Genomic DNA, 56283 nt, shown 5'->3' with positions numbered 1-56283 from the left:
TCCTCCCGGGAGCGGGGGCCCGGTGGCCGCCCTCCTGGGAATCCATGTCACGGGGCGGCGGCCGTCACACCCGCAGACCTCTCAGTGGTCCATGTGCGCCGCGATGTCCTCCGCGCATGCGCGCAGGGCCGCGACGTGCGCGCGCAGTTCGCCGGCGCCGGTCAGGGCGACGGCCGCGCCGAGCGAGACGGCCAGGCGCGGTGGGTCACCGTGCGCCGAGGGCACGGCGACGGCGATGGACCGGACGCCGACCTCGTTCTCCTCGTCGACCTCGGCCCAGCCGCGCTCGCGCACCGCGTCGAGCTCGTCGCGGACCGCCGCCGGGTCGGTCACTGTCCGGCCGGTCACCGCGGCCAGCCCGGACGCGAGCAGCTCGTCGCGCTCACGCTCGGGCAGGCCCGCGACGAGGACCTTGCCGAGCGAGGTCGCGTGCCAGGCGTTACGGGTGCCCTCCGCGCTGCGCAGCTGGAGGTGCTGCGTGCCCTGCGCGGTCAGGACGAGCAGCACCTCCGCGTCGTGGAGGACGCCCGCGATGGCGGGCAGCCCCGTGCGGTCGGCGAGCCTGCGCATCGGCGCCGCCGCCGCGGAGTAACCGGCCGGTGAGCGCTGGAAACCCCGCGACAGTTCGAGCACCCGGACCCCCAGTGCGTAGCGCCGGGTGTCCTCGTCGTACGCCACGAACCGTTCCGCGGCGAGCCGGCCGAGGAGCCGGTGGGCGCTGCTGACCGGGAGCGCCGCGGCGCGGGCCGCGGCGCTCACCCCCAGGCCCGCGGGGTGGTCGGCGAGCACGGTGAGGAGTCGCAGGCCCCGGCCGAGCATGTCGTCGCCGGACGTCGTGGTCACGCTGCTTCTCTCCCGTGTGCTGCGCCCGTACGCGGGGACCGGTCCCCGGCGCACTCAGGTGGTGGTGGCAGCGGTGGGCTGCCGGTTCACCGTACCCGGGCGGGGGCCGGAGGGACGGGGCTCGTGCACCGCCAGCATCAGCGCGGCCGAGACCAGCGCGCCCGCCGCCATGAACGCGAAGGCTCCCGCGTCCCCGAGCGACGTGCCGCGCACCCAGCCCACGAGATACGTCCCGGCGAACGAGCCGAGCGCGCCGAACGAGTTGACCAGCGCCACCGCCGCACCCGACACACCGGCCGGGGCGAGCGTGGAGACGAGCGCGAAGTACGGGCCGTAGGGCGCGTACAGGCACAGCCCGGCCACCACGAGCAGCGCGAGCGCGACGGGGAAGTGGGACCCGGCCGCGTACGAGCCGAACAGGGCGAGGCCGCCGGCGGCGAGCCAGGGCCACACGGCCGCCTTGCGGCGCCCGCTGTGGTCGGACAGGCGCGAGTTGAGCAGCATGGCGAGGACCGCGAAGGCGTACGGCACCGCGGTCAGCAGACCGGTGGTGCCGATGCCCTCGCCGGAGCCCTTCTTCACGATCGACGGCAGCCAGAAGATGAAGCCGTACATGCCGAACGACCAGAAGAAGTACTGCACCGCCATCAGCAGCACGGGACGCGAGCGCAGGACCTTGCCGTACTCCTCGCGCACGTTCCCGGAGACGGCCGGCACGGCGGCGCGGTCCTCGCGCAGGGCTGCCAGCTCGCCCGGCGCGACCCACTTGGCGTCCTCGGGACGGTCCTTGATGAGCCGCAGGCAGAACAGGCCCCAGATGACCGAGGGCACGCCCTCGACGACGAACATCACGCGCCAGTCCGTCACCGACACCAGCCAGCCCGACAGGGCCGAGAGCCACATCACGGTGACCGGATTGCCCAGGATGAGCAGCGTGTTGGCGCGGCCGCGCTCGCCGTGCGTGAACCAGCGGCTGAGCAGCATCACCATCGACGGCAGCACCGCGCCCTCGACGACACCGAGCGCGAACCGCACGGCGATCAGCTGACCCGGGCTGCTGAGCAGACCCTGCACGACGGCGAGGAGCCCCCACAGCACGGTCGACCAGGCGACGAGGCGGCGGGCGCTGCGCTGCTCCGCGTAGATCGTGCCGGGGATCTGGAAGACGAAGTAGCCGAGGAAGAACGACGCGGCGATCAGCGAGTCGAGGCCCGCGGACAGATGCAGCTCGTCGGCCATGCCGCCGGCCGACGCGATCGCGTAGTTGGACTTGTCGAGATAGGCGAGCGAGTACGTGATGAACGCGACCGGTATCAGGTGCCGGGCGCGGGTCGAGCTCCAGAAGCCGCCGGTGGACGGCCGGGAGGGCGACGGCGCTGTCATCCCTTGACCCCCTGTTTTCCGTGAGATGGAAAGTGTTTCACTGGGCGGGAAGACGTTACGAGGGTGTGGCGGCCGGGTCAATGGGTCGCCCACATGCCGCGACGGCAAGCAGCAGAAGGAGAAACCCGCGATGACCGAAACCGACGTGCTCGTCCCCTGGCCGCAGCTCGACCGGCGCCACGGCCCCTGGCCCGACGGCGTCCGCGTCCACGTGTGGGACGGCGTGACGCCCGCGTCCGAACTCCCGCAAGAGACCCTGGACGCCGTGGAGTTCTGGGTCATGCCGTACGCGGTCCCCGACGCGGACCGGCTGCTGCCCCGGCTCCCGCGCCTGCGCGCCGTCCAGTCCCTCAGCGCCGGAGTCGAGAAGCTCCAGCCCCTGCTGCCCGAAGGCGTCACCCTGCACAACGGCCGCGGCCTGCACGACGCCTCCACCGCGGAGCACGCCCTCGGTCTGATCCTCGCGGCCCAGCGCGAACTGCCGCGCTGGGCCGCAGACCAGGTGGCGGGCCGCTGGGACCCGCACTTCACACGCTCACTCGCGGACAGCCGCGTCGCGATCGTCGGCTACGGCTCGATCGGCTCGGCTCTGGAGGTCCGGCTGCTGGCCTGCGAGGCGGAGGTCGTCCGCGTCGCCCGGCGCGCCCGCCCCGACGAGCGGGTCCACGCCATCGCCGACCTGCCCGGACTGCTCCCCGGCCTCGACATCGTGGTCCTCGTCCTGCCCGAGAACCCGGCCACGGTCGGCCTGTTCGGCCCGAAGGAAATGGCCGCACTGCCGGACGGCGCCCTCGTCGTCAACGTCGGCCGCGGCCGCACCCTCGACACCGAGGCCCTGCTCGCCGAGACCGCGACGGGCCGGCTGCGCGCCGCCCTCGACGTCACCGACCCCGAGCCCCTCCCCGCGGACCACGCCCTGCGCCAGGCCCCCGGAGTCCTCATCACCCCGCACGTGGCCGGCGGTTCGGCGGCCTTCCGCCCGCGCGCCGAGCGCCTGATCGCGGAGCAGGTACGCCGATGGGCCGCGGGAGAGGAACTGCTCAACCTCTTCCCGCGGCCCTGAAGTTCAACAAATGCGTCAGATGTCCCGGAACGTTTCGATCTGTGCACCCACGGAGTTGAGCCGCTCGGCCAGGTCCTCGTAGCCGCGGTTGATCACGTAGACGTTGCGCAGCACGGACGTGCCCTCGGCGGCCATCATCGCGAGGAGCACGACGACGGCGGGGCGCAGCGCGGGCGGGCACATCATCTCGGCGGCGCGCCAGCGGGTCGGGCCCTCGACGAGGACGCGGTGCGGGTCGAGCAGCTGGAGGCGCCCGCCGAGCCGGTTCAGGTCGGTGAGATAGATCGCGCGGTTGTCGTAGACCCAGTCGTGGATGAGGGTCTGGCCCTGGGCCGCCGCCGCGATGGCCGCGAAGAACGGCACGTTGTCGATGTTGAGGCCGGGGAACGGCATCGGGTGGATCTTGTCGATCGGCGCCTCCAGTTTGGAGGGCCGGACGGTGAGGTCCACCAGGCGCGTGCGGCCGTTGTCCGCGAAGTACTCGGCCGTGCGGTCGTGGTCGAGGCCCATCTCCTCCAGGACCGCGAGCTCGATCTCCAGGAACTCGATCGGCACCCGCTTCACGGTCAGTTCGGACTCGGTGACCACCGCGGCGGCCAGCAGGCTCATCGCCTCGACCGGGTCCTCGGACGGCGAGTAGTCGACGTCTACGTCGATCTGCGGCACGCCGTGCACGGTGAGGGTGGTCGTCCCGATGCCCTCGACCCGTACGCCCAGGGCCTCCAGGAAGAAGCAGAGGTCCTGGACCATGTAGTTCGAGGACGCGTTGCGGATGACGGTGGCGCCGTCGTGGCGGGCGGCCGCGAGCAGCGCGTTCTCGGTCACGGTGTCGCCGCGCTCGGTCAGCACGATCGGCCGTCCGGGGGAGACCCCCGCCTCGACCTGCGCGTGGTAGAGCCCTTCGGTCGCCGTGATGTCCAGGCCGAACCGGCGCAGCGCGATCATGTGCGGCTCGATGGTGCGGGTGCCGAGGTCGCAGCCGCCCGCGTACGGGAGCTTGAAGTGGTCGAGGCGGTGCAGGAGCGGGCCGAGGAACATGATGATCGAACGCGTGCGGCGGGCGGCGGTCGCGTCTATGGCGTCCATGTCGAGGGCGGCCGGCGGCACGATCTCCAGGTCCACGCCGCCGTTTATCCACCGGGTGCGGACGCCGATGGAGTTCAGGACCTCCAGGAGGCGGTAGACCTCCTCGATGCGGGCGACGCGGCGCAGGACCGTACGGCCCCTGTTCAGGAGCGAGGCGCACAGCAGCGCCACGCAGGCGTTCTTGCTCGTCTTCACGTCGATCGACCCGGACAGGCGACGGCCGCCGACCACGCGCAGGTGCATCGGACCCGCGTAACCAAGAGAGACGATTTCGCTGTCGAGCGCTTCGCCTATGCGGGCGATCATCTCAAGGCTGATGTTCTGATTGCCGCGCTCGATGCGGTTGACGGCGCTCTGGCTGGTACCGAGCGCCTCGGCCAGCTGTGACTGTGTCCAGCCCCGATGCTGGCGGGCGTCACGGATGAGCTTGCCGATACGTACGAGGTAGTCGTCTGCCATGTCGGCAGGCTATCTCAGATATGAGATGCCGCATTCCGGGGGGTCCATTGGAGTGACGTGCCGTCAATCGGCCCTGGTGGCGCGTGGGCCCGGGTGCGGGACGATGAGGGGGACGGTCCGCCGGTGGCGCGGCGGGACGGCTCGGCGAAGGCCGGGCATGACCAGTCCGGCCTCATGCATTAGAGTTATCTCGACATCGAGATATCTACAGAGGCACACCGCAGCCGCCGCGCTTGGTAAGGGTTACCTAACTTAGCCTTACCTTAGCGGATCGGCGAACCCGTCGTGGCGGCAGGATGCGGTGGAACGCGCACATATATGAAGGAGACTGTCGTGTCGGCGAACAGCTTCGACGCCCGCAGCACGCTGCGCGTGGGCGACGAGTCGTACGAGATCTTCAAGCTGGACAAGGTCGAGGGCTCCGCGCGCCTCCCTTACAGCCTGAAGGTTCTCCTTGAGAACCTGCTCCGCACCGAGGACGGCGCGAACATCACCGCCGACCACATCCGTGCGCTCGGCACCTGGGACTCCCAGGCCCAGCCGTCCCAGGAGATCCAGTTCACGCCGGCCCGCGTGATCATGCAGGACTTCACCGGTGTGCCCTGTGTCGTGGACCTCGCCACCATGCGTGAGGCCGTGAAGGAGCTCGGCGGCGACCCGGCCAAGATCAACCCGCTGGCCCCGGCCGAGCTGGTCATCGACCACTCCGTCATCGCCGACAAGTTCGGCACCGCCGACGCCTTCGGCCAGAACGTCGAGCTGGAGTACGGCCGCAACAAGGAGCGCTACCAGTTCCTGCGCTGGGGCCAGACCGCCTTCGACGAGTTCAAGGTCGTCCCCCCGGGCACCGGCATCGTCCACCAGGTCAACATCGAGCACCTGGCCCGCACGGTCATGGTCCGCAACGGCCAGGCCTACCCCGACACCCTCGTCGGCACCGACTCGCACACCACGATGGTCAACGGCCTCGGTGTGCTCGGCTGGGGCGTCGGCGGCATCGAGGCCGAGGCCGCGATGCTGGGCCAGCCGGTCTCGATGCTCATCCCGCGCGTCGTCGGCTTCAAGCTCACCGGTGAGCTCAAGCCCGGCACCACCGCCACGGACCTCGTGCTCACGATCACCGAGATGCTGCGCAAGCACGGCGTCGTCGGCAAGTTCGTCGAGTTCTACGGTGAGGGCGTCGCCGCCACCTCCCTCGCGAACCGCGCCACCATCGGCAACATGTCGCCGGAGTTCGGCTCCACCGCCGCGATCTTCCCGATCGACGGCGAGACGCTGAAGTACCTGAAGCTGACGGGCCGTGACGAGCAGCAGGTCGCGCTCGTCGAGGCGTACGCCAAGGAGCAGGGCCTCTGGCTCGACCCGGCCGCCGAGCCCGACTTCTCCGAGAAGCTGGAGCTCGACCTCTCCACGGTCGTCCCCTCCATCGCAGGCCCGAAGCGCCCGCAGGACCGCATCGTCCTCGCGAACGCCGCGCAGCAGTTCGCGCTCGACGTGCGCAACTACGTCGAGGACGACGACGAGGCGGGCAAGGAGTCCTTCCCGGCCTCCGACTCCCCGGCCTCCACCAACGGCGTCCCGTCGCGCCCGACCACGGTCACGGCCCCCGACGGCTCGACCTACGAGATCGACCACGGCGCCGTCACCGTCGCCGCGATCACCTCCTGCACCAACACGTCGAACCCGTACGTGATGGTCGCCGCCGCGCTCGTCGCGAAGAAGGCCGTCGAGAAGGGCCTGACCCGCAAGCCGTGGGTCAAGACCACCCTCGCCCCGGGCTCGAAGGTCGTCACCGACTACTTCGACAAGGCCGGTCTGACGCCGTACCTGGACAAGGTCGGCTTCAACCTCGTCGGCTACGGCTGCACCACCTGCATCGGCAACTCGGGCCCGCTGCCCGAGGAGGTCTCGAAGGCGGTCAACGAGCACGACCTGGCGGTCACGTCGGTCCTGTCCGGCAACCGTAACTTCGAGGGCCGCATCAACCCCGACGTCAAGATGAACTACCTGGCGTCCCCGCCGCTGGTCGTCGCGTACGCCCTCGCCGGTTCGATGAAGGTCGACATCACCAAGGACGCCCTGGGCATCGACCAGGACGGCAAGCCGGTCCACCTCGCGGACATCTGGCCGACGGAGGCCGAGGTCAACGACGTCGTCGCCAACTCCATCGGCGAGGACATGTTCAACAAGTCCTACCAGGACGTCTTCGCGGGTGACGCCCAGTGGCAGGCCCTGTCGATCCCGACCGGCAACACCTTCGAGTGGGACACCGAGTCCACCTACGTCCGTAAGCCCCCGTACTTCGAGGGCATGACGATGGAGACCACCCCGGTCTCCGACATCACGGGCGCGCGCGTCCTGGCCAAGCTGGGCGACTCGGTCACCACCGACCACATCTCCCCGGCCGGTGCGATCAAGGCCGACACCCCGGCCGGCCAGTACCTCACGGAGCACGGCGTCCAGCGCCGTGACTTCAACTCCTACGGCTCGCGCCGTGGCAACCACGAGGTCATGATCCGCGGCACGTTCGCCAACATCCGCCTGCGCAACCAGATCGCGCCGGGCACCGAGGGCGGCTACACCCGCGACTTCACGCAGGCTGACGGCCCGGTCTCGTTCATCTACGACGCCTCGCGCAACTACATCGAGCAGGGCACCCCGCTGGCCATCCTGGCCGGCAAGGAGTACGGCTCGGGCTCGTCCCGCGACTGGGCCGCCAAGGGCACCGCGCTCCTCGGCGTCAAGGCCGTCATCGCCGAGTCGTACGAGCGCATCCACCGCTCGAACCTCATCGGCATGGGCGTCCTGCCGCTCCAGTTCCCGGAGGGCGCGTCCGCCGACTCCCTCGGCCTCACCGGCGAGGAGACCTTCTCCTTCACCGGCGTCGAGGAGCTCAACAACGGCACCACGCCCCGCACGGTCAAGGTCACCACCGACACCGGCGTGGAGTTCGACGCGGTCGTCCGCATCGACACCCCCGGCGAGGCGGACTACTACCGCAACGGCGGCATCATGCAGTACGTGCTCCGCAGCCTGATCCGCAAGTGATGTTCCCCCGGGCGTGATCGCCCAGGGTCTGTGGCCGCCGCCCCTCAGGGGTCGGCGGCCACAGCCGTATGCGCGGGCCAGAGGTTTGCTGCCGATCCCGGCTTCCGGTACCCGTGGCACAGCCCCGGCGCGTCCCGAGGCGATGAGTTCTCGTGGCAGCGAGAGTCCTACCCATGTCACCCCGATACCAGGAGGAACACGTGACGCAGCTGCTGCGGGTTCAGAACTTCAACGTCTCCAGCGACGGGTTCGGTGCGGGCGAGGGGCAGAGTCTGGAGCGGCCGTTCGGGCATGCCGATCCGGGGGAGATGTTCGCGTGGTGCGGCGCCACGGCGAGCTGGCCCAACCGCACCGATCCCGGCGGCAGCCGCGGCCTGGACGACTACCTCACCCGCGATTTCCACCACAACATCGGCGCCGAGATCATGGGCCGCGGCAAGTTCGGGCCGCAGAAGGGGCCTTGGGAGGACCTGGAGTGGCAGGGCTGGTGGGGCGACGAACCGCCGTTCCACACGCCGGTGTTCGTCATGACCCACCACCCGCGTCCGTCGTTCACCCTGTCCGACACGACGTTCCACTTCGTGGACGGCGACCCGGCCACCGCCCTCGAACAGGCGAAGGAGGCGGCCGGGGGCAGGGACGTCCGGCTCGGCGGCGGTGCCGGCGTCATCCGCGAGTTCCTCGACGCGGACCTCGTCGACACCCTGCACGTGGCGGTCTCGCCGGTGAAACTCGGATCGGGGTCGCGGCTGTGGGAGTCGCCCGACGAGCTGAGCGACCGCTTCCACGTCGACGTCGTACCCAGTCCGGGAGGCACCGTGACGCACCACCTGTTCTGGCGGAAGTGACACGGGCGAGGGCCGGCGTGGCACGGGGCGGGCGGGCGTGAACTCATTACGCCCGCCCGGGACTTCACCCGCCGGGCGTCAGTTGCGGTACCGGTAGAGGATCCGGCCGCGTGTGAGGTCGTAGGGGCTGAGCTCCACGAGCACGCGGTCGAACGGGAGGATCTTGATGTAGTTCTTCCGGATCTTCCCGCTGATGTGCGCGAGCACCTTGTGCCCGCTCTCCAGCTCCACCTGGAAGGTGGCGTTGCGCAGGCACTCGACGACGGTGCCCTCGATCTCGATTCCGGGGTTTGTTTTCGGCATCAGTGAAGTACGACCTCCAGGTTGCTGCCGGCGCGCTCGGCGCCGATCGTGTCGAAGAGTCCGGAAGCGGCCCGGTTGAGTTCGCCGACCTCGGCCGACGCCGTGCGGACCCCGGACCGGTGCAGGGAGCCGAGGACTTCGGCGAGCAGCGCGCGGGCGATGCCGCGGCGCTGCCGGTCGGCCCGGACCGCGATGAGGCCGATCCGTGGCTGCCGCGGCACCGGCGCCACCCGGAGCAGCCCCACGTACGCGCCGGACTCCGCCTCCATCGCGACCGTGTACTTCGTCGGGTCCACCACGGTGGCGTCGTCCAGACGTGGCAGCACCTCGGCCGGCATCTCCTGCCATCCGACCGAGGCCCCGACCTCGTCCCGGATCGTTCGGTCGAGGGCGCGCAGGGGGTCCTTCTCCGGCGTGCCTTGGGGGAGGATCGTCACGCCCGACGGCGGCTGCGCCGAGCCGAGTCCCGTGACCTGCGGGTCGGTGGGCAGGCAGTAGACCCACTCGCGGCGCCGGACCGTGAAACCGGCGCGCTCCCACCGGGACCTCAGGTCCGCGTCGGAGTCGTCGACGATCGTGTACAGCGGCCTCGGCAGGTCCGCGAGCATGGCATCGGCCAGCTGCTCGAACGCCGCTTCCTGCCAGGTGTCGATACTGAGGAACAGCCGTCCGTCGTACCGGGGCCACGCCTCGCCCCGGCCGACCACCTGGTCGTCCTCCAGCGCGTGCCACTGCCTCTCGGCGACGCGCGTGATCACTGTTGTCTTCATAGGTCTCTGCCTTTCGGGATCGCCTTGTCCAGGCGCTCCCGGGCGACCTACGTCAGTCGACCGACCGTGGGGAGGGGAGGAGCACCCACCTGCGTACTGCGGTCATGGGTCCCACCTCCTCGGCGCTGCGTCACGGTTCGGACCAGACACTAGGTGGGCCGACGAGGCCCTGTCCACGTAATTAGACGCGCGCCCTCGAACGCGCGATGGCGCCGCTGAACTCAGCGGCGCCATCACACTTCGGACCTTCCAGGGCCTAGCCCAGCAGTTCCACCTCCGCCAGCGTCGCGGCCCCACCGGTGAAGACCAGCCGGTAGTGCTTGTACGTGCCCGGCCTGCTCACCGAGAATGCCCGCGTCTGCTTGTCCCAGGAGAAGGACTCGCCCGACCGCTGGTCCAGCGTCTGCCACGACGAGCCGTCGGCCGAGGCCTCCAGCTTCCAGCCCGCCGGCGCCTTCGCCCTGTCGTCCGACGTCAGCGTGTACTGCACGGCCTTCGCGCCGTCAGCGCCGACCGGCAGCTCCACCGACTCCGAACTCGCGCTCGTCGCCGAGGAGTTGTCGAACAGCGGACCCGAACCCGTGATGGCGTCCTTGCGCGGCGACGGCACCTTGTCGTCCTGCGTGATCGAGACCGGCGCCGCGTTCTTGCCGGTGCCCCACTTGGACGGCTTCGGGCCCATGGCGAACTCCAGGACCCCGCCCTTCGCGACGACCGAGTGCGGCAGCGACGTCGACGTCCAGTTCTTGCCGTTGACCTTCAGACCCTGCACGTAGATGTTCTTCGCGCTGTTCTTCGGGGCCTTGACGACGAGGTCCTTGCCGTTCTCCAGGTGCAGCGTCATCTTCGTGAACTGCGGGGAACCGATGGCGTATTCACCGCTGCCCATGACCAGCGGGTAGAAGCCGAGGGAGGAGAAGAGGTACCAGGCCGACTGCTCGCCGTTGTCCTCGTCGCCGTGGTAGCCCTGGCCGATCTCGCTGCCCGTGTAGAGCCGGGAGAGGACCTCGCGGACCTTCTCCTGCGTCTTGTAGGGCTGGCCCGCCGCGTCGTACATGTACGTGATGTGGTGCGCCACCTGGTTCGAGTGGCCGTACATGCCCATCCGGACGTCACGCGCCTCCGTCATCTCGTGGATGACGCCGCCGTACGAGCCCGCGACGTCGTTCGACGCCGTCTCCGGGGTGGCGAAGAACGTGTCGAGCTTCTTGCCGAGGCCGTCGCGGCCGCCGTAGAGGTTGGCGAGGCCGCGCGAGTCCTGCGGGGCGGTGAAGGCGTAGCCCCAGGCGTTGGTCTCCGTGTAGTCGTAGCCCCAGATGCGCGGGTCGAACTGCGACGACTCGACGCGCCAGTCGCCCTTCTCGCTCTTGCCCTGGAAGAAGCCCGCCTTCGGGTCGAACATGTTCACGTAGTCGCGGGCCCGGTTGAGGAAGTACTCCGACTCCTCCTTGTAGTGCTTCTCGCCGGTCTTCTTGTAGAGGGCCTGGCCCATCTGCGCGATGCCGTAGTCGTTGAGGTAACCCTCAAGGGCCCAGGACAGTCCCTCGGGGGTGTCCGTGCTCGTGTAGCCGAGGAACGGCGACGTCTGCATGCCCTTGCGGCCGACGCCGGCCGCGGGCGGTACGACGCTCGCGTTCTTCAGAGCCGCCTTGTACGCCGCCTCCGCGTCGAACTTGACGCCCTTGACGTACGCGTCGGCGAACGCCACGTCCGACGACGTGCCGGTCATCAGGTCCGCGTACCCGGGCGAGGACCAGCGCGAGATCCAGCCGCCGTCCTTGTACTGCTGCACGAACCCGTCGACGAGCTCGCCCGCCTTCTTCGGCGTCAGGAGCGAGTACGCCGGCCACGTCGTGCGGTACGTGTCCCAGAAGCCGTTGTTGACGTACGGCTTGCCGTCGACGATCTTCGCGCCGGTGTGGGTCGGGGTGTCCGGGCCCGGCATCGGCGAGAACGGCGACGCGTACTGGTACTTCGAACCGACCTTCTCGAAGCCGGAGTTGGGGTACAGGTACAGCCGGTACAGGGACGAGTAGAGCGTGGTGCGCTGGTCGGCCGTGGCGCCCTCCACCTCGACCTTGTCCAGCAGCTTGTCCCACTGGGCGCGGGCGCTGTCCCGTACGGAGGAGAACGACGAGCCGGACGGCAGCTCCTGCGCGAGGTTCGCCTTGGCCTGGTCGATGCCGATCAGGGACGTCGCGAGGCGCAGGGTGACCGCCTTGTCGGCGCCCGGCTTGAAGCGGAGGTAGCCCTTGGGGCCGGTGGAGTCGCCGCCGGTGACCGGGGTGTCGAAGACGCCGTAGACGAAGAGCCGGGTCGCGCCCGCGGAGAGCCCGGACTTCACGTCCGAGTAGCCGGTGACGATGCCCTTGTCCTTGTCGAGCGTGAGGCCCGCCTGGTCGGAGACGTTGTCGAAGATCACGCTCGCGTCGTCACCGGGGTAGGTGAAGCGCAGCATCGCCGCGTGGTCGGTCGGCGTCATCTCGGCCTTGAGGCCGTTCTCGAAGCGCACCCCGTAGTAGTAGGGGCGTGCTGTCTCGTTCTCGTGCTTGAACGGAAGTGCGCGGCCGGTGCGGGAGGTGTCCGGGGTGCCGGACACCGCCGACGGCATCATCTGGAACGTCTGCCGGTCGCCCATCCAGGGGCTGGGCTCGTGGCTGGCGCTGAACGCCTCCATCGTCGGCAGGTTGTCCGCGTTGTTGTCGCGGCTGTAGTCGTAGAGCCAGCTGAGCGAGCCGGCGTTGGTCACCGGCGTCCAGAAGTTGAAGCCGTGGGGGACCGCGGTGGCCGGGAACGTGTTGCCGCGCGAGAAGCCGCCGCTGGAGTTCGTGCCGCGGGTCGTGACCGCGTAGTCCGACAGATGCGCCTTCGGCGGCTCCTGCTTCGCGGCCTTCAGCGAGATGTCGTCGACCCAGCCGCGGAACTTCGCCGGGCCCTTGGGCGAGTCGTACGCCACCAGGATCCGGTCGACGGTCTTGCCGGCCGCGACGGAGCCGATGGAGGAGGCGACGGCGTTCCACTGGTTGACGTAGAGCCGCTTGGCCGCGCCCTGGCCCTGCGGCGTCAGCAGCCCGCCGTTGCTGTCGGTGGCCTTCAGGTCGCTCAGATAGGTGCCGTCGGTGAAGGCAAGGTCCACGGAGACGTTCGTGGCGTCGTAGTCGCGGTCGCCGTCCGCCATCGACGGGAAGATCTTGTACGAGAGCTCCGTGTCCCGGGCGACGGCCACGTCGACGTCGAAGACCTTGTTGTACGAGTACGCGCGCGAGTCGGCCTTGTGCGTGCCCGCGTAGCGCAGGGCCTTCTTGCCGGTGAAGCCCGCGCCGGCCTTCGCGGTGGGGGAGCCGCTGGGGCCCTTGTCCACGAGCGACAGCATGTCGTCGGGTGTGGGCGAGCCGGTGTCGGCGGTGGCCAGCTGGAGGTCGGCGAGCTGTGTGGCGTCGTCCGCGCCGTTGTTCTTGGTGAACTCGATCCGGAAGTGCTGGTACTCGGCCGGGTTCTGGAGGTCGTACTTCTTGGTCTGGAAGCGGTCGGCGAAGCTCTCCCCGGTGCGGGTGTCGAGCGTCGTCCACTCCTTGCCGTCGGTGGAACCCTTGAGGGTCCAGTCCTTCGGGTCGCGCTCGGCGTGGTCGTTGGCCGACGTCAGGGCGTACGTCGTGATCTTGGCCGGCGCGTCCAGGTCGTACTCGACCCAGCCCGTCGGCTCGAACGAGAGCCACTTGGTGCTCGACTCGCCGTCGAGGAGGTTCTCCTTGGTCTCACCGCCGCCCGCGTTCTCGTCGCTGGCGCGGACCTCCGTGACGTGGCTGTTGACATTGCCCGGAAATCCGCCGCTGTCACCGCCGTCGACCCCGGACGACCGCTTCGTGCCGTCCGCGGCGGTATCCACGGTGTTCAGCCAGGTGGGGGCGGGATCGCCCGTTTCGAACGAGGAGCTGAACTCGCGGTCGGCGTGCGGCCGTTGGGCGGGGGACGCGGCGGACGCTCCCTGACCGGCGGCGACGAGCGCGAGTGAGGCCGCCCCCAGGGCGGCCGTGGTACCAAGTCTGAGTCTGGATCTGCCGTGCATTCGCGAGCACCCTCCCGGCGCGAGACAACGTTGTCAATTCACAGCGCAGGGTCCAGTAGGGAGGTAAGTCGCCCGTGGTGTCAAGGGTGTTGAGGTATGTCGGGTGGTGTACCTGATGGCGGGGGATCGAGGGGGACGGCGGCCAGAGCCGAAGACCGTGGCCGCGGGCCGATTCGAGAGGTGAACGGCCGGTCGTGACGGCGGAGCGTCCGCTTCCACCCCGTCACTCGTTCAAGATCTGAACGTGTCGCGCCCCAATCCATCCGGTGCGGCCGTGTTCACCCCATTACTCCGCAGATGACCGCCTGGATGACCGTCCGCCGGGCACATCCCGCTACACCTTATGTAGACAGTGGAGTTGACAAGATCGACTCGCCCCGCGCTGCGGCTTATTTCCGGGAGGTCTCAACTCGGAAAAGACCGGCGCCCAAACCTGCATTCGATCTTGCCCCGCTCACAGGGAGTGGACTATACCTGTCGGCGTCTGGCCCGGACGGTCTCGCGACCGGGGCAGGACCCGGGGGAGGGGGAAACAGCGAAGCGTGCGAGCGCGCCGACTGCCGTACATCTCCGCCGAGCCCGGACTTTCCAGTCCCACCCAGCTCCAACTGCGTTCCCTCGGGCCACTGCATTTCCGGACGAGTTCCGCTGATGCAATTCCGGCCCGGGGTCCGGGGATTTGTCCCCAGTACGACACAGCACGTCACCGCGGTGCCGGGGAGGATCCGGTTCACCGCCTGAGTCCTGGAGAAGGCGAGGACTTGAGCATGGGACCCACCCCCGGCGTAGGCCATCGCGATCTGATCGAGCGGAGTGCGACTGTCGCTCCAACCGCGGCCCCGGCGACCGCTTTTCCCACATCGCTCAGCTGATCACCATCGGTGCCGCCGAGCGGCTCCGAGACGACGGCTGAACGACCCGATGTGCATCTCCGCCGACATCGTCGCAGGTGGAGACCCGCATCAGGACGCGCTCAAAGAGAAGTGCGGCAAGTACGGGGCCAACCAGGCCCGGCAGCCGAACACGCAGCAAACCCGTAGAGATCCAATCGATCAGTGAGGATGCAGAGATGACCATTCGTGCCGGCTCTCTTGACAGGCGGACGCTCCTGCGCGGGGCGATCGCGACTGCGGCCATGGGTTCGTTCGCGGTTGCGTGTGGCTCTCCCTCCAGCAAGGGCGACGACGGCGGCAGCGGCCCGAAGGGTGAGAAGGGGGCCAAGAACCCGTTCGGTGTCGCCGCGAACTCCAAGGTCGACGCGGCCATCTTCGACGGCGGCTACGGCACCGACTATGTCGACTACGTCAACCAGGTCGTCGGGGGTCAGGTCAAGGGCCTCAAGGTCCAGGTCAAGCCGGTCGTCGACATCGCCCCGGAGCTCCAGCCCCGGTTCGTCGGCGGCAACCCGCCGGACCTCATCGACAACTCCGGTGAGGACCAGATCGGTTTCCTCGGCATCCTCGACCAGCTCGAGGAGCTCGATGACGTCTTCGAGGCCAACACCTACGAGGGCAAGAAGATCGCCGACATCGTCTACCCCGGCGTCAAGGACCCCGGGACGTTCAAGGACAAGTTCGTCGCGCTCAACTACGTGATGACGGTCTACGGCGTCTGGTACTCGAAGACGCTGTTCGAGGCGAACAGCTGGACCCCGCCGAAGACTTGGGACGAGGCGCTCGACCTCGGCCAGAAGGCGAAGAAGAAGGGCAAGTACCTCTTCGTCCACGGCAAGGAAGCGGCGACCTACTACCGCACGCTCCTGATCGACTCGGCGATCAAGGAGGGCGGCGACGAGGTCCGGCTCGCGCTGGAGAACCTGGAGAAGGGCTGCTGGTCGCACCCGGCCATCCAGGGCGTGATCAAGGTCATGGAGACCATGGTCAAGCAGAAGATGTTCGTCCCCGGCGGCTCCGGCACCCAGTTCCAGAAGGCGCAGGCGATCTGGAGCAACGACCAGAAGGCGCTGCTCTACCCGTCCGGTGGCTGGATCGAGAACGAGATGAAGAAGGCCACCAAGGCCGACTTCCAGATGACCGGCTTTCCGTCGATGACGCTCACCGACAAGCCGAAGCTGCCCTACGAGGCGATTCGCGCGGCCGCGGGCGAGCCGTTCATCGTGCCCAAGCAGGGAAAGAACCCGGCCGGCGGCAAGGAAGTGCTGCGGGCGATGCTGTCCGAGAAGGCGGCGGCCAACTTCTCCAAGACGAAGCTGGCCCCGACGATCGTCAAGGGCACCGTGCCCGCCGACGGTTACGGGTCGTCGGCCCTCGTCGCGCAGACGAAGATGCTCGAGGCCGCCGGCACCAACATCTTCACCTACAACTTCGTCGAGGCGTACGGGATGAACACGGACCAGCTGGTGCCGTGGAACTCGTTCCTCGCCGGTGACATCGACGGCAAGGGCCTGACCTCGGCCCTTCAGAAGATCTCCGACAAGGTCAGGGAAGACGACTCCGTCGACAAGATCAAGGTCAGCTAACACTGCGATGAAAGACACGATCACCACCTCCGACACCGCGAGCCGCCGGCCGACGCCGGCCGCTCGCGGTGGGCGGCCTCGGCGCCGCAAGCTCACCTTCGACCGGGTGACGTTCTTCCTGGCGTTCCTCGGCGTCCCGCTGGCCATCTTCGTGCTCTTCGTCCTGTACCCCTTCGTTCAGGCGATCTTCTGGGCGATGACGGACTGGCGCGGCTTCAGCCCGGACTACAAGTTCGTCGGCCTCGACAACTTCACCAAGATGTTCCAGGACGACATCTTCCTGAAGGCGCTGCGCAACATCGCGTTGCTGGCGGTCTGCGTGCCGTTGGTGACGTTGACGCTCGCCCTCGGGGTCGCGGTGGCCATCACCCTGGGCGGGCCCAGCAAGGGCCCCGTCCGAGGGATCCGGGGAGCGTCGTTCTACCGGATCATCTCGTTCTTCCCCTACGTCGTGCCGGCGATCATCGTGGGGCTGGTCTGGGCGCAGATGTACGACCCGAACGCCGGCCTGCTCAACGGCGTCCTCACCGGGCTCGGCCTCGACGGCTTCGACAAGTTCGCCTGGCTGGGCGAAACGGTGAGCGCGATGCCGGCCCTGATGTTCGTCATCGTCTGGGGGCTCGTCGGGTTCTACGCGGTGCTCTTCATCGCCGCGATCAAGGGAGTTCCCGGCGAGCTGTACGAGGCCGCCAAGATCGACGGAGCCGGCCGGTTCCGGACGACGATCTCGATCACCCTGCCGTCGATCCGGGACACCGTGCAGACGGGGTACATCTACCTGGGCATCGCCGCCCTGGACTCGTTCGTCTACGTGCAGGCCATGCTGCCGGGCGGTGGACCGGACAACTCGACCCTGACGATCAGCCAACGGCTGTTCACCGTCGCCTTCGCCAAGCAGCAGTTCGGCTATGCCACCGCGATGGGGGTCGTCCTCGCCGTCGTCACCCTGGTGTTCGCGGCGCTGGTGTTCCTCGTCAACCGGCTGACGGGCGGTGGCGAGGGCAAGAAGAAAGCGCGTGGGTTGAAGGCTCGGCGTGCCGGAGCCAAGGGAGTTGCCCAGTGAGCGCCATAGCCGCCGACCGGAAGCCGGCGAGTGACCGCAAGCCGGCGCGTGACCGGAAACTGACGAGAGCTGCCGTGAGCAGTGACCGCAGGTTCGCGGTGATCTCGCACACCTTGCTGATCCTGTGGTCCGTGATCGTGATCGTGCCCATGCTGTGGGTGCTGGTGTCGTCGTTCAAGTCGACCAGCGAGATCCTGTCGTCGCCGTTCAAGCTGCCGCATCGCTGGCGGTTCGAGAACTACGCGCACGCGTGGACCGACGCGAGCATCGGGAAGTACTTCCTGAACTCGGTGATCGTCGTGGTCTCCGCGCTGGTCCTGGTGATGCTGCTCGGCGCGATGTGCGCCTACATCCTGGCCCGGTTCGAGTTCCCCGGACGCCGGCTGATCTACTACCTGATGCTCGCCGGTCTGACCTTCCCCGTCTTCCTGGCTATCGTGCCGCTCTTCTTCCAGTTGCAGAACTTCGGGCTGCTGAACACACGTCCTGGACTGATCCTCACCTACGTCGCGTTCGCGCTGCCGTTCACGATGTTCTTCCTCTATTCGTTCTTCCGGTCGCTGCCGCATGACGTCTACGAGGCCGCGTTGATCGACGGTGCCGGTGACTGGCGGGCGTTCTTCCAGGTGATGCTGCCGATGGCCCGTCCCGGCATGGCGGCGGTGGCGATCTTCAACTTCCTGGGTCTTTGGAACCAGTTCCTGTTGCCGGTGGCACTCAACACCAACCAGGACAACTGGGTCTTGACCCAGGGGATGTCCGCCTACGCGTCCTCGCAGGTCTACAACATCGACTACGGCGGTCTTTTCGCGGCGATCGTGGTCACGGTGGTGCCCGTACTGATCGTGTACATCATCTTCCAGCGCCGGATTGCCGGTTCGGTGTCGCAGGGCACCTTCCGCTGACGCCCACCGCCGCGCGCCGCACGGCCGGCGCCATCACGTGACCACTGCTTCACCCGTTGCGCACAGGGGTGGGGGCCGCCGGGGAGGGGGAGTCCCGGGGGCGGGCGGGGGGGGGGGGCCGGGGGCCGGGTTTAGGGGGATGGGTTGGTGGGGGGGGGGGGGGTCACCTGGTCGGGGGGGGGGGGGGGTTGGGGGGGGGGGGGGGGGGGGGGGGGGGGCCGGGGGGCCCCCCGGGGGGGGGGGGGGGGGGGGGGGGGGGGGCGCGCCCCCCCCACGCCGGACGGTTGTCAGGTCAGACGGCGAGCGCCTGGGCGCGGCGCTTCACCTCCGTGCCGCGATTCTCGCTCAGCGCCTGCGCGGGGGTGCCCGGCAGGGTCGGGTCGGGGGTGAAGAGCCACTCGAGCATCTCTTCGTCGTTGTAGCCGTCGTCCCTCAGCAGGGTCAGGGTCCCGGTGAGGCCCTTGACGACCTTGTCGCCGTCGATGAAGGCGGCGGGCACGTGCAGCGCCCTGTTCTCACCGCGGCGTACGGCGATCACCTGGCCTTCCTTCACCAGCTGCCGCACGCGCGTCACCTCCACGCCGAACTGCTCGGCGATGTCGGGGAGGGTGAGCCACTCGGGGACGAGAGCATCGATCTTTGCGTCAATCTCGGTCACAGGACAAGCCTGCCATCCCGGACTGACAGTGGGAAACGCGGCCGCGTAAAAGCCCCGGTCGCCCCGGCGGGGCGGTCAGGCGGCAGCGGCCTTCAGCGGGCGGGTCGGGTCGCTGATGACCTGCGGGTCCAGCGAGGCGCCCGACTCGATGAGCTTGCGCCCCTGTGCCAGGTCGCGCGGGCGGCCCACGGCGAGAACGCTGACGAGCCGGTTCTCGCGCAGCCAGCACACGCTCCAGGACGCGCCCTGCGGGTCGCCGCGCCACACGGTGGTGTCGGCGGCCGCGTGGTGCCCGGCGTACTGCACGAAGCGGCCGAACTGCTCCGACCAGAAGTACGGCACCGGGTCGTACGTCGCCGGGGCCTCGCCGATGATGTTGGCGGCGACCGTGCGGGGGCCCTGGAGCGCGTTGTCCCAGTGGTGGACCATCAGGCGCTCGCCGTACCTGCCCGACGGGAAGGACGAGCAGTCGCCGACGGCGTACACATCGGGCTCGGAGGTGCGCAGGTGGTTGTCCGCCACTACCTCGCGGTGGGCGCCGAGCGTGATGCCGGAGCCGGTGAGCCAGCCGGTGGCGGGGCGGGCCCCGATGCCGACGACGACGGCGCCGGCGGGCACCCGGGTGCCGTCGTCGAGGAGGACGGCTCCGGGCTCGACGTGCTCCACGCGCGCGTGGGTGCGCAGTTCCGCGCCGGCGTCCGCGTACCAGGCGGCCATGGGGGCGGCGACCTCCTCGGGCAGCGCCCCGGCGAGCGGCCGCTCGGCCGCCTCGACGACGGTGACCGCGCAGCCGGCCTCGCGGGCCGCGGTGGCGAACTCGGCGCCGATCCAGCCCGCGCCCACGACGACGATGTCGCGCTGTGCGGCGAGGACGGGACGGAGGCGCTCGGCGTCGTCGAGCGTGCGCAGCAGATGGACGCCGGGGATGTCCTCCGTGCCGGGCAGCCTGATGGGTTCGGCGCCGGTCGCGAGGACCAGGACGTCGTAGGGGGCGGGGCCCGTGGCGGTGTCGAGGGTGTGCTCGGCGGGGCGTACGCCGGTGACCTCGCGGCCCAGTTCGAGCGTGATGTCGAGGGCTTCGAAGTCCACGTCGAACGCGGACCCCTCGGCCTTGCCGAGCAGGACGGCCTTGGACAGCGGAGGCCGGTCGTACGGCTGGTGGGGTTCCGCGCCGATCAGCGTGACGGCGCCGGTGAAGCCCTGTTCGCGCAGGGCCACGGCGGTCTGGACCCCCGCCATCCCGGCGCCGACGATGACGACGTGCCGCCCTGCCTGGGGCACCGGGGCCTGGTTCTGGTTCTGCTCGCTCACCGGATCACCATATGCACCTGACGTTCAGTCAGTCATCGGGCCCGTCACACCGCGTCCGTGACGTCTTCCACACCGGGCGCCGGTTTGACCGCTCAGGCCCTCCCCCGCTCCCGCCGTCAGGCGCCCGGGACCTCTTCGACGACGCTCGTCCCGCTGCCCGTCTGCGACTCCCACTCCCACGTCTCGTCCAGCCGCACCCGCCCGTCGGGAAGGTCGACGACGAGCGAGACGCAGTGCCCGGAGGAGGTCGTCGCGTCCGTCTTCAGCTGTACGTACCTGAAGTCGATCCGGTCCCCTTCACGCGTGCCCACGAGGTGGCCGCGCACGACGTCCCCGCCCGCGTACTCGGCCCAGATCCGGCCGTCCTCCTCGTGGTACGTGAACCGCGTCCGCGTACCCACCTGACCTGGAGCCTGGTCGGCGACCGGGGCGAGGACGAGTCCGTCGAGCGAGCGGGCCATGCGGGCGGGCTCCCTTACTGGGGGTCGGGGCAACGGTTTAGGGTGGCCACCGTAAAGCACTCGCGGGAGCCCGGACGTACCGGGCTGAGAGGGAGGCTGGGACGGCCTCCGACCGTACGAACCTGATCCGGGTCATGCCGGCGAAGGGAGGGGCTGGACGCCCATGTCTCGTACTTCAGAAGGCTCCGACGTCCTGGTCGTGGGCGGCGGGATCATCGGTCTCGTCACCGCGTGGCGGGCCGCGCAGCGCGGGCTGCGCACCGCGGTCGTGGACCCCGAACCGGGCGGCGGGGCCGCACAGGTGGCGGCCGGGATGCTCGCCGCCGTCACCGAACTGCACTACGGAGAGGCCGAACAGACCCTCCTGGGGCTCAACGTGGAGTCCGCGCGCCGCTATCCGGCGTTCGCCGCCGAGCTCTCCGAGGCCACCGGGCTCGACCTCGGCTACCGCGCGTGCGGCACCCTGGCCGTCGCGCTCGACGCGGACGACCGCGCGCACCTTCGGGAACTGCACGCCCTCCAGCGCGCGTCGGGCCTGGAGTCGGAGTGGCTGTCGGGCCGCGAGTGCCGGCGCCTCGAACCGATGCTGGCCCCGTCCGTGCGGGGCGGCCTGCGCGTCGACGGTGACCACCAGATCGACCCGAGGCGCCTCGCGAAGGCCCTTGTCGCGGCCTGCGAGCGGGCCGGGGTGCAGTTCCACCGGCAGTGGGCCGAGCGGCTGACAGTCGTACGAGAGCGCGCTCGCGGCGTGGTCCTCGCCGACGGCACCGGGCTCGACGCGGACCAGGTCGTCCTCGCCGGCGGCAGCCTCAGCGGCCGCCTCGCCGGGGTCCCGGACGACGTACTGCCGCCGGTGCGCCCGGTGAAGGGGCAGGTGCTGCGCCTGACCGTGCCGAAGGTGTACGCGCCGTTCCTGAGCCGCACCGTGCGCGCCGTCGTGCGCGGCGGCAACCTCTACCTGGTACCCCGGGTCGACGGCGAGCTGGTCGTCGGGGCCACCAGCGAGGAACTCGGCTGGGACACGACGGTCACCGCGGGCGGCGTCTACGAGCTGCTGCGCGACGCCCACGAGCTGGTGCCCGGCATCACGGAACTGCCGCTCACGGAGACCATCGCGGGCCTGCGCCCCTGCTCCCCGGACAACGCCCCGATCCTCGGCCCGACCACCCTGCCGGGCCTGCTGCTCGCCACCGGCCACTACCGCAACGGCGTGCTGCTCACGCCGGTCACCGGCGACTCCATGGCCCACGTGCTCGCCACCGGCGAACTCCCCGAAGTGGCCCGCCCCTTCACCCCGCGGCGCTTCGGCGCCGTCCCCGCACCCGTCTCTGTGGAGCAGTCCGTATGAACGTCTCTGTCAACGGCGAGGGCCGCCAGGTCGCTTCGGGCACCACGCTCGACGCCCTCGTCGCGGCCCTGACCACGGCGCCGTCCGGCGTCGCCGCAGCACTCAACGAAACCGTCGTCCCGCGCGCGCAGTGGGCCGGCACCGCACTCACGGACGGGGACCGCGTCGAGGTCCTCACCGCGGTCCAGGGAGGCTGAACCCATGGCTGACGACTCCTTGGTCATCGGCGGCACGTCCTTCTCGTCCCGCCTGATCATGGGCACGGGCGGGGCGCCCAGCCTCGACGTCCTGGAACGCTCCCTCGTCGCGTCCGGCACCGAGCTGACGACCGTCGCGATGCGGCGCGTGGACGCGAGCGTGCAGGGCTCCGTGCTCTCCGTCCTGGAGAAGCTGGGGATCCAGGTACTGCCCAACACTGCGGGCTGTTTCACCGCAGGTGAGGCCGTCCTGACCGCCCGCCTCGCGCGTGAGGCGCTCGGCACCGACCTGGTCAAGCTGGAGGTCATCGCGGACGAGCGCACCCTGCTGCCCGACCCGATCGAGCTCCTGGACGCCGCCGAGATCCTCGTCGACGACGGCTTCACCGTGCTTCCGTACACGAACGACGACCCGGTGCTCGCGCGGAAGCTGGAGGACGTGGGCTGCGCCGCGGTCATGCCGCTCGGCTCCCCCATCGGCTCCGGGCTCGGTATCCGCAACCCGCACAACTTCCAGCTGATCACCGAGCACGCGCGCGTGCCGGTGATCCTGGACGCGGGCGCCGGAACCGCGTCGGACGCGGCGCTCGCGATGGAGCTGGGCTGCGCCGGTGTGATGCTCGCCTCGGCGGTGACCCGTGCGCAGGAGCCCACCCTGATGGCGGAGGGCATGCGGCACGCGGTCGAGGCCGGGCGGCTGGCGTTCCGGGCGGGCCGGATCCCCCGCAGGCACTTCGCGGAGGCCTCCTCGCCCGTGTCCGGCATGGCCAGGCTCGACCCGGAGCGGCCCGCGTTCTGAGGGCCTTACGGCCCGGTTACAGCTCTGCTGCAGTACGGCCGTCCGTGGACGACTGCGGAGCCGGGTGTCGGCGGCGGCTCGTACACTCACCTGCGTGGACACGACCCTTCAGGACCCTCTCGTCGGGCAGGTGCTCGACGGCCGGTACCGCGTCGACGCACGCATCGCGGTCGGCGGGATGGCCACGGTCTACAGGGCCGTGGACACCCGCCTCGACCGTGTGCTCGCGCTCAAAGTGATGCACCCGGCCCTCGCCGCCGACGTCTCGTTCGTCGAGCGCTTCATCCGCGAGGCCAAGTCCGTCGCCCGGCTCTCCCACCCGAATGTGGTCGGGGTCTTCGACCAGGGCGCGGACGGGCAGTACGTCTATCTGGCGATGGAGTACGTCGCGGGCTGCACCCTGCGGGACGTCCTGCGGGACCGCGGAGCACTGCGGCCGCGCGCCGCGCTCGACATCCTGGAGCCGGTCCTCGCCGCACTCGGCGCCGCGCACCGCGCGGGCTTCGTGCACCGCGACATGAAGCCGGAGAACGTCCTGATAGGCGACGACGGCCGCGTGAAGGTGGCGGACTTCGGCCTCGTACGGGCCGTGGACACCGTCACGAACACCACGGGCGCCGTCCTCGGCACCGTCTCCTACCTCGCCCCCGAGCAGATCGAGTCGGGCACCACCGACCCCCGCGTCGACGTGTACGCGTGCGGGGTGGTGCTCTACGAGATGCTCACGGGCTCCAAGCCGCACTCGGGCGACTCCCCCGCCCAGGTCCTCTACCAGCACCTGAACGAGGACGTGCCGCCTCCGTCCGCGTCCGTGCCGGGCCTGCCCGTGGAGCTGGACACACTCGTCGCGTCGGCGACCGCGCGCACGCCCGACCTCAGGCCGTACGACGCGGTGGCGCTGCTCGCCGAGGTCAGGCGGGCCAGGGCCGCCCTCACCGACGCGCAGCTCGATGCCCTGCCGCCGGCCGCGCGCCCCGAGGACCGTGACATCTCCGACGACCGTACGAGCGTGATCCCGCGGGCGCTGCGGACCCGGGGCGTACAGCTCCCGCTGCCCGCCGACGACCAGGACCCGCAGGCCGAGCTCCACCGCACGAGCCGCTTCGAGACGCCGCCCCCGCCGCCCGCACCTTCCCGCAGGCGTCGTCCCCGCCGCGGCGTGCTCGCGGCCGTCGCGGCCCTGCTGCTCGCCCTCGGCCTCGGCGCGGGCGTCTGGTACATCAACTCCGGCCAGTTCACGAAGGTCCCGCCACTGCTCGCCAAGACGCAGACTCAGGCGAAGGCGCAGCTCGGCGACGCGGGCCTCGACCTCGGGCACGTCAAGCGCGCGTACAGCGACACCGTGAAGCGCGGCACCGTCATCTCCAGCGATCCCAAGGCGGGCTCCCGCATCCGGGACAACGGGGCGGTGGATCTGACGCTGTCCCTGGGCCCGCAGACCGTGAAGGTCCCCGATCTCGAGGGCACGCCCCTCGCCAGGGCCGAGCGCCGGCTGAAGGACGCGGGCCTGGAGCCCGGCATGGTCACCAAGGACTTCGACGAGGACGTCCCCAAGGGGTCGGTGATCGCCACGGACCCGGGGTCCGGCACCACCCGCAAGGCCGGCTCGGCCGTCGCGCTCACGCTCAGCAGGGGCGCCCCGGTGGACGTCCCTGACGTGACGGGCGAGTCCGAGGAGGACGCCATCGCCGACCTCCAGGACGCGGGCCTGAAGGCCGAGATCTCCACGGAGCAGGTCCACTCCGATTCGGACAAGGGCAGCGTCGCCAAGCAGTCCCCCCGCGAGGGCGCCCGGCTCGGCGAGGGTGACACGGTCACGCTGACGATCTCCAAGGGTCCGGTCATGGTCAAGGTCCCCGACGTCGTGGGGATGAGCGTCGACGACGCCACGCAGAAGCTCAAGGACAAGGGCTTCGAGGTCGACGAGGACCGCGGTCTGCTCGGCTGGCTCGGCGACACCGTGAAGAAGCAGTCCGTGGAGGGCGGTGACGAGGCCCCCAAGGGGTCGACGATCACCATCGAGATCCGCTGACGGGACGTTCACGCGGCCGTGCCACCCTTGACCGCGTGAGCAGCACCGACACCGCATCCCGTAACCCGGTCGGCGGGCATGTCCCCGTCGCCGGCGGCCTGGCCTCCGTAGGGCTTTCGTACGCGCGCGAGCTGGGCGCCGAGACCGTCCAGGTCTTCGTCGCCAACCCGCGCGGCTGGGCGACGCCTCCCGGCAGTCCGAAGCAGGACGAGGAGTTCCGCGCGGCGTGCGCCGCCGAGCGGATTCCGGCTTACGTCCACGCGCCCTATCTGATCAATTTCGGCTCGCACACCGAGGCGACCGTGGAGAAGTCGGTGGAGTCCCTGCGGCACTCGCTGCGCCGGGGCCGGGAGATCGGCGCGCTCGGCGTCGTCGTGCACACGGGTTCGGCGACCGGCGGCCGTGCGCGCGACGTGGCGCTCGCGCAGGTGCGGGAGCACATGCTGCCGCTCCTCGACGAGCTGACCCATGACGACGACCCGTACCTCCTGCTCGAGTCGACCGCGGGCCAGGGCTCTTCGCTGTGCTCGCGGACCTGGGACTTCGGGCCGTACTTCGACGTGCTCGACGCCCACCCGAAGCTGGGCATCTGCCTGGACACGTGCCACATCTATGCGGCGGGCCACGACCTGACCGGCCCCGACGGCATGCGGCAGACGCTGGACCTGCTCGTGGACACCGTGGGCGAGGGCCGCCTCAAGCTGATCCACGCCAACGACTCCAAGGACGTCGTCGGCGCGCACAAGGACCGCCACGAGAACATCGGTTCCGGCCACATCGGCGCGGAGCCGTTCCGCGCGCTGATGGCCCACCCGGCGACCGAGAACGTCCCGCTGATCATCGAGACGCCCGGCGGCAAGGAGGGGCACGCGGCGGACGTGGCCCGCCTGAAGGAGCTGCGGAAGGGCTAGCGGATGGCGTCGGAGACTGCTTCGGAGATCTCTTGAGGAATACCCCTGGGGGGTATACGGTTCTTGTCGGCGACAGGAACCGCTCTCCGACGTTGGGGGAACTCATGAACCACGAGACGCACGCCGGACACGCACACCACGGCCGGCACGAGCAGCCCGAGCACACCCCCGCCAATCACGCCGATCACGCCGATCACGGCGGTCACAGCGGTCACAGCGGTCACAGCGCCCTCGGCAAGGTCAGCTGGTCCGTGGCCGCACAGGCGACCCTGCACTGCCTCACGGGATGCGCCATCGGCGAGGTCCTCGGCATGGTGATCGGCACGGCGTTCGGCTGGGGGAACATGCCGACGATGATCCTGGCGATCGTCCTGGCGTTCTTCTTCGGCTACTCGCTCACGCTGCGCGGCGTCCTGAAGGCCGGCGTCGACTTCAGGACCGCGTTCCGGGTCGCGCTCGCCGCGGACACCCTGTCCATCGCCGTCATGGAGCTGATCGACAACGGCGTGATCGCGCTGTGGCCGAGCGCGATGGACGCGCACCTGTCGGACGTCCTGTTCTGGGGTGCGCTCGCGACCTCACTGGCGATCGCCTTCGTGGTGACCACGCCGGTCAACAAGTGGATGATCGGCCGCGGCAAGGGCCACGCGGTGGTCCACCAGTACCACCACTGACAAACCACACGAGAAGCACGAGAAGTGCGAGAAGCAGGAGAAGCACGGCCTCTGAAGGACCGCACGAGAAGCGCCAGGGATCAGAGCTCGGGGCCGTCCTCGGGCCCTTCCTGGTACGAGTAGCGCTGCTCCCGCCACGGGTCGCCGACGTTGTGATAGCCGCGCTCCTCCCAGAAGCCGCGGCGGTCGGCCGTCATGTACTCGATGCCGCGGACCCACTTGGGGCCCTTCCAGGCGTACAGGTGGGGCACGACGAGACGGAGCGGGAAGCCGTGTTCGGCGGTGAGGAGTTCCCCGTCCTTGTGGGTGGCGAAGATCGTGCGGTCGGCGGCGAAGTCCTCGAGCCGGAGATTCGCGCTGAAGCCGTACTCGGCCCAGACCATCACATGGGTGACGGCGGGCGCGGGCGGCGCCAGTTCGAGGATCGTCGCGGCGGGCACCCCGCCCCACTCCGCGCCGAGCATGCTGAATTTCGTGACGCAGTGCAGATCGGCCACGACCGTGCCGTACGGCAGGGCGGAGAACTCCTCATGGGTCCAGCAGTGCTTGTCCCCGTCCGCGGTGGCGCCGAAGACCCTGAACTCCCAGCGTTCGGGGCGGAACTTGGGCACCGGGCCGTAGTGCGTGACAGGCCAGCCCCGCTGGAGACGCTGTCCCGGTGGAAGCTCCGACTGCACTGCTCCCCCAGACTCGCGACCCACCGGCTGACCCATGCCTCCATCCTGACAGACCCCGGGCAGTGGACGTGACCAGCGAGAGTCCGGCCGCCGTTGAAACGGGCAACTCCTACTAAGCGTGCACTTACTGGACGGTTTTCGGTGCCGGTGCGAGGATGCGCGAAATCTGCCGAGTCCACCACGTGGAAGGAGCCTCTGCGATGCAGGGCGACCCCGAGGTCATCGAATTCCTCAACGAGCAGCTCACGGGCGAGTTGACGGCCATCAACCAGTACTGGCTCCACTACCGGATCCAGGACAACAACGGCTGGACCAAGCTCGCGAAGTACACCCGTGCAGAGTCCATCGACGAGATGAAGCACGCGGACCGGCTGACGGAACGGATTCTCTTCCTCGATGCCCTGCCGAACTACCAGCGGCTCTTCCACGTACGGGTCGGGCAGACCGTCACGGAGATGTTCCAGGCCGACCGGCAGGTCGAGGTCGAGGCGATCGACCGCCTCAAGCGCGGCATCGACGTCATGCGGGCCAAGGGCGATGTGACGTCGGCGCGGATCTTCGAGGACATCCTGGAGGACGAGGAGCACCACATCGACTACCTCGACACCCAGCTGGAGCTGATCGAGAGTCTCGGTGAGGCGCTGTACCTGGCCCAGCAGATCGAGCAGCCGGACAGCTAGCGGCCGCAAACGTTCAGGCGGAACCCCGGCCGGAACCTCAGGCGGCTTCCGGGAGCTCCACTCGGGCGCTCGGCTCACCCGTCAAAGCGGGCCTCCCCTTCTCGACCAGCTCGCGGCGAGGGCACGCTTCACGGCCGAGCAGCGCCTGAATGCGGCGTACGCAGGAGCCGCAGTCGGTGCCGGCCTTGCAGGCCGACGCTATCTGGCGGGGGGTGCACGCACCGCCGTCCGCGTGCTTCTTGACCTGGTCCTCGGTCACACCGAAGCAGTTGCAGACGTACACGCGGTTCACCTCCCAGAGATCAGGACCGGCTCGTTGCTCCCGCCCTAATGAACGGTGAGGCTAACCTAACCTTACCCGCCGGGCGCGGAGCACAAAAGCGCCGTGGGGCGCGGATCACTGTGATCCGCGCCCCACGGCGCTTTATCGCAAGATCACTGGTCGCGGTACATCTCCGCCACCAGGAACGCCAGGTCGAGGGACTGGCTGCGGTTCAGACGCGGGTCGCAGGCCGTCTCGTAGCGCTGGTGCAGATCGTCGACGAAGATCTCGTCGCCGCCGCCCACGCACTCGGTGACGTCGTCACCGGTGAGCTCGACGTGGATGCCGCCCGGGTGCGTGCCGAGCCCCTTGTGGACCTCGAAGAAGCCCTTGACCTCGTCGAGCACGTCGTCGAAGCGGCGGGTCTTGTGGCCCGAGGCCGCCTCGTAGGTGTTGCCGTGCATCGGGTCGGTGATCCAGGCGACGGTCGCGCCGGAGGCGGTGACCTTCTCGACCAGCTCCGGGAGCTTGTCGCGGACCTTGTCGGCGCCCATGCGGACGATGAAGGTCAGTCGGCCGGGCTCGCGGTCCGGGTCGAGGCGCTCGATGTACTGCAGCGCCTCCTCGGCCGTCGTCGTCGGGCCGAGCTTGATCCCGATCGGGTTGCGGATCTTCGAGGCGAACTCGATGTGCGCGCCGTCCAGCTGACGGGTGCGCTCACCGATCCACACCATGTGGCCCGAGACGTCGTACAGGTTGCCCGTACGCGAGTCCACGCGGGTCAGCGCCGACTCGTAGTCGAGCAGGAGCGCCTCGTGGGAGGCGTAGAACTCGACCGTCTGGAACTCGGCCGGGTCGGTGCCGCAGGCGCGCATGAAGTTCAGCGCGTTGTCGATCTCGCGGGCGAGCTGCTCGTAGCGCTGGCCCGACGGGGACGACTTCACGAAGTCCTGGTTCCAGGCGTGCACCTGGCGCAGGTCGGCGTAGCCGCCGGTGGTGAAGGCGCGCACCAGGTTGAGCGTGGAGGCGGACGCGTTGTACATCCGCTTCAGGCGCTCGGGGTCCGGGATGCGGGCCTTCTCGTTGAAGTCGAAGCCGTTGACCGAGTCGCCCCGGTAGGTCGGCAGCGTCACGCCGTCGCGGGTCTCGGTGCCCTTGGAGCGCGGCTTGGAGTACTGGCCGGCGATGCGGCCGACCTTCACGACCGGCACCGAGGCGGCGTAGGTGAGGACGGCGCCCATCTGGAGCAGCGTCTTGAGCTTGTTGCGGATGTGGTCGGCCGACACCCCGTCGAAGGCTTCGGCGCAGTCGCCGCCCTGGAGGAGGAACGCCTCTCCCTTGGCGACGGCCGCCAGTCGGGTACGCAGCTGGTCGCACTCGCCCGCGAAGACGAGCGGCGGATACGACTCGAGGTCCGCGATCACATCGCGCAGAGCCTCGGCATCCGGGTACTCGGGCTGCTGCGCCGCGGGCAGGTCTCGCCAGGTGTTGCCAGCGCTTGCGCTGGTCTTAGCGTTCACGGTCACGGCATCAACATTACGGGGTCGGGTGGGCGGTCCATCCGACCGCTCACCCTTTGAGACACGTCGTCCACAGATGAGCCGCCCATCGGGTAGGGTTCCGCTCATGTTCGCGCACATGATCCGTAACTGGTGGTGGACCGCTCACCCAGCGGCCCACTGACTGCGCGTACAGCGAAGCGAAGGCCGCCCGAGGGCGGCCTTCAGTGTTTTCCGGGACCTGGCCGTTCCTCTCCGCACCGGAGTCTGGAAGAGGAATCACCCGCCATGGACCTGTCCGAGCAGCTGCACGACGACCGCGCCTTCTCCGGCCCGTCGCCCGCCACCGCCCTTGACCGACTGCTCTACGAGCAGACCCCTTTCGCTTTGCTGCGCCGCCGCGCGCCGGGCCGCGACCACGACACCGTGGAACTCCTGATCGGCCCCGTGAGCACGTACGAACGGCTCGCCGACATCCCGGAGGGCCTCGCCCTCGTGCCGTTCCGGCAGATCAGGGAGCGCGGCTTCGACGTCCGCGACGACGGCACCCCGCTCGCGGTGCTCACCCCCGAGGAGACCTACGAGCTGCCGCTGGCCGAGGTACTGGCGCAGCTTCCGGCCCATGACGTCCGCGTGTCGGACGGCGGCTTCGACGTGGACGACGCCGCGTACGCGGACATCGTGGAGCGGGTCCTGCGCGAGGAGATCGGGCAGGGCGAGGGCGCCAACTTCGTGATCCGGCGGACGTACGAAGGTGAGATCCGGGGGTTCGGGCGGGCGGACGCGCTCGCGCTGTTCCGGCGGCTGCTCGCCGGGGAGCGGGGCGCGTACTGGACGTTCGTCGTGCACACAGGCGAGAGGACCTTGGTCGGGGCGAGCCCCGAGGTGCATGTGCGGATGAGCGGCGGCACGGTCGTGATGAACCCGATCAGTGGGACCTATCGCTACCCGGCCGAGGGCCCGACGCCCGAGCACCTGCTGGAGTTCCTCGCCGACGGCAAGGAGATCGAGGAGCTGTCGATGGTGGTCGACGAGGAGCTCAAGATGATGTGCACCGTCGGCGACATGGGCGGGGTGGTGATCGGCCCGCGCCTGAAGGAGATGGCCCATCTCGCGCACACGGAGTACGAGTTGAGGGGCCGGTCCTCGCTCGACGTGCGCGACGTGCTGAAGGAGACGATGTTCGCGGCGACCGTCACGGGGTCGCCGGTGCAGAACGCGTGCCGGGTCATCGAGCGGTACGAGCCCCTCGGGCGGGACGGTGTCGGGCGCGGCTACTACGCGGGGGCGCTCGCGCTGGTCGGGCGGGACGCGGGCGGGGCGCAGACCCTGGACTCGCCGATCCTGATCCGTACCGCCGACATCGACGCGGGCGGGAGGCTGCGGGTGCCGGTCGGGGCGACGCTGGTGCGCGGCTCGGACCCGGCGAGCGAGGTCCAGGAGACGCACGCGAAGGCGGCCGGGGTGCTTGCCGCGCTGGGGGTGCGGCCCGGACGGCCGCGCGGCGAGGTCGTGCGGCCCGCGCTGGCCGACGATCCGCGGGTGCAGGCGGCGCTCGACGGGCGACGGGCGGCGCTGGCGCCGTTCTGGCTGCGGATGCAGGAGCCGGCGGCGGCCCTGGAGGGGCACGCGCTCGTGGTGGACGCGGAGGACACGTTCACGGCGATGCTGGCGCATCTGCTGCGGTCGTCGGGGCTGACCGTGTCCGTGCGGCGCCATGACGAGCCGGGGCTGCGGGAGGCCGTGCTCGCCCATGAGGGGCCCGTCGTCCTGGGCCCCGGACCGGGCAACCCCTGTGACGAGGCGGATCCGAAGATGCGTTTCCTGCGCGCGCTGACCGCCGAGGTGCTGCGTGATCACCGGCACGGCGTGCTCGGCGTGTGCCTCGGCCATGAGCTGATCGCGGCCGAGATGGGCCTGGACATCGTCCGCAAGGAGGTGCCGTACCAGGGCGCGCAGACGGAGATCGACCTGTTCGGGCGGGCCGAGACCGTCGGCTTCTACAACAGCTTCGTGGCGCGCTGCGACGACGACGCGGCGGCGGAGCTGGCCGCGCACGGCTTCGACGTGAGCCGGGACGCGGCGAGCGGCGAGGTGCACGCGCTGCGCGGGCCGCGCCGTGCCGCGGGCGAGCTGGGATGCGCTGTCGCCGGGGTGCAGTTCCACCCGGAGTCGGTGCTGTCGCTGCGCGGGGCCGACATCGTGCGGGAGCTGCTTGCTCAGCTCCTGGGCGCGGAGGGCACGAGGACGTTCTCGGAGCGCCGGCCCGCCTGATGGTCCAGGATGTTGGCCACCGTGGTCTCGATGATCTGGCTCACCGCGTCCACGGTGTAGTACGCCTGATGGGACGTGACCAGGACGTTCGGGAAGGTGACGAGGCGGGCCAGGGTGTCGTCCTCGACGACGTCGAGCGACTTGTCGAGGAAGAAGAGCCCGGCCTCGGCCTCGTACACGTCGAGGCCGATGCCTGTGAAGCGGCCCTCGCGCAGTTCGGAGACGAGCGCCTTGGTGTCGATGAGGCCGCCGCGGCTGGAGTTCACCAGGATCGCGTCGTCCTTCATGGTGCGCAGGGCGGCGCTGTCGACGAGGTGCTCGGTGGCGGGCAGCAGGGGTAGGTGCAGGCTGATCAGGTCGGCCTCGGCGAAGAGGCTCTCCTTGTCGGCGTACTTCATGCCGAGTTCGACACAGGCCGGGTTCTCGGCGATGTCCCAGCCGAGGAGCTTCATGCCGAAGCCGTGGGCGATCCGGGTGAACGCCTCGCCGATCTTGCCGGTGCCGAGGACGCCGACGGTACGGCCGTGCAGGTCGCGGCCCATCAGGCCGTCGAGCCTGAAGTCGAAGTCGCGGGTGCGGTTGGAGGCGCGGACGATGCGGCGGTTGACGGCCATCGCGAGGGTCCAGGCGAACTCGGCGACGGAGTACGGCGAGTAGTACGAGACACGGGCGACGGTCAGGCCGAGGCGCTCGGCGACCTCGAGGTCGATGTTGTTGAAGCCGGTGGAACGCTGGGCGATCATCTGCGTGCCGCCGGCCGCGAGGGTCTGCAGGACGCGGTTGTTCAGGGTGGCGTTGACGCTGGTGGAGATGATCTCGTAGCCGGCCGCGATGGGGGCCGTGTCCTCGTTGAGGAAGACGTCCAGGCAGCGGACCTCGTGATGGCCCGCGAACGCCTTCTCCAAGAGGGGCTTCTCGTCGGACTGCACGCCGAATGCGAGGATCTCCATGGCTGGAGTTTAAGTACGGCCTGATGGCACGGCACCCCGAAACCCGCCCCTCCCCGGTGTCTGAGGAGCAGGGCCCAGGGCGCCGCGGCCCGTGTCCTCAGCCGAAGAAGACGCCGACCTCCTCGTACAGCGCCGGATCGACCGTCTTCAGGCGTGCGGTCGCCTCGGCGATCGGCACCCGCACGATGTCCGTGCCGCGCAGCGCGACCATCTTCCCGAAGTCGCGGTCACGCACGGCCTCGATGGCGTGCAGCCCGAAGCGGGTGGCGAGCCAGCGGTCGAAGGCGCTGGGGGTGCCGCCGCGCTGGATGTGGCCGAGGACCGTGGTCCTCGCCTCCTTGCCGGTCCGCTGCTCGACCTCCTTGGCCAGCCATTCGCCGACGCCGGAGAGGCGGACGTGCCCGAAGGAGTCCTGCGAGCTGTCCTTGAGGACCATCTGCCCGTCCTTGGGCATGGCGCCCTCGGCGATGACGACGATCGGGGCGTACGAGGCCTTGAAGCGGGAGGTCACCCAGGCGCAGACCTGATCGACGTCGAAGCGCTGCTCGGGGATGAGGATGACGTTGGCCCCGCCGGCGAGGCCCGAGTGCAGCGCGATCCAGCCCGCGTGGCGGCCCATGACCTCGCAGACCAGGACCCGCATGTGGGACTCGGCGGTGGTGTGCAGCCGGTCGATGGCCTCGGTGGCGATGCCGACGGCGGTGTCGAAGCCGAAGGTGTAGTCGGTGGCGGACAGGTCGTTGTCGATGGTCTTCGGTACGCCGACGACGGGCACGCCGTACTCGTCGGTGAGGCGGGCGGCGACGCCGAGGGTGTCCTCGCCGCCGATCGCGATCAGCGCCTCGACCTCCTCCTTGGCGAGGGTCTCCTTGATACGGCGGATGCCGTTCTCGACCTTGAGGGGGTTGGTGCGCGAGGAGCCGAGGATGGTCCCGCCGCGGGGCAGGATGCCCCGGACGGCCGGGATGTCGAGCTGTACGGTGTCGCCTTCGAGCGGCCCGCGCCAGCCGTCCCGGAAACCGACGAAGTCATAGCCGTACTCCTGCACGCCCTTGCGGACGATGCCCCGGATGACGGCGTTGAGTCCGGGGCAGTCGCCGCCTCCGGTCAGTACTCCGACCCGCATGGAAATGTCCCTTCGCCACAGCACTGTGAGCTGACCTGGTCACGCTAATGGTGATCCACGTCACTTCGGCAGCACGTGAAGGGTGATTTCCGTTGAAGAGTGCGGGAGTTGACCTTTGTGTGGTGATCCTCAAAGGGGCCCGGGCAAAGGGATCGGGCTAGGCGCCCGGTGGCTACGCGTCGTCGAGGCCGCGCTCTATGGCGTACCGGACCAGCTCCACGCGGTTGTGCAACTGGAGTTTGCCCAGGGTGTTCTGCACGTGGTTCTGCACGGTGCGGTGGGAGATGACGAGCCGTTCGGCGATCTGCTTGTAGCTCAGGCCCTTGGCGACCAGGCGCAGGACCTCCGTCTCGCGCTCGGTGAGCTGCGGGGCCTTGGGCTCGTCGGCGCCGGGAGCGGGCGCCGGTTCGGAGGCCAGACGCCGGTACTCGCCGAGGACGAGACCCGCGAGCCCCGGGGTGAAGACGGGGTCACCGGCCGCCGTGCGGCGCACCGCGTCGGTCAGCTCCTCGGTGGACGCCGACTTCAGCAGATAACCGGTGGCGCCGGACTTCACCGCCTCCAGCACGTCGGCGTGTTCCCCGCTCGCCGACAGGACGAGGACGCGCAGGGCGGGGTCGGCGCCGACGAGTTCCTTGCAGACCTGGACGCCGGGCTTCTTCGGCAGGTTCAGGTCGAGTACGAGGACGTCGGGCGCGGCGGCGCCGGCGCGGCGCACCGCCTGCTCGCCGTCGCCCGCGGTGGCCACCACGTCGAAACCCGCCTCGGCGAGGTCCCGCGCGACGGCGTCGCGCCACATCGGATGGTCGTCGACCACCATGACCCTGATCGCGCCTGCGGCGGCGCCTTCCCGCTGCTGCTCGGTCATCTTCCCGATCCCGCCTTCCCCCGTGAAACCTTCGGAACTGTCAGTTCGACCTCGGTGCCCTGTCCCGGCACCGAGATCAGCTCGGCCGTGCCGCCGATGTCCCGCAGCCGGCCGCGGATGGACTGGGCGACGCCGAGCCGCCCCTCCCCCTCGGCCTGCGCGAGACGCCCTTCCGGGATGCCGGGACCGTCGTCGCGGACCGTCACGATCACCGCGTCGGGCTCGTCCTCGACGAGGATCCAGGCCCGGGCGTCCGTCCCGGCGTGCCTGCGCACATTGTCCAGGGCGGCGCTGACGGCGGCCGCGAGTTCCTTCGCCGCGACCGGCGCCAGGAACACCGGGGCGCCCGGCTCGGCGAAGCTCACCCGCGACCCCGCGTGCGGCGCGAGCAGCGGCCTCAGATCCCGCGGCGAGGTGTCGGCCGGCTCGTCCGGCTCCTCCACGGCCCGCACGAGCGCGCCCTGCGAGGCGTCCTCGGACGCCCGCGAGGCGGGCACGAGACCTCCGGCGACCAGGGTCCGCAGGGCGACCTCCTGCTCGCCGGCCATCCTGCCGAGCTCGGCGGCCTCGCCGCCCAGCGCGGTGCCGCGGCGCTGCACCATGGCGAGGACCTGGAGCACGCCGTCGTGGATGTCGCGGGCGAGCCGCTCCCGCTCGCGGGTGGCCGCCTCGATCTCCAGAGCCCGGGCGAGGGTGCGCTCGGAGGCGCGGGCCACCTCGACGACGTAGCCGATGGCGATCGAGGCGATGCAGACGAGCAGGACGTTGTGGAGGGTGTCGCGGCTGAAGGCGCCGCGCTGCGCCACGTTCGCGACGCCGACGAGCAGCGAGGCGAACGCCGCCCACCGCCAGCCGCCCTTGACCGCGTACGCGAGAACCGCGCCGGCCGTCCAGATCGACGGCAGGGTCGGGCCGCCGGACACGATCCGGCTGTGCTCGACGGCGACCGGCGTGAGCAGGATGCCGGTGAGCGCGACGATCAGGTCGGCGGTGAGGAAGCGCTTGGTACAGCTCGCGGCGTTCGCGACGCGCGGCAGGGTGGCCAGGGTCCACACGACCAGGACCGCGAAGTAGCCGATCGCCACCCAGGGCCGCACGAACCGGTCCTGTGCGGTGACGAAGAGGCCGATCGCGTACAGCATCGTCAGGAGCCGGTACGCCGTCAGCGCGCGCCACAGCGGCTGCTCGACGGACATCCTCATCACGCGTTCGCGCCTGGCCACGCACCCACCCCCCGAACCACAGCTCCCGCAACGACCGTCCTCGGAACGACGGCTCTCAGAACGACGACGCCGCTAGGAGGCCGGCCGTTCCGTGCCGCCCTTGTTCTCCACGGCTTCCCTCTCGGCTCTGGCTTCCTTCTCCGCCTTGGCCTCGGCCTTCGCCGCGTCCGCGATCTGCCGCTTGGCGGCGGTCGCGTACATGTCGACGTACTCCTGGCCGGAGAGCTTCATGATTTCGTACATGACCTCGTCGGTCAGGGCCCGCAGCACGAACCGGTCGTGCTCCATGCCCTGGTAGCGGCCGAAGTCGAGGGGCTTGCCGATGCGGATGCCGGGGCGCATCAGCTTGGGCAGGACCTTGCCGGGGGGCTGGATCTTCTCGGTGTCGATCATCGCGACCGGGAGGACGGGCGCGCCGCTGGCGAGCGCCACGCGCGCGAGGCCGCCGGGCTTGCCCCGGTACAGGCGGCCGTCGGGCGAGCGGGTGCCCTCGGGGTAGATACCGAAGAGCTCGCCCCGCTCCAGGACCTCGATGCCGCTCTTGATGGCGGCCTCGCCCGCGCCGCGCGAACCGGAGCGGTCCACGGGGAGCTGGCCGACGCCCTTGAAGAACGCGGCCGTGAGCTTGCCCTTCACACCGGGCGTCGTGAAGTACTCCGCCTTCGCGATGAAGGTGACCTTGCGGTCGAGCACCGCAGGCAGGAAGAAGGAGTCCGAGAAGGACAGGTGGTTGCTGGCCAGGATGGCGGGACCCTCGGCGGGAATGTTCTCGAGGCCCTCCACCCAGGGCCTGAAGCCGAGCTTCAGCGGCCCTCCGATGGCCACCTTCATTGCGCCGTAGATCAACCCACTGCCTTCCTGTGTCTGTGGATCAGACCTTAACCCGCGCCGCAGCTCGGGGGCCCGACGGCCCTGGTCGGTGTCAGCCCGGTCGCGTACGGTGAAGTACGCCCGCGGTCCTGGGCGATACCCCTCTCATGAACAGGAGACCGAAGGTGCCGGTCATTCCTGGAGCCGAGCCGTACCGCCACGAGGGCGGAGAGGTCGGCGTCCTCCTCTGTCACGGTTTCACCGGTTCCCCGCAGTCGCTGCGCCCCTGGGCGGAGTACCTCGCCGAGCGCGGCCTCACCGTCTCGCTCCCCCTGCTGCCCGGTCACGGCACGCGCTGGGAGGACATGCAGGTCACCGGCTGGCAGGACTGGTACGCGGAGGTGGACCGCGCCCTGCGCGAGCTGCGGGACCGGTGCTCCCAGGTCTTCGTCTTCGGTCTGTCGATGGGCGCCGCCCTCGCGCTGCGGCTCGCGGCGAAGCACGGGGACGAGGTGGCGGGCCTGGTCCTGGTGAACCCTGGGAACAAGGTGCACGGCCTCGCCGCGCACGCCCTCCCGGTGGCCCGGCATCTCGTGCGCACGACGAAGGGGATCGCCAGCGACATCGCGAAGGAGGGCTCGTCGGAGATCGGGTACGACCGGGTGCCGCTGCACGCCGCGCACTCCCTGCGGAACTTCTTCCGGATCGTCGACCGTGAACTGCCGCAGGTGACACAGCCGTTGGTGGTCCTGCACAGCACACAGGACCATGTGGTGCCGCCCGTCGACTCGGCCCGCGTCCTCAGCCGGATCTCCTCCACGGACGTCAAGGAAGTCCTGCTGGAACAGAGCTACCACGTCGCGACGTTGGACCATGACGCGGACCGGATCTTCGACGAGAGCTATGCGTTCATCGGCCGGTTCGCCCCCAGTGTCGGTAAGGAAGGGACGGCCACCGGTGGCTGAGCAGGACCGACGTGAACCCGCCGGCGACGAGAGCCGCGAGCCGGAGGACGCGTCCGCCGAGACGGCGGCGTCGGGCACGGCGCCGCCCGGTCCGGCGCAGCTCGGCAAGGAGCAGCTCGGCAAGGAGCAGCAGCCGTCCGCGGATGCGGCCGCAGCGGCAGCCGCGGCTGCCGGGGGCGCCGGCGAGCCCGTGGACGAGGACGCAGTCTGGGCCGCCATCGTCGCCGGGTACGGCGAGGAGCCGCCGGACCCGCCGGGGGCCAAGCCGTTCAAGTCGATCGAGGACCTGGCCCTGCCCGACCCGGAGACGAACGGCTCGGAGCCGGGCGACCCGGAGTCGAAGGGTGCGCAGCCGGACGCCGGAAAGGCCGGCAAGCCGGTGACGCCCCTGGGCTCCTCGGTCTCCTTCGCACCCGGCGTCGGCGGCGGCCCACGCGATCACACGCCGGCCGAGCCGTCCGACGGCGACGAGGACGACGAGGGCCACTTCGTGCCTCCGGAGCCCCCGCCGCTGCCCGAGGCCGACGTCACCGCCAAGTTCGCGTGGCTCGCCGTGATCGGCGGCCCGGTCCTGATGCTGCTTGCCGTGCTCCTCGGCTGGCAGATGACCTGGTGGCTGACGACGGTCTGCATCGGTGGCTTCCTCGGCGGCTTCGGCACGCTCGTGATGCGTATGCAGGGCGACGATGACGACGACGATCCGGGGCGCGGCGCGGTCGTCTGACCCGCGTCAGTCCCGGGCGGCGGGAACCCTGAGGGCGGCCAGGACCGGCAGATGGTCCGTGGCCGCCCTCAGGTCGTCCTCGCTCACCCCCGGCATCCCCACCGGGACCCCGCAGCCGAGGACCTCGACGCCCGGTGTCGCGAAGATCGCGTCGATGCGCTGATGCGGGTCGGATGGCGTCGAGGTGTACTCGCCGAGCCACGGCTTCGTCGCCCAGGCATCCTGGAGAGCTTCCGCGAGGCGTCGGAAGGTGCGGCCACCAGGGCGTTCGTTGAGGTCACCGCCCGCGACGGCGTGCTCGACGCCCAGCCCGGCGAGCCGGTCGAGGAGGATCCCGCCCTGCGCGTACCGCTCGTCCTTCTGCAGGCTCAGATGGCAGCTCAGTACGCCGATCCTGGAGCCGCCGAAGCGGACGACGGCGGTCGCGAAGCCACGCCGGTGCAGTCCGGGGGTGAGCGGGAGCAGGACGTCCTCGGTGCGTTCGACGGTGGCGCGCAGGGAGCAGAGCAGCGCCGGTCCCGCCGCGCTCGCGCCGCCCGAGAGGATCACCAGGTCGGAGGCGGCCGCGAGCCGGGCGAGCTTCTTGCGCCAGCGGAAGAATCGGGGCGCTTCCTGGATCAGGACCAGGTCCGGGGCGCAGGCCACGATGACGCGGGCGAGTGCGGCGGTGTCGTCGCGCATCGAGCGGATGTTGTAGCTGAGCACCCGGACGACGGCCGAACCGTCGGGCTCGGTGCGGGAGTTGGGGAGTGATCCGGTGACCATGACGATCAAGATACGACGAACGCCCGCCGTTTCTCCGGGGAAACGGCGGGCGTCCGGTGACTGAGGCAGCCGGTGTCACATGATGGGGTCCGGCTCCCGTGCCAGGTCCGCCGCTCCGACCATGCCCGCCTTGTTGCCGAGCTGGGCCGCGATGACGTCCGCCACGGGGCGCCAGTTGCCGCCGACGAGCCAGCGCTTGTAGGACTTGCGGATCGGGTCGAGGACGAGCTCGCCCTCGTCCGAGAGTCCGCCGCCGACGATGAACGCGGACGGGTCGAACAGCGAGGCCAGGTCGGCGAGGCCCGCGCCGGCCCAGCGGGCCAGCTCGCGGTACGAGTCCACCGCCACCGGGTCGCCCTGGCGCGCGGCGACCGAGATGTGTTTGCCCTCGATGCCGTCGGGGGTGCCGTCGCCCAGCGCGAGCAGGATCTCGGCGTTCTCCGGGGTCGCGTTGGCGCGCTGCTTGGCGTAACGGACGAGCGCGCGGCCGGAGGCGTACTGCTCCCAGCAGCCCTGGCTGCCGCAGCCGCACAGCAGGCCGTCCGGGACCATCCGGATGTGGCCGAACTCGGCGGCCACACCGAAGTGGCCGCGGCGCAGCTTGTTGCCGATGATGATGCCGCCGCCGAGGCCGGTGCCGAGCGTGATGCAGATGACGTTCCGGTGGCCCTTGCCCGCGCCGAACTTGTATTCGCCCCAGGCGGCGGCGTTGGCGTCGTTCTCGACGACGACCGGCAGGCCGACCCGCTTCTCGACCTCTTCCTTCAGCGGTTCCTGGCGCCAGTCGATGTTGGGCGCGAAGTAGACCGTGGAGCGCTGGCGGTTGACGTATCCGGCGGCGCCGATGCCCACGCCGACGATCTCGTGTCCTGCCCGTGCGCCCTCGACGGCCGAGGCGATCGCGTCAACGATGGCCTCGGACGTGCTGGGAGTCGGCACCTTGAAGGTCGAGAGGATGTTGCCTTCCTCGTCGACCACGCCGGCCGCGATCTTTGTGCCGCCGATGTCGACGCCGATGGTGAGTCCCATGAATCCCTCAGTTCGGTCGAGCCCCGCTACGGCCCACCGTACCCGAGCGGTTCTCAGTCGAGGTCGATGTGTTCGCCGGGCGGCGGGGCCTCGGGGCCCTCGTCACGGGGGTCCGTGCCGTCCCCGGCGGCCCGTCCGGGCTGGGCACCGGACGAGCGCTGGGTCCAGCGCTGCTCCTGGCGCTCGACGGCGGAGCGGTAGGCGGCGAGCAGTTCACTGCCCGCGGCCGCGAGGTGGTCGAAGACCTCGGGGTTGCGCTCGACGACGGGCTCGACGGCGGCCTTCGCCTGCTTGACGACCTGGCTGACGACCTGCTGCGCGGTGCCCTGGGCGACGGCGCCGAGAAGAGGGCTCTGGAGCCCCGAAAGCTTCTCGGCGACGGCGTCGACGAGCTTGCGCAGCTCCTCGGCGGCCGAGCCGGGCGGGGGCCCGTGCTGGGCACGGCGGCGGGCCTTCTCCTCCGCGAGGTCCTCGGCGCATGCCTTCTCCCACGCGTCGGCGTCGGCCTCGGGGGTTGGCTGCTCGGTGGCGTCGCTCATGGCGGCTGACTCCTGCGAGAACGTATGGGTGGGTGCATACCAGGTGGGTGCGTACCTTCGACGTTACCCGAACGGCGGTGGTCCGTTCATCGTCGTTGCGGCCACAGGCCGGGGTCGGGGGTGAACCTTATGCGCAGGACGCCGTCGCGCAGGCCGGCGCCGGCGACGGTGCAGCGGCGCAGCGCCGACGGCAGGGCGACGATGCGGCGGAGCGGTCCGGCGGTGACGACGAGTTCGTCGCCGCGCCGCACCAGACCGAGGTCCTCGCGGACGGTGCCGGGCAGCGGCAGGTGCCACACGAGGACGCCGTCGTCGGCGATGCGGTCCTCCACGGGCCAGGCGGTGGCCGGCGGAGCGGGCGCGACCGGCGGTGCGCCGAGGGCGGCCAGGTCGTCGGCGCCGCGCGGGTCACGGCCCAGATGGGGCAGCTCATGCACGTCGTACGTGCCCTGCCAGGCGGCGACGACCTTGCGCTGGCGTGCGGCGGCGTCGGTGAGCCACGGGTCGGTGGAGCCGTCGGGGAGCAGGCGGGAGGCGAGCAGCGCGTCGGTGCGCAGGCCGTGCAGGGCGAGAGCGGTGGTCGTGGTGAGCAGGGCGTCGGCCGCGGCGGGCGTGGGCTCTGCGACGAGGCGCACGGTCGTGCGCGGGTCCTCGATCACGGCCTGGACGGCGGCGAGTTCGGTGTCCCAGCGGTCCGCTGTCTCGTACAGCCACTCCGCGGGCATGGGGACGCCGGCGAGGCGGCCGAGGAGGGGGCGCAGGGCGCGGGCCGCCTGCCGTTCCGGGGGGAGCAGGCGGCGCAGGTAGCGGCGCAGCTGTTCCGGCAGGGCGAGCAGGGCGAGGGCCTGCGGCGCCGCTGGGAGGTCGACGACGACCAGGTCGTAGGGGCCGTGGGAACTGTCGCGCAGTGCGCGGAGCAGGGCGAGTTCGTGGCTGCCGGGCAGCGGGGTGAGCTCCTCGGCGTCGAGGCGGGTGGCGCCCAGGAGGTCGAGGGCGGACGCGGCCTTTTCCTGAAAGCCGGCGAGGTCCTCGCGGAAGCGGTCCGCCGGAGCGAGACGTATCGCGGTGAGACCGGGTTCGACGGACGTCGGCGCCGCGCTCGTGGGGGTGGCGAGGGCGGCGCCGAGGGTGTCCGTGGGGTCCGCCGAGAGCACGAGGGTGCGGGCTCCGCGGCGCGCGGCGGTGAGAGCCGTGGCCGCGGCGGCGGTGGTCCGGCCGGAGCCGCCGGGGCCGGTTACCAGAACGGTGCGCATGAGGTGTGAGGCTACCTGGGGCGAAGGTCGCCCCACGCGGCCCGCCGGAGTGGAACTACTTCGTCTCCACGCGCTTCTTCAGGCCGGCGAGGGCGCGGTCGATGATGACCTTCTCGGCCTTGCGCTTGATCATGCCGAGCATGGGGATCTTGACGTCGACCGTCAGGCGGTAGGTGACCTCGGTGCCCGTGCCGGCCGGCTTGAGGAGGTACGTGCCGTCGAGGGAGCGCAGCATCTGGGACTTGACCAGGGTCCAGGAGACCTCGTTGTCCCCGGTCCAGGTGTAGGCCAGGGTCTGGTCGTCCTTGATCGCTCCGGCGTCCATGACGAGGCGCACCTGCTCGGCGCGGCCCGCGCCGTCCGTGGCGAGGACCTCGGCCTCCTTCACCTCTCCCGTCCAGTCGGGGTAGCGGGCGAAGTCGGCGATCACCCCCATGACATCGGCCGGTGCCGCCTCGATCGTGATGCTCGAGCTGGTGTGTTCCGCCATCGCGGTGGCTCCTCCAGATGCGGTCCGCTGAGGGGTGGTGTGTATCGCGTGAAGGCTACCGCGCACCGGAGGCGGCCCTGTCACCACTCCAGGGCCCAGGGCCTGCCCGAACCCGCGAAGTGGCCGACGTTGACGCACTCGGTCGCCCCGATCCGCATGCGGCGGGCGAGTGGCTGGTGGACGTGGCCGAACAGGGAGTAGCGGGGACGGGTGCGCCGGATCGCCTCCAGGAGGGCGCGGCTGCCGCGCTCGAAGCGGCGCGCGACGGTGTCATAGACGAGTTCGGGAACGTCCGGCGGGATGTGGGTGCACAGCACGTCGACCTCCCCGACGGCCTCGATCTTGGCGGCGTACTCCTCGTCGCTGATCTCGTACGGCGTGCGCATGGCGCTGCGCAGCCCGCCGCCTACGAAGCCGAAGACGAGGCCGCCGATCTCGGCGCGTTCGCCGTCGAGGACGGTGGTTCCGGGGCCCGCGTACTCGGACCACAGGTGCGGGATGTCCACGTTGCCGTAGGTGGCGTACGTCGGTGTGGGGAACGCCGCGAAGAGCTCGGCGTACTGCTTGCGCACCGCCGTCTCGATGGCGGTCCCCCGATCGATCCCGGCCCAGAGCCCGGCACCGAACACGCGTGCCTCCTCGAAGCGGCGTGCGGTGCGCAGTTCGACGATGCGGTGCGCGTTCTCCACTCCGAAGAGATCGGGGAAGATGCCGCGCGAGTGATCTGCGTAGTCGAGGAAGAGCACCAGGTCACCGAGGCAGACGAGAGCGTCCGCCCCGTCTCCCGCCCGGGCGAGGTCTGTGGAGTTTCCGTGCACATCGCTGACCACATGTACGCGCATGCGATCACCCTAGAACTGTGTGGGAATCGTGGGTAGAGGGGGCTGGACCTGCGGTTACTTCCTATTCGCCGATCCGGTGGACTAGGGTCGGCGGAGCAATTGCACGGCGTGTGACGCAGCGAACATCTCGCCTGGACCCCCTACCGGAACAGCAGTACCGATGGGTAACGTCCGGGCAGTCCAGTAGTGCTCAGCGTTTCAACCACTGAACTACCACTGCTTCAGCAGCTGAGCACCTGCCCGATCTTGGACCGCATCGTCGACTCACACAATGCCGTGGCGCCGGTGCCCTATGAGGAGCAGCAGTCTTGCGCGAGTTCAGCCTTCCGGCCCTGTACGAGGTCCCTGCGGACGGCAATCTGACCGACATCGTCCGCAGAAACGCCGCGCAGCACCCTGACGTCGCCGTCATCGCCCGCAAGGTGAACGGCACCTGGCAGGACGTCACTGCCACCACCTTCCTCGCGGAGGTGCGGTCCGCCGCCAAGGGCCTGATCGCCTCCGGCGTGCAGCCGGGCGACCGGGTCGGCCTGATGTCCCGTACCCGTTACGAGTGGACGCTCCTCGACTTCGCGATCTGGAGCGCCGGCGCGATCACCGTCCCCGTGTACGAGACCAGCTCCGCCGAGCAGATCCAGTGGATACTCGGCGACTCCGGCGCCGTGGCCTGCGTGGTGGAGAGCGCCGCGCACGAGGCCACCGTCGAGTCCGTGCGCGACGGCCTTCCCGGTCTCGCCCACGTCTGGCAGATCGACGCCGGCGGTGTCCAGGAGCTGGACCGCGCGGGCGCCGGCGTCCCCGACGTGACCGTCGACGAGCGCAGCGCCGTGGCGAAGGCCGACGACCCGGCGACGATCGTCTACACCTCGGGCACCACGGGCCGCCCCAAGGGCTGTGTCCTCACGCACCGCAGCTTCTTCGCCGAGTGCGGGAACGTCGTCGAGCGCCTCAAGCCCCTGTTCCGTACCGGCGAGTGCTCGGTGCTCCTCTTCCTGCCCGTCGCGCACGTCTTCGGCCGCCTGGTCGAGGTCGCCTCGCTGATGGCCCCGATCAAGCTGGGCCACGCCCCCGACATCAAGCACCTCACCGATGAACTGGCCGCGTTCCGGCCGACGTTGATCCTGGGTGTGCCGCGCGTCTTCGAGAAGGTCTACAACTCGGCGCGCGCCAAGGCGCAGGCCGACGGCAAGGGCAAGATCTTCGACAAGGCTGCCGACACGGCCATCGAGTACAGCCGTGCCCTGGACACCCCCAAGGGCCCGTCCATCGGTCTGAAGCTGAAGTACAAGACGTTCGACAAGCTCGTCTACTCCAAGCTGCGCGCCGTCCTCGGCGGCCGCGGCGAGTACGCGATCTCCGGTGGCGCCCCGCTCGGCGAGCGCCTCGGCCACTTCTTCCGCGGCATCGGCTTCACGGTCCTGGAGGGCTACGGCCTGACCGAGTCCTGCGCCGCCACCGCGTTCAACCCGTGGGACCGGCAGAAGATCGGCACGGTCGGCCAGCCGCTGCCCGGCTCGGTCGTCCGCATCGCCGACGACGGCGAGGTCCTGCTGCACGGCGAGCACCTGTTCACCGGGTACTGGAACAACGAGGCCGCGACGGCCGAAGCCCTGGCCGACGGCTGGTTCCACACGGGCGACATCGGCACGCTCGACGAGGACGGCTACCTCCGGATCACCGGCCGCAAGAAGGAGATCATCGTGACGGCGGGCGGCAAGAACGTCGCCCCGGCCGTCATCGAGGACCGCATCCGTGCGCACGCCCTGGTCGCCGAGTGCATGGTCGTCGGCGACGGGCGCCCCTTCGTCGGCGCGCTCGTCACGGTCGACGACGAGTTCCTGGGGCGCTGGGCCACCGACCACGGCAAGCCGGCCGACTCGACGGCGGTGTCGCTGCGGGACGACGCGGATCTCCTCGCGGCGATCCAGGCGGCCGTGGACGACGGCAACGCGGCGGTCTCCAAGGCGGAGTCGGTCCGCAAGTTCCGTATTCTGCCGACCCAGTTCACGGAGGAGTCGGGCCACCTGACGCCGTCCCTGAAGCTGAAGCGGAACGTGGTGGCGAAGGACTACGCCGACGAGATCGAGGCGCTCTACCGGGGCTGAGCTGTGCGGGGGCTCCGCCCCCGCGTCCCTTGTCCTCGAACGCCGGACGGGCTGGATGACTCCAGCCCGTCCGGCGTTCTTCGAACCCTTACAACAGCCCGCGCAACCGCTCAGCCAACAAGTCCCACCGCCACTTCTCCTCGACCCACTCGCGCCCCCGCTCCCCCATGCGCCGCCGCAACTCCGGGTCGCCGAGGAGCGTGATGATCCGGTCCGCGGAGTCCTCCGCGTCGCCGCCCTTCACGACCCAGCCCGTCTCCCCGTCGAGCACCGCGTCCGGCGCGCCGCCGGAGTCGCCCGCCACGACCGGCAGGCCGGTCGCCGACGCCTCCAGGTAGACGATGCCGAGGCCCTCGACGTCGAGGCCGCCCCGCCGGGTCCGGCACGGCATGGCGAACACGTCGCCCGCCCCGTAGTGCGCGGGCAGCTCCGACCACGGCACCGCCCCGGTGAAGCGCACCGAGTCGGTGACGCCCGTCTCCACGGCGAGCCTGCGCAGCTCCTTCTCGTACGGGCCACCGCCCACCACGAGCAGCACCGCGTCCGGGACGGCTGCCAGGATCCGCGGCATCGCGAGGATCAGCGTGTCCTGCCCCTTGCGCGGCACGAGCCGCGAGACGCACACGACGACGGGCCGGTCGGTCAGTCCGAGGCGCGCGCGCACCAGGGCGCCGCCGGAGCCGGGGTGGAACGTCTTCTCGTCCACGCCCGGCGGCAGCTGCACCATCCGCCCCGCCGCGGCGGGCGTCAGCGCGGCGGCGATCCGCGACCGCGTGTACTCGCCGAGATACGTGATCGTGTCCGTCGACTCACCGATGCGGCGCAGGAGCCCGCGGGACGCGGGCAGTTGCGCCCAGCCGGCCTCGTGCCCGTGCGTGGTGGCCACCAGGCGCTGCGCGCCGGCCTTGCGCAGCGCGGGAGCCATCAGGCCGAGCGGGGCCGCGGCCCCGAACCACACCGACGTACAGCCGTGCTCCCGGAGCAGGCCCACCGCGCGCCGGGTGACGCGGGGCGTCGGCAGCAGCATCGTCGTACGGTCGCGCACGACGGTGAAGGGCTGCTCGGCGTCGAAGGCCGCGGTCGCCTCGACGCCCTCGCGGGTGCGCTTCCAGGTGGAGGCGTAGACGACGAGCTGTTCGGGGTCCAGACGGAGCGCCATGTTGTGCAGGAACGCCTGGATGCCACCGGGCCGGGGCGGGAAGTCGTTGGTCACGATCAGGGTCTTGTGCATCGCCGCCGACAGTACCTAACGCGCCGGTGGGCCGTGCTTCATGGCCCCTGCACAGTTCTTCCGGGCATCATGGCCCGAATGATGCCGAGAATCCCGGTCCGCGCGGTGCTGGTGTGGGCCGCGACCAGGGCGCTGCTCCTCCTGTGCGTCCTGAAGGTGATCACGGTCCCGGGTCCCGACGTGACGACCGACGTCTCCGTCATCTACCGCAACTGGTACGGGGTCCTGCGCACGGGCACCTTCCCGCTGGACGACGTCACCTGGCAGTACCCGCCCGCCGCCGCGGGCGCGATCCTCTCCCCCGCCCTCCTGCCCTTCCTGTCCTACGCCACCGCGTTCTACGTGCTCGCCCTCCTCGCGGACGCGGTCACCTTCGGGCTCCTGGTGTCCGCGGGCGGGCGGCCGGGCAGGTCGTGGCGCGGGGCGTGGGTGTGGGTGGCGGGCGTGCCGTTGCTGGGTCCGACCGCGTACGCCCGCTACGACGTCATGGTCACCGCGGTCGCGGTCGCCGCGCTGCTGGCCGGGGCCCGGCATCCGCGCGTCATGGGGGCGCTCACGGGGCTCGGCGCACTGCTCAAGGTGTGGCCCGTGCTCCTGCTGCTCGGGACCCGTCGCGGCCGCGTCACACGGGTCTCCTGGGGCAGCGCGGCCCTCACGGCCGGTGCCCTCGTCCTCGTGTTCGCGGCGGCGATGCCGGGCGCGCTCGACTTCCTCACCTCCCAGCGCGACCGCGGCACGGAGGTCGAGTCCCTCGGCGCGCTGGTGTTCCATGTGGCGCGGCAGTTCGGCTGGCCGGGTTCAGTCGGGCTGCACTACGGGTCGATGGAGTTCCTCGGCCCCTACGTGGACGTCGTGAGCGTGGTCGCGCAGGTGCTGACTCTGGCCGCGTTCGGCTGGCTCCTGATGTGGCGGCTGAGGGCGCGGGCCTGGGCGCCGGGCACGCTCGCGGACGCGGCGTTCGTCGCGGTGCTGCTGTTCACGACGACGAGCTGGGTGATCAGCCCCCAGTACATGCTGTGGCTGACGGGTCTGGCCGCGGTGTCGACGGTGTTCTCCGCGAGCCGGATGACCCCGCCCGCCTGCCTGGTCCTGGCGGCGTCGCTCGTGACGTTCCTGGAGTTCCCGCTGGGCTTCGCACATGTCGTGGGCGGCGACGGCCTCGGCCTCGGCCTGATCCTCGTACGCAACGGCCTGCTGGTCGCCGCCTCACTGACCGCCGCCCGGCGCCTGTGGCGGCAGACGGTCACGGAGCCGCACCGGGGCGAACAGCCGCCGTCGCCACAGCCGACCCGCGACGAGAGTCTGCTGGCGTCGTAGATCCTCTCGTCGGTCAGCCCAGCTGTGCGCTCAGATAGTCCCGCCAGTCCGCCGTGAACTTCTCCTCGGTCGTCCCCAGCAGGCTCTCCATCGCCGCCTCGACCGCCCCGGCCCGCCGCCTGTGCTCCCCGACGGCGCGGTAGAAGGCGTTCAGCTTCGCCTCGCCCCACCGGTCGGCGATCATCCGGCAGGCCAGCCACCCGCCCTCGTACGCCTGCGCCAGCTGCCCCGCGTCGCCGGAGAATCCGAAGTCGGGGTCGGTGGGGAGGGCGCCCGGCAGCCGGCCGAGCCGCACCGCGCGCTCCAGTTCCGGGGCGGCCTGCCCCGCGGAGCGCCCGGTGCCGCGGTAACCGACCCAGTCCGCGTACCCCTCGGACAGCCACAGCGGAGTCGCCGCCGACGTCTCCGCGCGGCTGGCGACATGGGTCGTCTCGTGCGTGAGGACGACCTGCTTGCCGAAGGAGCCGAGCACGTCGTACGCGTCCGGGTTCACGATGATCCGGTCGGCCGGCGTCCGCCCCGGCGCGCCCGCCTCGCCGGTCGTCACGGCGGCGATCCCCCGGTACCCGGCAGCGGGGGCCCCGAGCAGCGCGCCCATGCCGTCCAGGGACTTCGGGACGAGGACCACGACCCGCTGGGCCCAGCCGGTCCCCCAGGCGTCGCTGACGGCGGGCACGGCCTCGTCGGCGAGGTCCGCGTAGTCGCGCAGCGCGCCGTGGGACCTGCCGACGCCGAGGACGAGACTGTGCGCGCCCCGCTCCACGACGACTCTGCCCTGCTCCCAGAGCTGCTCGCCGGTCTTCGGGGCGGGCCGGTCGGACGTGACGTACCAGCGGTCCCCGCGCAGTTCGAGCTTGAGAGCACGCCCGGAGACGATGGGCGCGCTGTCGTAGCCCTTGATCCGGTAGCGCAGTTCCGCGCCGGCCTTGGCGTGGCTGCCCGAGCGGTCCAGGCGGGTGATCCGGTACGTCCAGGAGGTCAGCGGGACGTCGGTGAGGTTCGTCAGGGCGGCGGCGTCCGCGCTGCCGGTGGCCCGGTACGCGGCCGGGTCCCGGGCGAGGACGGCGTCCGCCCGGCGGTCGAGGGTGCGCTGTACCTCGCGCCGCGCCGTGTCCTGCGCCGCGCCCCCTCCGCAGCCGACGAGCCCGGCGAGCAGGGAGGCCACGGACAGCAGGGCGACGCACGCCCCCGCTCCACCCGCACCACGCCTACGACCAGCCATCCTCCCGATCGTACGGCGCCTGTCGCGCCGGGCCTCTCCGGCCGCGACCGCTCAGACCCGCGTCACGGACGAAACCGGCATCATGCCCACCGGGTCGTAGCGCACGGGCGCGCCGGGATAGGGGGCGTGGATGACCTGGCCGTTGCCCACGTACATCCCGATGTGGCTGGCGTCCGAGCGGTAGGCGACCAGATCGCCGGGCCGCGCCTCGGAGAGGGGCACCTGCCGGCCCGCGAACCGCTGGGCCTGTGAGGTGCGCGGCAGGCCCACACCTGCCCGCGCGTACGACCACTGCATGAGGCCCGAACAGTCGAACCCGGAGGGCCCGTTGGCGCCCCAGACGTACGGCTTGCCGACCGCGGACATGGCGGCGGCGACCGCCGCGGCGGCCCGGCCGGACGACGGCACGCCCGCGCCCGACAGATCGGGGATTCCGTCGCGCCCGCCACCGCGCGAGGCGCGCTCGTAGGCCGCACGCTGCGAGGCGGGCAGGGAGTTGAGCAGCCGGCGGGCCTTGGCGAGCTTGTCCTCGACGGTCCGTTTGTGGCGGGCGACGGCCTTGCGGGACCGTTCCAGGTCGACGAGCTTGCGGGTGGCCTCGGCGCGTTCCTGCGACAGGTCGCGCTGTGCCCGCTGCAGTTCGGTGAGTTCGCCGGCCTGGCGGGCGGTGACGCGGTTGAGGACGGACGCCTTGTCGAGATAGCCGTCGGGGTCCGAGGACAGGAGCAGGGCGAGGGCGGGGTCGATGCCGCCCGAGCGGTACTGGGCGCCGGCGAGCGAACCGAGGGCGCCGCGCATGGTGTTGATGCGCTCCTGCCCGCGGGCGACGCTGTCCTGCAGGTCCGCCAGTTCGCCGCGGAGCTTGTCGGCGCGCTCGTCGGCCTTGTTGAACGCCTCGGTGGCCTGCTCGGCCTGCTCGAAGAGGCGGTCGACCTCGGCCCGGGTGCCGGACGGGCGGTCCTGTGGCGCGGCGCCCGCGGGGGCGGCGGTGAGCCCTGTGGCGGCGGTGGCCACGGCTGACAGGGCCGACAGAACGTAGACAGTGGAGCCGCGCGCACTCTGGTCGAGGCCGGACTGTGCGGGACGGCGATGGGACCCCACGAGTAGCCGCTCCCCCTTCCGCTGACGAACGACCCCCGGCCGGAGAGCCCGGTCGGGGGAATGCGGGGCGACATTAGCCGCGAGGGGCGGGCGCGGCCAACGACCGTCGTACGGACGGAAACACGACGCCCCGCCTATGACGCAGGTCATGGGCGGGGCGTGGGGTCAGCGCGTGATGTCGGAATTCGCCCGAACGGGCGCGTTTTCGCGTGGCGCTCGTCCGAGGGTCAGGCGGGGATACGGACGCCGAACTGGAACGATCCGACGGTGCTCATCGACTCGTAGCGGACGACGGCGCCGGGGTGCGGGGCGTGGAGCACCTGGCCGTTGCCGGCGTAGAGGCCCACGTGCGCGAGGTTGTTGAAGAAGACCAGGTCGCCGGGCTTGAGCTGGCTCATACCGATCTTCGGGCCGTCGTTCTGCTGCGTGTACGTGGTCCTGGTTATGCTCACGCCGGCCTGCGCGTACGACCACTGGGTGAGCCCGGAGCAGTCGTAGGAGTTGGGGCCGGTGCCGCCGGAGACGTACGCCTTGCCGAGCTGGGTGGCGGCGGCGTTCAGGGCGGCGGCGCCGCGCTGAGAGGCGGGGACCTCGTTGCCCAGGTCGACGCGGGCGCCGGCGGAGCGGCTCGCGCGGGCGTCGTCGGCGGCCATCTTCTGGCGCTCGGCGGCGGTGAGGGTGTTGAGGAGCTTCTGCGCGGCGCTGAGCTTGCTCTGGACCTGCTGCTTCTTCTTGCCGAGTTCCGTGCGGGTGTCGGCGAGGTCCTTGAGCTTGTCGGCGGCCTCCTGGCGCTCCTGCGCCAGCGAGCGCTGCTTCTCCTGGATCTTCTTCAGGCCCTCGACCTGCTGACCGCTGAGCTGGTCGAGCGTGGAGGCCTTGTCCAGGAAGTCGTCCGGGTCGGCGGAGAGGAAGAGCTGGACGGAGGGGTCGATGCCGCCGGAGCGGTACTGGGCACTGGCCATCGAACCGAGGCCGGAGCGCAGTGTGTTGAGCTCCTCCTGGCCGCGGGCGACCTTGTCCTGGAGGTCGCCGATCTCCTTCTCGAGCTTCTTCTGCTTCTCCTTGGCCCCGTTGTACTTGTCGGTGGCCTTCTCCGCCTCTTCGTAGAGCTTGTCGACCTTGGCCTTGACCTCGGTCTTGCTCGGCTTCGGCGCGGCCTGCGCGGCCTGCGAAGTGAGGGCCACGGCTGCGGCGGCGGTTGCGGTGAGCACGGTCACACGGGTGCGGCTCGGCTGCTTGGGTCGACGGTGGGACGCCACGAAGGCGAGCTCCTTCTTCCTCCAGCCGCCTACCGACACGCCGGTGGGCGGTGACCCTCTGCCGTCACTCCTGATGAGCGATCACCCGAGCGGAGGTTCGAGGCCAGACCTTAGTGACCTTCTTGTGATCAGTTCAAATCCTGACGGGAAAAAAGTCGGTCACCGAGCGCATTCTTTGCACTCAACTCACGTGCGGTAATGCTCGATTGACACTACGTTGCGTAAACGATCCGCCAATTCGGGCATCAGGCCCAGAGGTTACGTATGAGACCTACGTTGTCTATGTGGCGAAGTACCGGAACCTGCGGGGCGGATGGTCAGCCGCGCGAGAGGCGCTTCAGAAGCATCACGGAGGCGACGGGACGGGCCCCCGACTTGGCGACCCCGTCGGCCACCTCGCGGTCCGTGGAGACGACCACCACGGGCCGTCCGGACGGCTCGGCGCGCACCAGCTGACGGATCAGTTCGTCAGCCGTGATGCCCGCCTTCGAGAAGAGCACGCGCACCCCGCGCGGCGGCGCGAGCAGTACGGGAGCGGCGAGTTCGGCCCCGTCGAAGACACAGGTGACCTCGGCGCCGGTCTGCGCGGCGAGCTGGGAGAGCGACCCGAGCAGCCTGAGGCGCTGCTTCTCCAGCGGCATCGTCGGATAGCCGGTCTTCGTCACGTTGTAGCCGTCGACCACGAGATGGGCCTGCGGCAGGGCGAGCAGCTGGTCCAGGATGGCGGGGTCGTGCTCGGACAGGGCGCGGGCCGCGATGTCCTTGGGCGACATCCGCCCCGGCTCGACGGCGTCCACGGTCTCGGCGGGGCGCACGGACACGGGCGGCAGCGCCAGCTCACGGCGCAGACCCTGGGCGGACTCCAGGACGGTGTCGAGCAGCAGCCGTACGCGCATGTCCTCGACGCTGCGGCCCTCGCGCGCCGCCTTGCGCGAGGCCTCCAGCGCCGCCTCCGTCTCGCCGAGCCGGGCCTTGAGCCGCCGCGTCTCGCTGTCGGCCGCGGACAGCTGTGTCTGCATGTCGGCCCGTACGGCCTCGGTCTCGCCGTGGACCTTGCGCAGGGCCGCCTCGCCGCGCTTGACGTCACTGAGCGCGCTGCGCAGCTTGCGGTGGAGGGACTCGGCCTCCTTCTTCGCCGACTCCAGCTCCGCGCGCAGCCGTTCGGTCTCGGACCGGGTCTGATCGCGGACGGCCCCGACCTCGGCGCGCAGCCGCTCCAGCTCGGCCCGTGCCTCCTCGTCGGCGCGCTCGGCGTCGGCCCGCACGGCCTCCTCGCCGGCTGCCGCGACGAGCTTCACCCAGCCCGCGGGCCGCAGCACGTAGGCGGCGGCGGCCACGTCCAGGGGGTCGGCGGCCGGCGGCGGCGCCCCGGCGTCCAGGGCGTCGGAGAGCTCCGGCTGGGCGTCTCTGAGACGTTCGGCGATCCGCTGGCGGAAGAGCGTGTCGCCCTCCAGCGCGGTGGCCATCGCATTGCCGGCGAACTTGGCGCGCCGGGTCGGGGTGAAGCGCGCATACTGCCGCAGCTGGGGCGGCAGTTCGGCGACCGTCAGCCCGCCGAAGCCGTCCGAGACGATCTGCACGACCCGGCGCCGCACACCTTCGGGCAACGGCCGGTCGAGCACCTCAGCGGCGCCGTCCCCGGCCTCCCCGCCTGCGCTCTCCACCATCCGTCACCCCAATGTCCGAATTTTCTGGGGGTTCAGCTCCCTCTCAGGAGCCGGCACCCGGCCTGTCCACGAGTTCGACCTGATCCACCGCGTTGCACCAGCGGCAGCGGACCGACTCGATGGTCTCACTGACCACCTCGCGTTCCTCGACCTTCGGGTCACCAGCGAGGTCGAGGTGCACATATTCGACGACCTTCGACGAGCGGGTCACGTCGAAACGCGTCAGGTTGCCGCAGAGAGTGCAGCGCCAACGGGTCTCGGCGGTCGGCAGGGGAACCGTCATCGGGGCTGTCGCCTTCTTTCGGGGTCGTACGTTTTCCGTGGTGCGTGGTGCCCGTAACCCTACGGCCTGACGGGGACCCCCCGCGCGGGCGTCCACAGTGGGGAATCGCGGCAGGCCGCCTGGGCAGGTGTGCACCGTTACGTCATGATCTGCCACATGATCGATAATCGGGGTGTGACGGCGGGCAGGACGGTCGGATCGGCTGTCAGGAACCATCCGGCACCGGTGACGTACGGGCTGATCGCGCTGTGCTGCGTGGTGTTCCTGCTCTCCCCGTCGTCCGGGTTCAACCCCGTCTACGGCACGGGCGACCGGCTGCTCGCGGCGCAGAGCGACTACTTCGAGCGCTGGGGCGTGATCCCCGCCCAGCTGCTCACCGGCTCCCCGCGCGCGGCGCTCACCACGGTCTCGGCCCTCTTCGTCCACGGCAGCTATCTGCACCTGCTGGGCAACATGCTCTTCCTGTACGTCTTCGGCGCGATGGTCGAGGAACGTATGGGCCACTTCCCGTTCGCGCTCTTCTACCTGATCTCCGGCTGCGCGGCGCTGCTCGGCTACGCGATCGGGTACGCGGACTCCGAGCAGACCCTGGTGGGCGCCTCAGGGGCGATCTCCGCGGTGCTCGGGGCCTTGCTGTATCTCTTCCCCGCGGCGCGCGTGACGAGCCTGTTCCCGTTCCTGTTCTTCCTGCCGCTGCGGTTTCCGGCGTGGGTGGTGCTGCCGTTCTGGGCGGCGCTCCAGTGGGCGGCGGCACGGCAGGTCAGCCAGGGGCCCGGGGTGGCGTACCTGGCGCACCTGGTCGGGTTCTCGGTCGGGTTCCTCTACGCGTGGGTGCGTTACAGAGGAAAGGGAGGGGTGGGCGAAGCCCTTCTGAGCAAGGACGGTGGCGGGAGACGGGAGGGCTAAAGTGACAGGTGCCCCAACCACGGCCACCGAGGGAGACAGCCAGCCGTGATCACCGCGATCGTGCTCATCAAGACCAGCGTGGACCGGATCCCCGAGATCGCCGAGTCGATCGCCGCCCTGGACAGCGTCAGCGAGGTCTTCTCCGTGACCGGCACGTACGACCTGATCGCCATGGTGCGCGTCGCGCGCCACGACGACCTGGCGGACGTCATCCCCGGGAAGATCAGCAAGATCCCGGGCGTGGAGGCGACGGACACGCACGTCGCGTTCCGCACGTACTCGCAGCACGACCTGGAGGCGGCGTTCGCGATCGGGCTCGACTCCTGATCCCGTCCGCATGACGAACGAAGGCCGCCCCGAGGGGCGGCCTTCGTCATGTCCGGCGAGGTGGGCGGATCACACGGAGCGGATCACACAGAGGGGACGCAACGCCCGTCCTCCGTGCGGTAGTTCCACTGCGCGCCGTCGCGGACCAGCTCGGTGACGGCGCGGACGAAACGCTCGACGTGCTCGTCCGGGGTGCCGGCGCCGAAGCTGACACGGATCGCGTTGAGGGACTTCTCGCCGGGCGCGGCCTCGGGTGCCCCGCACTCGCCCTGCGACTGCGGGTCCGTGCCCAGCAGGGTGCGTACGAGGGGGTGGGCGCAGAAGAGGCCGTCGCGCACGCCGATGCCGTACTCGGCGGAGAGCGCGGCCGCGAAGTGCGAGCTGTTCCAGCCGTCGACGACGAACGAGATGACGCCGACGCGCGGAGCGTCGTCGCCGAACAGCGAGAGCACCTTCACCTCGGGCACGGCGCCGAGGCCGTCCCGGACCTTGCCGATCAGGTACTGCTCGCGGGCGACGAGCGAGTCGAAGCCCGCCTCGGTGAGCGCCTTGCAGGCGGAGGCGATGGAGTAGACGCCGATGACGTTCGGCGAACCGGCCTCGTGACGGGCCGCGCTGTCGTGCCACTCGACGTCCACACCGCCGTCTGCGCGCCGCGCGACCTTGCGCGAGGCGCCACCGCCGGCGAGGTAGGGCTCGGATCGCTGGAGCCAGTCGGCGCGGCCGGCGAGGACGCCGGAGCCGAAGGGCGCGTACAGCTTGTGCCCGGAGAAGGCGACCCAGTCGACGTCGAGGTCCTGGATGTCCACGGGGTGGTGCGGGGCGAGCTGCGCGGCATCGAGGACGATGCGGGCGCCGTGGGCGTGGGCCGCGGCGGCGAGTTCACGGACGGGCCACAGCTCGCCGGTGACGTTCGAGGCGCCGGTGACGCACACCAGGGCGGGCCCGTGGGGGTCGCGGCCGGCGAGGGCGCGCTCCAGGGTCTCGACGGCCTCGGCGGGCGTGCGCGGCGCGTTCAGGTACGTCACGCGGGCGTCGCGCCACGGCAGCAGCGAGGCGTGGTGCTCGGTCTCGAAGACGAAGACCTCGCAGTCGGCGGGAAGCACGGCCGCGAGCAGGTTGAGCGAGTCGGTGGTCGACCGCGTGAAGATCACCTGGTCGTCCGCGCGGCAGCCGAGGAAC

51 protein-coding genes and 1 riboswitch (1 of these 52 running past the window's edge) are annotated in these 56283 nt (G+C 70.5%); of the genes, 21 read left to right on the top strand and 30 right to left on the bottom strand.

The genetic code is table 11. The features are described 5' to 3' along the window. Positions 1 to 81: 81 nt before the first annotated feature. Together ACIPWY_RS09315 and ACIPWY_RS09310 are read right to left on the bottom strand one after the other, a co-directional pair. Positions 82 to 843 carry an IclR family transcriptional regulator gene (locus ACIPWY_RS09315; protein WP_362906789.1) on the bottom strand — a complete coding sequence of 254 codons (762 nt, stop codon included), beginning with the start codon at positions 841 to 843 and terminating at the stop codon, positions 82 to 84. Between the two features lie 54 nt (positions 844 to 897). Then, positions 898 to 2226 carry an MFS transporter gene (locus tag ACIPWY_RS09310; RefSeq protein WP_393700312.1) on the bottom strand — a complete coding sequence of 443 codons (1329 nt, stop codon included), beginning with the start codon at positions 2224 to 2226 and terminating at the stop codon, positions 898 to 900. Between the two features lie 130 nt (positions 2227 to 2356). On the opposite strand from ACIPWY_RS09310, the gene ACIPWY_RS09305 reads away from it, so the two are divergent. Continuing rightward, entirely contained in the window at positions 2357 to 3289 is a 933-nt protein-coding gene (locus ACIPWY_RS09305; RefSeq protein WP_393700310.1) for a 2-hydroxyacid dehydrogenase, read from the top strand. Between the two features lie 15 nt (positions 3290 to 3304). Here the strand turns inward: ACIPWY_RS09305 and ACIPWY_RS09300 are convergent, their stop codons facing one another. Beyond that, positions 3305 to 4834, bottom strand: a complete 1530-nt coding sequence (locus ACIPWY_RS09300) for a UDP-N-acetylglucosamine 1-carboxyvinyltransferase (protein WP_362906784.1) — start codon at positions 4832 to 4834, stop codon at positions 3305 to 3307. A gap of 333 nt (positions 4835 to 5167) precedes the next feature. Between ACIPWY_RS09300 and acnA the strand changes: the two genes are divergently transcribed. Both acnA and ACIPWY_RS09290 read left to right on the top strand, forming a co-directional pair. Further along, positions 5168 to 7882, top strand: a complete 2715-nt coding sequence (gene acnA / locus ACIPWY_RS09295) for an aconitate hydratase AcnA (protein WP_393700308.1) — start codon at positions 5168 to 5170, stop codon at positions 7880 to 7882. A gap of 200 nt (positions 7883 to 8082) precedes the next feature. Further along, positions 8083 to 8730 (top strand): dihydrofolate reductase family protein, encoded by a 648-nt coding sequence (locus ACIPWY_RS09290; RefSeq protein WP_393700306.1) that lies wholly within the window; start codon positions 8083 to 8085, stop codon positions 8728 to 8730. 78 nt (positions 8731 to 8808) lie between these two features. Here ACIPWY_RS09290 and infA read toward each other — a convergent pair whose 3' ends face one another. The 3 genes from infA to ACIPWY_RS09275 all read right to left on the bottom strand — a co-directional run bounded on the left by infA (position 8809) and on the right by ACIPWY_RS09275 (position 13869). Further along, the gene (infA, locus tag ACIPWY_RS09285) at positions 8809 to 9033 is read right to left on the bottom strand and encodes a translation initiation factor IF-1 (protein ID WP_006607078.1); all 225 of its coding nucleotides are present in this window, start codon (positions 9031 to 9033) and stop codon (positions 8809 to 8811) included. After that, the gene (locus ACIPWY_RS09280; protein ID WP_393700304.1) at positions 9033 to 9803 is read right to left on the bottom strand and encodes a GNAT family N-acetyltransferase; all 771 of its coding nucleotides are present in this window, start codon (positions 9801 to 9803) and stop codon (positions 9033 to 9035) included. Before ACIPWY_RS09280 ends, infA begins: the two co-directional genes overlap by 1 nt. Positions 9804 to 10059: 256 nt before the next feature. Continuing rightward, positions 10060 to 13869, bottom strand: a complete 3810-nt coding sequence (locus ACIPWY_RS09275) for a GH92 family glycosyl hydrolase (protein WP_401532566.1) — start codon at positions 13867 to 13869, stop codon at positions 10060 to 10062. 1069 nt (positions 13870 to 14938) lie between these two features. Here ACIPWY_RS09275 and ngcE point away from each other — a divergent pair. From ngcE to ACIPWY_RS09260, 3 genes are read left to right on the top strand one after another with little or no spacing between them, the layout of a single operon-like run. Beyond that, positions 14939 to 16348, top strand: a complete 1410-nt coding sequence (gene ngcE, locus ACIPWY_RS09270) for an N-acetylglucosamine/diacetylchitobiose ABC transporter substrate-binding protein (RefSeq protein ID WP_362906776.1) — start codon at positions 14939 to 14941, stop codon at positions 16346 to 16348. A 7-nt stretch (positions 16349 to 16355) separates the two neighbouring features. Continuing rightward, positions 16356 to 17411, top strand: coding sequence for a sugar ABC transporter permease (locus tag ACIPWY_RS09265; protein ID WP_362906774.1), 1056 nt, complete (start codon positions 16356 to 16358; stop codon positions 17409 to 17411). Then, entirely contained in the window at positions 17408 to 18316 is a 909-nt protein-coding gene (locus ACIPWY_RS09260) for a carbohydrate ABC transporter permease (protein ID WP_362906772.1), read from the top strand. Before ACIPWY_RS09265 ends, ACIPWY_RS09260 begins: the two co-directional genes overlap by 4 nt. A gap of 292 nt (positions 18317 to 18608) precedes the next feature. On the opposite strand, the gene ACIPWY_RS09255 is transcribed toward ACIPWY_RS09260, so the two are convergent. The 3 genes from ACIPWY_RS09255 to ACIPWY_RS09245 all read right to left on the bottom strand — a co-directional run bounded on the left by ACIPWY_RS09255 (position 18609) and on the right by ACIPWY_RS09245 (position 20746). Continuing rightward, entirely contained in the window at positions 18609 to 18974 is a 366-nt protein-coding gene (locus tag ACIPWY_RS09255; RefSeq protein ID WP_100592200.1) for an Rv2175c family DNA-binding protein, read from the bottom strand. 75 nt (positions 18975 to 19049) lie between these two features. Then, the gene (locus ACIPWY_RS09250) at positions 19050 to 20213 is read right to left on the bottom strand and encodes an NAD(P)/FAD-dependent oxidoreductase (protein WP_393698996.1); all 1164 of its coding nucleotides are present in this window, start codon (positions 20211 to 20213) and stop codon (positions 19050 to 19052) included. A gap of 188 nt (positions 20214 to 20401) precedes the next feature. Further along, positions 20402 to 20746, bottom strand: a complete 345-nt coding sequence (locus ACIPWY_RS09245) for a hypothetical protein (RefSeq protein WP_362900030.1) — start codon at positions 20744 to 20746, stop codon at positions 20402 to 20404. 52 nt (positions 20747 to 20798) lie between these two features. Next, positions 20799 to 20912, top strand: a riboswitch (TPP riboswitch). Between ACIPWY_RS09245 and thiO the strand changes: the two genes are divergently transcribed. The 6 genes from thiO (at position 20910) to ACIPWY_RS09215 (ending at position 26707) form a co-directional block, all read left to right on the top strand. Further along, the gene (gene thiO, locus ACIPWY_RS09240; RefSeq protein ID WP_393698460.1) at positions 20910 to 22094 is read left to right on the top strand and encodes a glycine oxidase ThiO; all 1185 of its coding nucleotides are present in this window, start codon (positions 20910 to 20912) and stop codon (positions 22092 to 22094) included. It overlaps the preceding riboswitch by 3 nt. Next, positions 22091 to 22291, top strand: coding sequence for a sulfur carrier protein ThiS (thiS, locus tag ACIPWY_RS09235; RefSeq protein WP_362900026.1), 201 nt, complete (start codon positions 22091 to 22093; stop codon positions 22289 to 22291). Before thiO ends, thiS begins: the two co-directional genes overlap by 4 nt. A gap of 4 nt (positions 22292 to 22295) precedes the next feature. Further along, complete coding sequence (locus ACIPWY_RS09230) at positions 22296 to 23090, top strand: thiazole synthase (RefSeq protein WP_116502554.1); 795 nt, start codon at positions 22296 to 22298, stop codon at positions 23088 to 23090. Positions 23091 to 23184: 94 nt separating this feature from the next. Next, complete coding sequence (gene pknB, locus ACIPWY_RS09225; RefSeq protein WP_393698457.1) at positions 23185 to 25122, top strand: Stk1 family PASTA domain-containing Ser/Thr kinase; 1938 nt, start codon at positions 23185 to 23187, stop codon at positions 25120 to 25122. A 35-nt stretch (positions 25123 to 25157) separates the two neighbouring features. Beyond that, a complete protein-coding gene (locus ACIPWY_RS09220) occupies positions 25158 to 26033 on the top strand; it encodes a deoxyribonuclease IV (RefSeq protein ID WP_362900023.1) in 876 nt (291 codons plus the stop codon). A 104-nt stretch (positions 26034 to 26137) separates the two neighbouring features. Then, positions 26138 to 26707 carry a DUF4396 domain-containing protein gene (locus ACIPWY_RS09215; protein ID WP_393698455.1) on the top strand — a complete coding sequence of 190 codons (570 nt, stop codon included), beginning with the start codon at positions 26138 to 26140 and terminating at the stop codon, positions 26705 to 26707. 80 nt (positions 26708 to 26787) lie between these two features. Here ACIPWY_RS09215 and ACIPWY_RS09210 read toward each other — a convergent pair whose 3' ends face one another. After that, complete coding sequence (locus ACIPWY_RS09210; RefSeq protein ID WP_362900021.1) at positions 26788 to 27420, bottom strand: sulfite oxidase-like oxidoreductase; 633 nt, start codon at positions 27418 to 27420, stop codon at positions 26788 to 26790. Between the two features lie 164 nt (positions 27421 to 27584). Here ACIPWY_RS09210 and bfr point away from each other — a divergent pair, with 164 nt between their 5' ends. Beyond that, complete coding sequence (gene bfr / locus ACIPWY_RS09205) at positions 27585 to 28064, top strand: bacterioferritin (RefSeq protein WP_116502549.1); 480 nt, start codon at positions 27585 to 27587, stop codon at positions 28062 to 28064. A 37-nt stretch (positions 28065 to 28101) separates the two neighbouring features. Here the strand turns inward: bfr and ACIPWY_RS09200 are convergent, their stop codons facing one another. Together ACIPWY_RS09200 and ACIPWY_RS09195 are read right to left on the bottom strand one after the other, a co-directional pair. After that, positions 28102 to 28356, bottom strand: a complete 255-nt coding sequence (locus ACIPWY_RS09200; RefSeq protein ID WP_362900019.1) for a (2Fe-2S)-binding protein — start codon at positions 28354 to 28356, stop codon at positions 28102 to 28104. Positions 28357 to 28499: 143 nt separating this feature from the next. After that, positions 28500 to 29852 carry a class II 3-deoxy-7-phosphoheptulonate synthase gene (locus ACIPWY_RS09195; protein ID WP_362900017.1) on the bottom strand — a complete coding sequence of 451 codons (1353 nt, stop codon included), beginning with the start codon at positions 29850 to 29852 and terminating at the stop codon, positions 28500 to 28502. Positions 29853 to 29922: 70 nt separating this feature from the next. On the opposite strand from ACIPWY_RS09195, the gene ACIPWY_RS09190 reads away from it, so the two are divergent. After that, complete coding sequence (locus ACIPWY_RS09190; RefSeq protein WP_393698994.1) at positions 29923 to 30009, top strand: trp operon leader peptide; 87 nt, start codon at positions 29923 to 29925, stop codon at positions 30007 to 30009. Positions 30010 to 30113: 104 nt separating this feature from the next. Beyond that, on the top strand, positions 30114 to 32099 hold the full coding sequence (locus ACIPWY_RS09185; protein WP_401532558.1) for an anthranilate synthase family protein: 1986 nt from the start codon (positions 30114 to 30116) through the stop codon (positions 32097 to 32099). On the opposite strand, the gene ACIPWY_RS09180 is transcribed toward ACIPWY_RS09185, so the two are convergent. The 5 genes from ACIPWY_RS09180 to ACIPWY_RS09160 form a co-directional block, all read right to left on the bottom strand. Continuing rightward, positions 32045 to 33049, bottom strand: a complete 1005-nt coding sequence (locus tag ACIPWY_RS09180) for a 2-hydroxyacid dehydrogenase (RefSeq protein WP_362900013.1) — start codon at positions 33047 to 33049, stop codon at positions 32045 to 32047. The two genes, ACIPWY_RS09185 and ACIPWY_RS09180, sit on opposite strands and share 55 nt — an antisense overlap. Before the next feature lie 97 nt (positions 33050 to 33146). Beyond that, entirely contained in the window at positions 33147 to 34175 is a 1029-nt protein-coding gene (locus ACIPWY_RS09175; protein WP_393698449.1) for a 6-phosphofructokinase, read from the bottom strand. A gap of 172 nt (positions 34176 to 34347) precedes the next feature. Then, positions 34348 to 35043 (bottom strand): response regulator transcription factor, encoded by a 696-nt coding sequence (locus ACIPWY_RS09170; RefSeq protein WP_362900009.1) that lies wholly within the window; start codon positions 35041 to 35043, stop codon positions 34348 to 34350. Beyond that, complete coding sequence (gene macS, locus ACIPWY_RS09165) at positions 35040 to 36266, bottom strand: MacS family sensor histidine kinase (protein ID WP_362900007.1); 1227 nt, start codon at positions 36264 to 36266, stop codon at positions 35040 to 35042. The genes ACIPWY_RS09170 and macS overlap by 4 nt, the downstream gene beginning before the upstream one ends. Positions 36267 to 36338: 72 nt before the next feature. Then, entirely contained in the window at positions 36339 to 37097 is a 759-nt protein-coding gene (locus ACIPWY_RS09160) for a lysophospholipid acyltransferase family protein (protein WP_362900099.1), read from the bottom strand. Positions 37098 to 37261: 164 nt separating this feature from the next. Between ACIPWY_RS09160 and ACIPWY_RS09155 the strand changes: the two genes are divergently transcribed. After that, the gene (locus ACIPWY_RS09155; protein ID WP_362900097.1) at positions 37262 to 38041 is read left to right on the top strand and encodes an alpha/beta fold hydrolase; all 780 of its coding nucleotides are present in this window, start codon (positions 37262 to 37264) and stop codon (positions 38039 to 38041) included. Further along, on the top strand, positions 38034 to 38765 hold the full coding sequence (locus tag ACIPWY_RS09150) for a hypothetical protein (RefSeq protein ID WP_393698446.1): 732 nt from the start codon (positions 38034 to 38036) through the stop codon (positions 38763 to 38765). The genes ACIPWY_RS09155 and ACIPWY_RS09150 overlap by 8 nt, the downstream gene beginning before the upstream one ends. A gap of 6 nt (positions 38766 to 38771) precedes the next feature. Here ACIPWY_RS09150 and ACIPWY_RS09145 read toward each other — a convergent pair whose 3' ends face one another. The 6 genes from ACIPWY_RS09145 to ACIPWY_RS09120 all read right to left on the bottom strand — a co-directional run bounded on the left by ACIPWY_RS09145 (position 38772) and on the right by ACIPWY_RS09120 (position 43683). Then, positions 38772 to 39530: an endonuclease/exonuclease/phosphatase family protein gene (locus ACIPWY_RS09145; RefSeq protein WP_362900005.1), complete on the bottom strand. Its 759-nt coding sequence runs from the start codon at positions 39528 to 39530 to the stop codon at positions 38772 to 38774. Positions 39531 to 39605: 75 nt separating this feature from the next. Then, the gene (locus ACIPWY_RS09140; RefSeq protein ID WP_362900003.1) at positions 39606 to 40559 is read right to left on the bottom strand and encodes an ROK family glucokinase; all 954 of its coding nucleotides are present in this window, start codon (positions 40557 to 40559) and stop codon (positions 39606 to 39608) included. Positions 40560 to 40612: 53 nt separating this feature from the next. Further along, positions 40613 to 41098 carry a DUF5304 domain-containing protein gene (locus tag ACIPWY_RS09135; RefSeq protein ID WP_362900001.1) on the bottom strand — a complete coding sequence of 162 codons (486 nt, stop codon included), beginning with the start codon at positions 41096 to 41098 and terminating at the stop codon, positions 40613 to 40615. Positions 41099 to 41184: 86 nt separating this feature from the next. Then, a complete protein-coding gene (locus tag ACIPWY_RS09130) occupies positions 41185 to 42351 on the bottom strand; it encodes an ArsA-related P-loop ATPase (RefSeq protein WP_362899999.1) in 1167 nt (388 codons plus the stop codon). A 55-nt stretch (positions 42352 to 42406) separates the two neighbouring features. Further along, positions 42407 to 42841: an SRPBCC family protein gene (locus tag ACIPWY_RS09125; protein WP_362899997.1), complete on the bottom strand. Its 435-nt coding sequence runs from the start codon at positions 42839 to 42841 to the stop codon at positions 42407 to 42409. An 80-nt stretch (positions 42842 to 42921) separates the two neighbouring features. Beyond that, positions 42922 to 43683 (bottom strand): metallophosphoesterase, encoded by a 762-nt coding sequence (locus ACIPWY_RS09120; protein ID WP_362899995.1) that lies wholly within the window; start codon positions 43681 to 43683, stop codon positions 42922 to 42924. A 308-nt stretch (positions 43684 to 43991) separates the two neighbouring features. Here ACIPWY_RS09120 and ACIPWY_RS09115 point away from each other — a divergent pair, with 308 nt between their 5' ends. Next, the gene (locus ACIPWY_RS09115; protein WP_393698442.1) at positions 43992 to 45788 is read left to right on the top strand and encodes an AMP-dependent synthetase/ligase; all 1797 of its coding nucleotides are present in this window, start codon (positions 43992 to 43994) and stop codon (positions 45786 to 45788) included. An 88-nt stretch (positions 45789 to 45876) separates the two neighbouring features. Here ACIPWY_RS09115 and ACIPWY_RS09110 read toward each other — a convergent pair whose 3' ends face one another. After that, a complete protein-coding gene (locus ACIPWY_RS09110) occupies positions 45877 to 47019 on the bottom strand; it encodes a glycosyltransferase family 4 protein (protein WP_362899991.1) in 1143 nt (380 codons plus the stop codon). 78 nt (positions 47020 to 47097) lie between these two features. Between ACIPWY_RS09110 and ACIPWY_RS09105 the strand changes: the two genes are divergently transcribed. Beyond that, positions 47098 to 48336 carry a glycosyltransferase 87 family protein gene (locus tag ACIPWY_RS09105; RefSeq protein WP_401532552.1) on the top strand — a complete coding sequence of 413 codons (1239 nt, stop codon included), beginning with the start codon at positions 47098 to 47100 and terminating at the stop codon, positions 48334 to 48336. A 13-nt stretch (positions 48337 to 48349) separates the two neighbouring features. Here ACIPWY_RS09105 and ACIPWY_RS09100 read toward each other — a convergent pair whose 3' ends face one another. The 5 genes from ACIPWY_RS09100 to ACIPWY_RS09080 all read right to left on the bottom strand — a co-directional run bounded on the left by ACIPWY_RS09100 (position 48350) and on the right by ACIPWY_RS09080 (position 53868). Further along, positions 48350 to 49558, bottom strand: a complete 1209-nt coding sequence (locus ACIPWY_RS09100) for a hypothetical protein (RefSeq protein WP_393698438.1) — start codon at positions 49556 to 49558, stop codon at positions 48350 to 48352. Positions 49559 to 49609: 51 nt separating this feature from the next. Then, positions 49610 to 50659, bottom strand: a complete 1050-nt coding sequence (locus ACIPWY_RS09095) for an NlpC/P60 family protein (RefSeq protein WP_401532550.1) — start codon at positions 50657 to 50659, stop codon at positions 49610 to 49612. Positions 50660 to 50886: 227 nt separating this feature from the next. Further along, positions 50887 to 51918, bottom strand: a complete 1032-nt coding sequence (locus ACIPWY_RS09090) for an NlpC/P60 family protein (protein ID WP_362899983.1) — start codon at positions 51916 to 51918, stop codon at positions 50887 to 50889. A gap of 317 nt (positions 51919 to 52235) precedes the next feature. Then, positions 52236 to 53585 carry an NYN domain-containing protein gene (locus ACIPWY_RS09085; protein ID WP_362899982.1) on the bottom strand — a complete coding sequence of 450 codons (1350 nt, stop codon included), beginning with the start codon at positions 53583 to 53585 and terminating at the stop codon, positions 52236 to 52238. Positions 53586 to 53628: 43 nt separating this feature from the next. Next, a complete protein-coding gene (locus ACIPWY_RS09080) occupies positions 53629 to 53868 on the bottom strand; it encodes a hypothetical protein (RefSeq protein WP_100592168.1) in 240 nt (79 codons plus the stop codon). A 156-nt stretch (positions 53869 to 54024) separates the two neighbouring features. Between ACIPWY_RS09080 and ACIPWY_RS09075 the strand changes: the two genes are divergently transcribed. Together ACIPWY_RS09075 and ACIPWY_RS09070 are read left to right on the top strand one after the other, a co-directional pair. Then, a complete protein-coding gene (locus ACIPWY_RS09075) occupies positions 54025 to 54774 on the top strand; it encodes a rhomboid family intramembrane serine protease (RefSeq protein ID WP_393698433.1) in 750 nt (249 codons plus the stop codon). A gap of 45 nt (positions 54775 to 54819) precedes the next feature. After that, positions 54820 to 55101, top strand: coding sequence for an Lrp/AsnC family transcriptional regulator (locus tag ACIPWY_RS09070; RefSeq protein WP_100592167.1), 282 nt, complete (start codon positions 54820 to 54822; stop codon positions 55099 to 55101). Between the two features lie 83 nt (positions 55102 to 55184). On the opposite strand, the gene ACIPWY_RS09065 is transcribed toward ACIPWY_RS09070, so the two are convergent. Then, positions 55185 to 56283, bottom strand: the 3' portion of a protein-coding gene (locus ACIPWY_RS09065; RefSeq protein WP_362899978.1) for an aminotransferase class V-fold PLP-dependent enzyme. 275 nt of this gene lie beyond the right edge of the window; the window shows 1099 of its 1374 coding nt (coding positions 276–1374); its start codon lies off the right edge, out of view — the gene reads right to left on this strand; the stop codon is at positions 55185 to 55187.

Source organism: Streptomyces sp. NPDC090032, from assembly GCF_044748025.1.
In the GTDB taxonomy this organism is placed as follows: Bacteria; Actinomycetota; Actinomycetes; order Streptomycetales; family Streptomycetaceae; genus Streptomyces.
This window is presented reverse-complemented; position numbering and strand designations above follow the sequence as displayed.

What these genes read in the sequence shown, in the direction of transcription:
- ACIPWY_RS09135 (WP_362900001.1), bottom strand. Translation starts at nt 41,098, where the DNA reads ATGAGCGACGCCACCGAGCAGCCAACCCCCGAGGCCGACGCCGACGCG.
- ACIPWY_RS09215 (WP_393698455.1), top strand. Translation starts at nt 26,138, where the DNA reads ATGAACCACGAGACGCACGCCGGACACGCACACCACGGCCGGCACGAG.
- infA (WP_006607078.1), bottom strand. Translation starts at nt 9,033, where the DNA reads ATGCCGAAAACAAACCCCGGAATCGAGATCGAGGGCACCGTCGTCGAG.
- ngcE (WP_362906776.1), top strand. Translation starts at nt 14,939, where the DNA reads ATGACCATTCGTGCCGGCTCTCTTGACAGGCGGACGCTCCTGCGCGGG.
- ACIPWY_RS09160 (WP_362900099.1), bottom strand. Translation starts at nt 37,097, where the DNA reads ATGAAGGTGGCCATCGGAGGGCCGCTGAAGCTCGGCTTCAGGCCCTGG.
- ACIPWY_RS09230 (WP_116502554.1), top strand. Translation starts at nt 22,296, where the DNA reads ATGGCTGACGACTCCTTGGTCATCGGCGGCACGTCCTTCTCGTCCCGC.
- bfr (WP_116502549.1), top strand. Translation starts at nt 27,585, where the DNA reads ATGCAGGGCGACCCCGAGGTCATCGAATTCCTCAACGAGCAGCTCACG.
- ACIPWY_RS09275 (WP_401532566.1), bottom strand. Translation starts at nt 13,869, where the DNA reads ATGCACGGCAGATCCAGACTCAGACTTGGTACCACGGCCGCCCTGGGG.
- ACIPWY_RS09250 (WP_393698996.1), bottom strand. Translation starts at nt 20,213, where the DNA reads ATGGCGGGGGTCCAGACCGCCGTGGCCCTGCGCGAACAGGGCTTCACC.
- ACIPWY_RS09145 (WP_362900005.1), bottom strand. Translation starts at nt 39,530, where the DNA reads ATGGTCACCGGATCACTCCCCAACTCCCGCACCGAGCCCGACGGTTCG.
- ACIPWY_RS09175 (WP_393698449.1), bottom strand. Translation starts at nt 34,175, where the DNA reads ATGCGGGTCGGAGTACTGACCGGAGGCGGCGACTGCCCCGGACTCAAC.
- ACIPWY_RS09265 (WP_362906774.1), top strand. Translation starts at nt 16,356, where the DNA reads ATGAAAGACACGATCACCACCTCCGACACCGCGAGCCGCCGGCCGACG.
- ACIPWY_RS09130 (WP_362899999.1), bottom strand. Translation starts at nt 42,351, where the DNA reads ATGCGCACCGTTCTGGTAACCGGCCCCGGCGGCTCCGGCCGGACCACC.
- ACIPWY_RS09085 (WP_362899982.1), bottom strand. Translation starts at nt 53,585, where the DNA reads ATGGTGGAGAGCGCAGGCGGGGAGGCCGGGGACGGCGCCGCTGAGGTG.
- ACIPWY_RS09245 (WP_362900030.1), bottom strand. Translation starts at nt 20,746, where the DNA reads ATGGCCCGCTCGCTCGACGGACTCGTCCTCGCCCCGGTCGCCGACCAG.
- ACIPWY_RS09280 (WP_393700304.1), bottom strand. Translation starts at nt 9,803, where the DNA reads ATGAAGACAACAGTGATCACGCGCGTCGCCGAGAGGCAGTGGCACGCG.
- ACIPWY_RS09300 (WP_362906784.1), bottom strand. Translation starts at nt 4,834, where the DNA reads ATGGCAGACGACTACCTCGTACGTATCGGCAAGCTCATCCGTGACGCC.
- ACIPWY_RS09110 (WP_362899991.1), bottom strand. Translation starts at nt 47,019, where the DNA reads ATGCACAAGACCCTGATCGTGACCAACGACTTCCCGCCCCGGCCCGGT.
- ACIPWY_RS09080 (WP_100592168.1), bottom strand. Translation starts at nt 53,868, where the DNA reads ATGACGGTTCCCCTGCCGACCGCCGAGACCCGTTGGCGCTGCACTCTC.
- ACIPWY_RS09305 (WP_393700310.1), top strand. Translation starts at nt 2,357, where the DNA reads ATGACCGAAACCGACGTGCTCGTCCCCTGGCCGCAGCTCGACCGGCGC.
- ACIPWY_RS09180 (WP_362900013.1), bottom strand. Translation starts at nt 33,049, where the DNA reads ATGGAGATCCTCGCATTCGGCGTGCAGTCCGACGAGAAGCCCCTCTTG.
- ACIPWY_RS09140 (WP_362900003.1), bottom strand. Translation starts at nt 40,559, where the DNA reads ATGGGACTCACCATCGGCGTCGACATCGGCGGCACAAAGATCGCGGCC.
- ACIPWY_RS09310 (WP_393700312.1), bottom strand. Translation starts at nt 2,226, where the DNA reads ATGACAGCGCCGTCGCCCTCCCGGCCGTCCACCGGCGGCTTCTGGAGC.
- thiO (WP_393698460.1), top strand. Translation starts at nt 20,910, where the DNA reads ATGTCTCGTACTTCAGAAGGCTCCGACGTCCTGGTCGTGGGCGGCGGG.
- thiS (WP_362900026.1), top strand. Translation starts at nt 22,091, where the DNA reads ATGAACGTCTCTGTCAACGGCGAGGGCCGCCAGGTCGCTTCGGGCACC.
- ACIPWY_RS09185 (WP_401532558.1), top strand. Translation starts at nt 30,114, where the DNA reads ATGGACCTGTCCGAGCAGCTGCACGACGACCGCGCCTTCTCCGGCCCG.
- ACIPWY_RS09125 (WP_362899997.1), bottom strand. Translation starts at nt 42,841, where the DNA reads ATGGCGGAACACACCAGCTCGAGCATCACGATCGAGGCGGCACCGGCC.
- ACIPWY_RS09190 (WP_393698994.1), top strand. Translation starts at nt 29,923, where the DNA reads ATGAGCCGCCCATCGGGTAGGGTTCCGCTCATGTTCGCGCACATGATC.
- ACIPWY_RS09120 (WP_362899995.1), bottom strand. Translation starts at nt 43,683, where the DNA reads ATGCGCGTACATGTGGTCAGCGATGTGCACGGAAACTCCACAGACCTC.
- ACIPWY_RS09210 (WP_362900021.1), bottom strand. Translation starts at nt 27,420, where the DNA reads ATGGGTCAGCCGGTGGGTCGCGAGTCTGGGGGAGCAGTGCAGTCGGAG.
- ACIPWY_RS09075 (WP_393698433.1), top strand. Translation starts at nt 54,025, where the DNA reads ATGATCGATAATCGGGGTGTGACGGCGGGCAGGACGGTCGGATCGGCT.
- ACIPWY_RS09170 (WP_362900009.1), bottom strand. Translation starts at nt 35,043, where the DNA reads ATGACCGAGCAGCAGCGGGAAGGCGCCGCCGCAGGCGCGATCAGGGTC.
- ACIPWY_RS09100 (WP_393698438.1), bottom strand. Translation starts at nt 49,558, where the DNA reads ATGGCTGGTCGTAGGCGTGGTGCGGGTGGAGCGGGGGCGTGCGTCGCC.
- ACIPWY_RS09105 (WP_401532552.1), top strand. Translation starts at nt 47,098, where the DNA reads ATGATGCCGAGAATCCCGGTCCGCGCGGTGCTGGTGTGGGCCGCGACC.